Origin of the sequence: Sulfuricurvum sp., from assembly GCF_028712165.1 — a bacterium.
GTDB lineage: Bacteria > Campylobacterota > Campylobacteria > Campylobacterales > Sulfurimonadaceae > Sulfuricurvum.
Window position 1 is genome coordinate 1 of the sequence record NZ_JAQTQR010000001.1, and the last position, 57,671, is coordinate 57,671.

The 57,671-nt window shown below is 43.5% G+C and carries 48 protein-coding genes (1 of these 48 running past the window's edge); 23 read left to right on the forward strand and 25 right to left on the reverse strand.

Annotation, left to right across the window (positions count from 1 at the left end; genetic code table 11):
• The first annotated feature begins 47 nt into the window (after positions 1-47).
• The 9 genes from rplA to PHP90_RS00045 all read left to right on the forward strand — a co-directional run bounded on the left by rplA (position 48) and on the right by PHP90_RS00045 (position 16,578).
• Entirely contained in the window at positions 48-743 is a 696-nt protein-coding gene (rplA, locus tag PHP90_RS00005) for a 50S ribosomal protein L1 (protein ID WP_299923294.1), read from the forward strand.
• 126 nt (positions 744-869) lie between these two features.
• On the forward strand, positions 870-1,355 hold the full coding sequence (rplJ, locus tag PHP90_RS00010) for a 50S ribosomal protein L10 (RefSeq protein WP_299923297.1): 486 nt from the start codon (positions 870-872) through the stop codon (positions 1,353-1,355).
• 68 nt (positions 1,356-1,423) lie between these two features.
• On the forward strand, positions 1,424-1,792 hold the full coding sequence (rplL, locus tag PHP90_RS00015) for a 50S ribosomal protein L7/L12 (RefSeq protein WP_299923300.1): 369 nt from the start codon (positions 1,424-1,426) through the stop codon (positions 1,790-1,792).
• 167 nt (positions 1,793-1,959) lie between these two features.
• Positions 1,960-6,105, forward strand: a complete 4,146-nt coding sequence (gene rpoB, locus PHP90_RS00020) for a DNA-directed RNA polymerase subunit beta (RefSeq protein ID WP_299923303.1) — start codon at positions 1,960-1,962, stop codon at positions 6,103-6,105.
• Positions 6,098-10,606 carry a DNA-directed RNA polymerase subunit beta' gene (gene rpoC, locus PHP90_RS00025; protein ID WP_299923306.1) on the forward strand — a complete coding sequence of 1,503 codons (4,509 nt, stop codon included), beginning with the start codon at positions 6,098-6,100 and terminating at the stop codon, positions 10,604-10,606. Before rpoB ends, rpoC begins: the two co-directional genes overlap by 8 nt.
• Positions 10,607-10,779: 173 nt before the next feature.
• A complete protein-coding gene (rpsL, locus tag PHP90_RS00030; protein WP_013461125.1) occupies positions 10,780-11,160 on the forward strand; it encodes a 30S ribosomal protein S12 in 381 nt (126 codons plus the stop codon).
• Between the two features lie 73 nt (positions 11,161-11,233).
• Complete coding sequence (rpsG, locus tag PHP90_RS00035; RefSeq protein WP_299923309.1) at positions 11,234-11,701, forward strand: 30S ribosomal protein S7; 468 nt, start codon at positions 11,234-11,236, stop codon at positions 11,699-11,701.
• 76 nt (positions 11,702-11,777) lie between these two features.
• Entirely contained in the window at positions 11,778-13,862 is a 2,085-nt protein-coding gene (gene fusA, locus PHP90_RS00040) for an elongation factor G (RefSeq protein ID WP_299923312.1), read from the forward strand.
• A gap of 76 nt (positions 13,863-13,938) precedes the next feature.
• The gene (locus tag PHP90_RS00045) at positions 13,939-16,578 is read left to right on the forward strand and encodes an HD domain-containing phosphohydrolase (RefSeq protein WP_299923315.1); all 2,640 of its coding nucleotides are present in this window, start codon (positions 13,939-13,941) and stop codon (positions 16,576-16,578) included.
• Here the strand turns inward: PHP90_RS00045 and PHP90_RS00050 are convergent.
• From PHP90_RS00050 to PHP90_RS00060, 3 genes are read right to left on the reverse strand one after another with little or no spacing between them, the layout of a single operon-like run.
• Positions 16,575-17,186: a fumarylacetoacetate hydrolase family protein gene (locus tag PHP90_RS00050; RefSeq protein WP_299923318.1), complete on the reverse strand. Its 612-nt coding sequence runs from the start codon at positions 17,184-17,186 to the stop codon at positions 16,575-16,577. The two genes, PHP90_RS00045 and PHP90_RS00050, sit on opposite strands and share 4 nt — an antisense overlap.
• A complete protein-coding gene (locus PHP90_RS00055; protein ID WP_299923321.1) occupies positions 17,183-19,690 on the reverse strand; it encodes a hypothetical protein in 2,508 nt (835 codons plus the stop codon). The genes PHP90_RS00050 and PHP90_RS00055 overlap by 4 nt, the downstream gene beginning before the upstream one ends.
• A complete protein-coding gene (locus PHP90_RS00060; protein ID WP_299923324.1) occupies positions 19,663-20,847 on the reverse strand; it encodes a hypothetical protein in 1,185 nt (394 codons plus the stop codon). The genes PHP90_RS00055 and PHP90_RS00060 overlap by 28 nt, the downstream gene beginning before the upstream one ends.
• 245 nt (positions 20,848-21,092) lie before the next feature.
• On the opposite strand from PHP90_RS00060, the gene PHP90_RS00065 reads away from it, so the two are divergent.
• A complete protein-coding gene (locus tag PHP90_RS00065; RefSeq protein ID WP_299923327.1) occupies positions 21,093-21,644 on the forward strand; it encodes a cytochrome b/b6 domain-containing protein in 552 nt (183 codons plus the stop codon).
• Here the strand turns inward: PHP90_RS00065 and PHP90_RS00070 are convergent.
• On the reverse strand, positions 21,628-22,377 hold the full coding sequence (locus PHP90_RS00070; protein ID WP_299923330.1) for an arginyltransferase: 750 nt from the start codon (positions 22,375-22,377) through the stop codon (positions 21,628-21,630). The genes PHP90_RS00065 and PHP90_RS00070 overlap by 17 nt on opposite strands.
• The gene (prfB, locus tag PHP90_RS00075; protein WP_299923335.1) at positions 22,364-23,473 is read right to left on the reverse strand and encodes a peptide chain release factor 2; all 1,110 of its coding nucleotides are present in this window, start codon (positions 23,471-23,473) and stop codon (positions 22,364-22,366) included. The genes PHP90_RS00070 and prfB overlap by 14 nt, the downstream gene beginning before the upstream one ends.
• Positions 23,474-23,530: 57 nt before the next feature.
• On the opposite strand from prfB, the gene panC reads away from it, so the two are divergent.
• A complete protein-coding gene (gene panC / locus PHP90_RS00080; RefSeq protein WP_299923338.1) occupies positions 23,531-24,352 on the forward strand; it encodes a pantoate--beta-alanine ligase in 822 nt (273 codons plus the stop codon).
• 2 nt (positions 24,353-24,354) lie between these two features.
• Positions 24,355-24,882 carry a hypothetical protein gene (locus PHP90_RS00085; RefSeq protein ID WP_299923341.1) on the forward strand — a complete coding sequence of 176 codons (528 nt, stop codon included), beginning with the start codon at positions 24,355-24,357 and terminating at the stop codon, positions 24,880-24,882.
• Here the strand turns inward: PHP90_RS00085 and PHP90_RS00090 are convergent.
• From PHP90_RS00090 to flgB, 4 genes are read right to left on the reverse strand one after another with little or no spacing between them, the layout of a single operon-like run.
• Entirely contained in the window at positions 24,866-26,665 is a 1,800-nt protein-coding gene (locus PHP90_RS00090; RefSeq protein ID WP_299923344.1) for a penicillin-binding protein 2, read from the reverse strand. The two genes, PHP90_RS00085 and PHP90_RS00090, sit on opposite strands and share 17 nt — an antisense overlap.
• A 14-nt stretch (positions 26,666-26,679) precedes the next feature.
• Complete coding sequence (gene fliE / locus PHP90_RS00095) at positions 26,680-26,982, reverse strand: flagellar hook-basal body complex protein FliE (protein WP_299923347.1); 303 nt, start codon at positions 26,980-26,982, stop codon at positions 26,680-26,682.
• Positions 26,983-26,998: 16 nt separating this feature from the next.
• A complete protein-coding gene (gene flgC, locus PHP90_RS00100) occupies positions 26,999-27,493 on the reverse strand; it encodes a flagellar basal body rod protein FlgC (RefSeq protein WP_299923350.1) in 495 nt (164 codons plus the stop codon).
• 9 nt (positions 27,494-27,502) lie between these two features.
• Positions 27,503-27,934, reverse strand: a complete 432-nt coding sequence (gene flgB, locus PHP90_RS00105; RefSeq protein ID WP_299923353.1) for a flagellar basal body rod protein FlgB — start codon at positions 27,932-27,934, stop codon at positions 27,503-27,505.
• A gap of 223 nt (positions 27,935-28,157) precedes the next feature.
• On the opposite strand from flgB, the gene PHP90_RS00110 reads away from it, so the two are divergent.
• Together PHP90_RS00110 and murG are read left to right on the forward strand one after the other, a co-directional pair.
• Positions 28,158-29,336: an FtsW/RodA/SpoVE family cell cycle protein gene (locus PHP90_RS00110; RefSeq protein WP_299923356.1), complete on the forward strand. Its 1,179-nt coding sequence runs from the start codon at positions 28,158-28,160 to the stop codon at positions 29,334-29,336.
• A 94-nt stretch (positions 29,337-29,430) separates the two neighbouring features.
• On the forward strand, positions 29,431-30,447 hold the full coding sequence (gene murG / locus PHP90_RS00115) for an undecaprenyldiphospho-muramoylpentapeptide beta-N-acetylglucosaminyltransferase (RefSeq protein WP_299923359.1): 1,017 nt from the start codon (positions 29,431-29,433) through the stop codon (positions 30,445-30,447).
• 95 nt (positions 30,448-30,542) lie between these two features.
• Here the strand turns inward: murG and PHP90_RS00120 are convergent, their stop codons facing one another.
• The 13 genes from PHP90_RS00120 to PHP90_RS00180 are packed head-to-tail and all read right to left on the reverse strand — an operon-like array spanning position 30,543 to position 46,842.
• Complete coding sequence (locus PHP90_RS00120; protein ID WP_299923362.1) at positions 30,543-31,781, reverse strand: type II secretion system F family protein; 1,239 nt, start codon at positions 31,779-31,781, stop codon at positions 30,543-30,545.
• On the reverse strand, positions 31,782-33,458 hold the full coding sequence (locus PHP90_RS00125; RefSeq protein WP_299923365.1) for a GspE/PulE family protein: 1,677 nt from the start codon (positions 33,456-33,458) through the stop codon (positions 31,782-31,784). It abuts the gene before it with no gap.
• A gap of 10 nt (positions 33,459-33,468) precedes the next feature.
• Positions 33,469-34,191: a CDC27 family protein gene (locus tag PHP90_RS00130; RefSeq protein WP_299923368.1), complete on the reverse strand. Its 723-nt coding sequence runs from the start codon at positions 34,189-34,191 to the stop codon at positions 33,469-33,471.
• Positions 34,184-34,978, reverse strand: coding sequence for an ATP-binding protein (locus PHP90_RS00135; RefSeq protein WP_299923372.1), 795 nt, complete (start codon positions 34,976-34,978; stop codon positions 34,184-34,186). Before PHP90_RS00135 ends, PHP90_RS00130 begins: the two co-directional genes overlap by 8 nt.
• Positions 34,979-34,980: 2 nt before the next feature.
• Entirely contained in the window at positions 34,981-36,501 is a 1,521-nt protein-coding gene (locus tag PHP90_RS00140) for a hypothetical protein (protein WP_299923375.1), read from the reverse strand.
• A complete protein-coding gene (locus PHP90_RS00145; protein WP_299923378.1) occupies positions 36,498-36,851 on the reverse strand; it encodes a hypothetical protein in 354 nt (117 codons plus the stop codon). The genes PHP90_RS00140 and PHP90_RS00145 overlap by 4 nt, the downstream gene beginning before the upstream one ends.
• Entirely contained in the window at positions 36,848-37,477 is a 630-nt protein-coding gene (locus tag PHP90_RS00150; protein WP_299923381.1) for a hypothetical protein, read from the reverse strand. The genes PHP90_RS00145 and PHP90_RS00150 overlap by 4 nt, the downstream gene beginning before the upstream one ends.
• Positions 37,474-38,937, reverse strand: coding sequence for a hypothetical protein (locus tag PHP90_RS00155; protein ID WP_299923384.1), 1,464 nt, complete (start codon positions 38,935-38,937; stop codon positions 37,474-37,476). Before PHP90_RS00155 ends, PHP90_RS00150 begins: the two co-directional genes overlap by 4 nt.
• A 58-nt stretch (positions 38,938-38,995) precedes the next feature.
• Entirely contained in the window at positions 38,996-39,433 is a 438-nt protein-coding gene (locus tag PHP90_RS00160; protein ID WP_299923387.1) for a type IV pilin protein, read from the reverse strand.
• The gene (locus tag PHP90_RS00165; RefSeq protein WP_299923390.1) at positions 39,430-39,897 is read right to left on the reverse strand and encodes a hypothetical protein; all 468 of its coding nucleotides are present in this window, start codon (positions 39,895-39,897) and stop codon (positions 39,430-39,432) included. Before PHP90_RS00165 ends, PHP90_RS00160 begins: the two co-directional genes overlap by 4 nt.
• Positions 39,897-40,733 (reverse strand): prepilin-type N-terminal cleavage/methylation domain-containing protein, encoded by an 837-nt coding sequence (locus tag PHP90_RS00170; protein WP_299923393.1) that lies wholly within the window; start codon positions 40,731-40,733, stop codon positions 39,897-39,899. Before PHP90_RS00170 ends, PHP90_RS00165 begins: the two co-directional genes overlap by 1 nt.
• Positions 40,733-41,377, reverse strand: coding sequence for a type II secretion system protein (locus tag PHP90_RS00175; RefSeq protein ID WP_299923396.1), 645 nt, complete (start codon positions 41,375-41,377; stop codon positions 40,733-40,735). Before PHP90_RS00175 ends, PHP90_RS00170 begins: the two co-directional genes overlap by 1 nt.
• Positions 41,374-46,842, reverse strand: a complete 5,469-nt coding sequence (locus PHP90_RS00180) for a LamG-like jellyroll fold domain-containing protein (protein WP_299923399.1) — start codon at positions 46,840-46,842, stop codon at positions 41,374-41,376. Before PHP90_RS00180 ends, PHP90_RS00175 begins: the two co-directional genes overlap by 4 nt.
• Positions 46,843-46,981: 139 nt before the next feature.
• Between PHP90_RS00180 and leuA the strand changes: the two genes are divergently transcribed.
• The gene (gene leuA / locus PHP90_RS00185; protein ID WP_299923401.1) at positions 46,982-48,649 is read left to right on the forward strand and encodes a 2-isopropylmalate synthase; all 1,668 of its coding nucleotides are present in this window, start codon (positions 46,982-46,984) and stop codon (positions 48,647-48,649) included.
• Positions 48,650-48,745: 96 nt separating this feature from the next.
• Here the strand turns inward: leuA and PHP90_RS00190 are convergent, their stop codons facing one another.
• Genes PHP90_RS00190 through PHP90_RS00200 form a run of 3 tightly spaced genes read right to left on the reverse strand, consistent with a single transcriptional unit; the run spans position 48,746 to position 50,063 of the window.
• Entirely contained in the window at positions 48,746-49,456 is a 711-nt protein-coding gene (locus PHP90_RS00190; protein WP_299923404.1) for a hypothetical protein, read from the reverse strand.
• 11 nt (positions 49,457-49,467) lie between these two features.
• The gene (locus PHP90_RS00195) at positions 49,468-49,761 is read right to left on the reverse strand and encodes a DUF2442 domain-containing protein (protein WP_299923407.1); all 294 of its coding nucleotides are present in this window, start codon (positions 49,759-49,761) and stop codon (positions 49,468-49,470) included.
• Entirely contained in the window at positions 49,758-50,063 is a 306-nt protein-coding gene (locus tag PHP90_RS00200; protein ID WP_299923410.1) for a DUF4160 domain-containing protein, read from the reverse strand. The genes PHP90_RS00195 and PHP90_RS00200 overlap by 4 nt, the downstream gene beginning before the upstream one ends.
• 170 nt (positions 50,064-50,233) lie before the next feature.
• Between PHP90_RS00200 and PHP90_RS00205 the strand changes: the two genes are divergently transcribed.
• The 8 genes from PHP90_RS00205 to PHP90_RS00240 form a co-directional block, all read left to right on the forward strand.
• Complete coding sequence (locus PHP90_RS00205) at positions 50,234-50,467, forward strand: DUF2442 domain-containing protein (RefSeq protein WP_299923412.1); 234 nt, start codon at positions 50,234-50,236, stop codon at positions 50,465-50,467.
• 46 nt (positions 50,468-50,513) lie between these two features.
• The gene (locus PHP90_RS00210; RefSeq protein ID WP_299923415.1) at positions 50,514-50,978 is read left to right on the forward strand and encodes an RDD family protein; all 465 of its coding nucleotides are present in this window, start codon (positions 50,514-50,516) and stop codon (positions 50,976-50,978) included.
• A 161-nt stretch (positions 50,979-51,139) separates the two neighbouring features.
• Entirely contained in the window at positions 51,140-53,692 is a 2,553-nt protein-coding gene (gene alaS, locus PHP90_RS00215) for an alanine--tRNA ligase (protein WP_299923418.1), read from the forward strand.
• The gene (locus tag PHP90_RS00220) at positions 53,689-54,225 is read left to right on the forward strand and encodes a hypothetical protein (RefSeq protein WP_299923421.1); all 537 of its coding nucleotides are present in this window, start codon (positions 53,689-53,691) and stop codon (positions 54,223-54,225) included. The genes alaS and PHP90_RS00220 overlap by 4 nt, the downstream gene beginning before the upstream one ends.
• Positions 54,226-54,229: 4 nt before the next feature.
• Positions 54,230-54,775: a septum formation inhibitor Maf gene (gene maf, locus PHP90_RS00225; protein ID WP_299923423.1), complete on the forward strand. Its 546-nt coding sequence runs from the start codon at positions 54,230-54,232 to the stop codon at positions 54,773-54,775.
• The gene (locus tag PHP90_RS00230; RefSeq protein ID WP_299923426.1) at positions 54,772-55,875 is read left to right on the forward strand and encodes a pyridoxal phosphate-dependent aminotransferase family protein; all 1,104 of its coding nucleotides are present in this window, start codon (positions 54,772-54,774) and stop codon (positions 55,873-55,875) included. The genes maf and PHP90_RS00230 overlap by 4 nt, the downstream gene beginning before the upstream one ends.
• Positions 55,876-55,879: 4 nt before the next feature.
• Entirely contained in the window at positions 55,880-56,578 is a 699-nt protein-coding gene (locus PHP90_RS00235) for an ATP-binding cassette domain-containing protein (RefSeq protein ID WP_299923431.1), read from the forward strand.
• A 26-nt stretch (positions 56,579-56,604) separates the two neighbouring features.
• On the forward strand, positions 56,605-57,671 hold the 5' portion of the coding sequence (locus PHP90_RS00240; RefSeq protein ID WP_299923434.1) for a PBP1A family penicillin-binding protein. It continues 895 nt past the right edge of the window; the window shows 1,067 of its 1,962 coding nt (coding positions 1-1,067); it begins with the start codon at positions 56,605-56,607; its stop codon lies off the right edge, out of view.

Sequence of the window (57,671 nt, forward strand, 5' to 3'; positions counted from 1 at the left end):
GCAAAGAGAATAAATCTTGCGGCAGATTCTAATATTGGAGAATTCAAATGGCTGGAAAACGCTACAAACAACTTAGTGAAAAAATTGATATGGCAAAAAGCTACTCTGTAGCCGATGCTGCAGCTTTCGTAAAAGAGCTTAAATCTGCAAAATTTGACGAAACCGTTGAAATTGCATTAAACCTTGGTGTTGATCCACGTCACGCTGACCAAATGATCCGTGGTGCCGTTGTGCTTCCTCACGGTACAGGAAAAGTGGTTCGTGTTGCGGTTTTCGCAAAAGGGGCTAAAGTAGACGAAGCTAAAGCAGCAGGTGCCGATATCGTGGGTGCTGAAGATTTGGTTGAGCAAATCAAAGCGGGTAACATCAACTTCGATATCGTTGTTGCTGCACCTGATTGTATGGGTCTTGTAGGTCAAGTAGGACGTATCCTCGGGCCAAAAGGGATGATGCCGAATCCTAAGACCGGTACTGTTACTGCGGATATCGCTAAAGCGGTTAGCAATGTTAAAGGCGGACAAGTTAATTTCCGTGTTGATAAAAAAGGGAACATCCATGCCGGTATCGGTAAAGTGAGTTTCGATACAGACAAAATTGCTGAAAACATCAAAGCATTTGTCGGTGCAATCAACCGTGCTAAACCTTCGACTGCAAAAGGTCGCTATATCAAAAATGCCGCTCTTTCATTAACAATGAGCCCGGCGATCAAATTCGAAACACAAGAACTTTTAGACATTCGTTAATAAGGTGTCTAACCGGCAAAGCGTTGCTTTGTCTTTATCTTATGGACTGAAGACAGTAGGGGGCTAAGGCCTTAATCAGAAATCTTCTGCCCCGCTTGAAGTTGTTATGTCTGGAAAGGAGAAACTATGAATAAATCACAGAAATCTGAGATCGTTAATGCTTTGACTACAGAGTTTAAATCTTCTGCAGCAGTTATTATGTGTGATTATCGCGGTTTGGCTGTGTCTGAACTCGAAGCACTCCGTAAAATTGCTCGTGAAAAAGATTCAAAAGTTCAAGTTGTAAAAAATACACTTGCAACAATCGCTTTGAACAATGCTGAGATGAGCGGTATCGAAATTAAAGATACTAACATTTTCGTTTGGGGATCTGATGCAATTGCTGCTTCTAAAACAGCAGTTGATTTCGCAAAATCAAACGATAAATTTGTGATTCGTACGGCGTATATTGACGGCGAAGTCGCTGATGAGAAAAAAGTCCGTGCATTTGCTACCCTACCTGGACGCGAAGAATTGCTTGGAATGCTCGCATCTGTATGGATGGGACCAGTACGCAACTTCACAATCGGACTCGATGCGCTTAAACGCAAAAAAGAAGAAGAAGCAGCGTAAATACTGCTTTGAAAAATCGCTGAATTTGATTTCGGCATAAATAAAAAAAATACCAATAGGAGAATACTATGGCTGTAACTAAAGAAGATGTTCTTGAGTTTATCTCAAACTTGTCTGTCCTCGAGCTTTCTGAGCTTGTAAAAGAATTCGAAGAAAAATTCGGAGTATCTGCTCAACCTGTAGCGGTTGCTGGCGGTGCTGTTGTTGCTGAAGCAGCAGAAGAAAAAACTGAATTCGACGTTATCTTGAAAGACGGTGGTGAGAAAAAAATCAACGTTATTAAAGTAGTACGTGCGATGACTGGTCTTGGTCTTAAAGAGGCTAAAGATGCTGTTGAAGGTGCACCTACAACAATCAAAGAAGGTATCTCTAAACAAGATGCTGAAGCAGCGAAAAAAGAACTTGAAGAAGCTGGTGCTTCTGTCGAAATCAAATAATCATTTTGATCGGAGGCACTTGTGCCTCCACCTCCCACAGGGCACTTTACGAAGCGGATTTTAACTTCTTCGTAAAGTGCCCATACGTCGTTATGGACTCAAGGACGCTTGAGTCATAGACTTTGCACTTATCCCTATGGGATCAAAAACTTCGATTGAGGTAGCCTATGTTAAACACTCTTCACTCCGGAAACCGCTTACGCGTTGATTTCGCGAAAACTCCCCAGCAAATTGAAGTACCGAACTTGTTACAACTTCAACAAAGTTCTTATGAATCCTTTTTGATGTTGGATCAAAAAGACCGATCCAAAAGTGGTATCGAACGTGTATTTCAATCGGTATTTCCGATTCATGATTCTCAAAACCGTCTTTCACTTGAATATTTAGGTTCTGAAGTAGGACGTCCAAAGTACACTGTACGTGAATGTATGGAACGCGGATTGACCTACTCAGTATCATTGCGAATGAAAACACGTCTTATGATTTGGGACCGCGATGAAAATACCAAAGAAAAAACCGGTGTTAAAGATATCAAAGAACAAACCATTTTTATCCGTGATATCCCTCTAATGACGGAACGTACATCGTTTGTCATCAATGGTGTTGAACGTGTCGTTGTAAACCAGTTGCACCGTAGTCCAGGGGTTATTTTTAAAGAAGAAGAATCAACCACTGCCGGAAGTAAAATGATCTTTACCGGACAGATTATTCCTGACCGCGGTTCATGGCTCTATTTTGAGTATGATCCGAAAGATATTCTTTATATGCGTATTAATAAACGCCGTAAAGTTCCTGTCACGATTATGTTCCGTGCACTTGGATACAGCAAACAAGACATTTTAAAAATGTTCTATCCGTTGCAAAAAATCCGTGTAGAAGAGAACAAATATTTGATGGATTTCGATCCTGAACATTTTGCTGGACGTCTTGGATATGATCTCGTTGACAGCGATGGAAAATTATTAGTTGCTGCCGGTAAACGACTTTCTGCGAAAAAAGCGGAAAAATTGATTGCTGATGGTGTTACTGCTATTCAGTACCCGATTGAAACATTGATTGAACGTCATTTGGCAGAGCCGATTATCGATGCGGTAACCGGTGAAGTGATGTTTGATACGATGGCACAGCTTGATGAGACGAAACTCAAAAAGATGATCGAAGCGGGTGTCAAAGAATTTATGATCGCAAATGACCTTGCTGAAGGACATGACAGCTCTATCATCAATGCATTTGCTGCAGATACGGATTCGTTGAAACTTCTTCGTCAAACAGAGATTATTGAAGATGAGAACGACCTTGCTGCGATTCGTATTTACAAAGTAATGCGTCCTGGTGAGCCGGTAACGAAAGAAGCGGCAAAAGTGTTTGTCAACCAACTTTTCTTTGATCCGGAACGTTATGATTTGACACGCGTCGGTCGTATGAAGATGAATCACAAACTCGGACTCAATATTCCTGAATATGTGACCGTTTTGACGAATGAAGATATCATCAACACCGTTAAATACGTTATCAAAGTTAAAAATGGACAAGGTCATATCGATGACCGTGACCACCTCGGTAACCGACGTATCCGTTCAATCGGTGAATTGCTCGGAAATGAGTTACACAACGGTTTGATCAAAATGCAAAAAGCGATCAAAGATAAACTTTCTACGATGAGCGGACCAACCACTGAGTTGATGCCGCATGATTTGATCAATTCAAAAATGATCACCTCTACCATCATGGAATTCTTCAGCGGCGGACAATTGTCACAGTTTATGGACCAAACGAACCCGTTGTCGGAAGTTACCCATAAACGTCGTCTTTCAGCACTCGGAGAAGGCGGTCTTGTCAAAGAACGTGCCGGATTTGAAGTGCGTGACGTTCACCCGACTCACTATGGCCGTATCTGTCCGATTGAGACTCCTGAGGGACAAAACATTGGTTTGATCAATACGTTGGCGACTTATTCAAAAGTTAATGAACACGGATTTATCGAAGCTCCGTATAATGTTGTTAAAGACGGTGTAGTAACGAGCGAAGTTGTTTATTTGACAGCGACACAAGAAGAGGGGAAAGTCATTGCCGCGGCATCTAGCCGTATCGATGAAAACGGAAACTTCTTGGATGATCTAGTTGAAACACGCCAAGACGGTGAATATCCTCTTGTTTCACCAAAAGAGTGTGAACTCCGTGACTTGACTCCGCATATGGTTGTCGGTGTTGCTGCGAGTTTGATTCCGTTCTTGGAACACGATGACGCGAACCGCGCATTGATGGGATCGAACATGCAACGTCAAGCCGTACCTTTGTTGCGTCCTGAAGCACCTATGGTCGGAACAGGAGTTGAAAAACTTGTTGCCCGTGATTCATGGGAGTGTGTAAAAGCGGATCGAAGCGGTATCGTTGAGAAAGTGGATTCTAAACACATTTATGTGATGGGTGAAGATGAAGACGGAACGTTTATTGATTACTATCCGTTGCAAAAAAATCTTCGTACCAACCAAAATACGACGTTCTTGCAAAAACCGATCGTCAAACAAGGGCAATTGGTTACGAAGGGTCAAATCATCGCAGATGGTCCGAATATGGATCAAGGTGAATTGGCACTCGGTATCAACGCACTTGTTGCGTTTATGCCGTGGAACGGATACAACTTCGAGGATGCGATCGTTATGTCAGAGCGTATGATCCGCGAAGACGCATTTACGTCCGTTCATATCTATGAAAAAGAAGCAGAAGCACGCGAGTTGAAACACGGTGTTGAAGAGATTACTCGTGATATTCCAAACGTTCGTGATGATGAACTTTCTCACCTTGATGACAGCGGTATCGTTAAAATCGGTACGTATGTTCAAGGCGGTATGATTCTTGTTGGTAAAGTTTCTCCGAAAGGGGAAGTTAAACCGACTCCTGAAGAACGTCTATTGCGCGCTATCTTTGGTGAAAAAGCGGGTCACGTTGTCAACAAATCTCTCTACTGTACGCCGAGTATGGAAGGGGTTGTTGTAGACGTTAAAGTATTCACGAAAAAAGGATACGATAAAGATCCTCGTACGCTTGAACTCGAAAAACAAGAGCGTGACGAGCTCGAACGCGAACACTACGATCGTCTTTTGATGATCGATAAAGAAGAGATGCTCCGTATCGTCTCTTTGCTCACCAAACATCCGTTGCTCAGTGATGTAAGCATCAATGGTAACGAGTACAAAGCGGGCGAAAACGTTAAAGCGGACGATCTTAAAGAGGTTAACCGTTTTGCAATGAATAATGTCGTTAAAGCATTCAGCGATGATATTCAAGAGAAATACAACCAAACCAAAAACCACTTCCAAAAAGAGAAGAAAAAATTCCGTGACGAACACGAAGAAAAACTCTCTATCTTGGAAAAAGACGACATCCTTCCAAACGGTGTTGTTAAGTTTGTAAAAGTGTATATCGCGACGAAACGTAAACTCAAAGTCGGGGATAAAATGGCGGGACGTCACGGGAATAAAGGTATCGTATCTACGATCGTTCCTCAAGTTGACATGCCGTACATGGCAAACGGACGTTCTGTCGACGTCTGTTTGAATCCGCTCGGGGTTCCGTCTCGTATGAATATCGGGCAAATCCTTGAGATGCACCTTGGTATGGTCGGAAAAGAACTTGGGTTCCAAATCCAAGAAATTTTCGAAGCGAAACAAAAAGAGTTTATCGGCGACTTGCGCGCTAAAATGATCTCATTCGCAGATGTTGCAGGCCTTATGAATGCAGCTAAAGTGCTTGGTGATATGGACGATCAAACCCTTCTCGGGTATGCACAGGACTGGTCAAAAGGGGTTAAATTTGCAACTCCAATTTTCGAAGGGGTTACCGAATCTGAATTTGCAAAACTCTTCGAATTGGCTAAACTTGATGATGATGGTAAAATGGAATTGTACGACGGTAAAACCGGCGATAAAATGAAAGAGCGCGTCAACGTCGGTTATATGTATATGCTCAAACTTCATCACTTGGTTGATGAGAAAGTGCATGCACGTTCAACCGGACCATACTCTCTCGTTACTCAACAACCGGTCGGTGGTAAAGCACTCTTCGGTGGACAACGATTCGGTGAGATGGAGGTATGGGCTCTTGAAGCTTATGGTGCTTCCGCGGTTCTTAAAGAGATGCTAACAATTAAATCGGATGATGTAGACGGACGTGTACGTGCGTATAAAGCAATTACGAAAGGTGAAAGTGTACCGGCATCCGGTATCCCTGAAACACTCTTCGTATTAACAAAAGAGCTCCAATCATTGGCGCTTGATATTGAGATTTTTGACGAGGTGGATGACGATGAGTAAATTAGTACCAGTTGCTGTAACTGAAGATAATCGCCCGGTAGATATTAAACAGATCCAATTCCGACTCGCGTCTCCTGAGAGAATTCTCTCATGGAGTCACGGTGAAGTAAAAAAACCTGAAACCATCAACTATCGTACCCTTAAACCGGAACGTGACGGATTGTTTTGTGCGAAAATTTTCGGACCGGTTCGTGATTACGAATGTTTGTGCGGAAAATACAAAAAAATGCGTTACAAAGGTGTTATTTGCGAAAAATGTGGGGTTGAAGTAACCTCGGCGAAAGTTCGTCGTACCCGTATGGGACACATTGATCTTGTTACTCCGGTAGCGCATATCTGGTATGTCAGTTCACTTCCAAGCCGTATCGGTACATTGCTCGGTGTGAAGATGAAAGACCTTGAGCGCGTATTGTACTATGAAGCCTATATCGTTAAAAGCGGCGGAGAGGCATATTACGACGGCGAACAAACTTCTGCTGTTCTCAAATACGATGTATTGAACGAAGAGCAATATCGTACTCTCGTACAACGTTACGGAGATAGCGGTTTCTCTGCCGAGATGGGTGGATCAGCAGTTCGTGAATTGCTCGATGAGCTTGATCTTGTTGATCTTTTTTCTGCGTTGAAAGAAGAAGTAGCGGGAACAAACTCAGAAGCAAAACGTAAAACGATCGTTAAACGTCTTAAAGTTATTGAATCTTTCCTTAATTCAGGAAATAATCCTGCTTGGATGATGTTGACGGCATTGCCGGTTCTTCCTCCTGAGCTTCGCCCGTTGGTAAGCCTTGACGGCGGAAAGTTCGCGGTATCGGATGTCAATGACCTCTATCGTCGTGTTATCAACCGTAATCAACGTTTGAAACGTCTTATCGAACTTGAAGCACCGGAAATTATTGTTCGTAATGAAAAACGTATGCTTCAAGAAGCGGTTGATGCGTTGTTCGACAACGGTCGTCGTGCGAATGCGGTAAAAGGGGCAAACAAACGTCCTCTTAAATCACTTTCTGAGATTATTAAAGGTAAACAAGGACGTTTCCGTCAAAATCTTCTCGGTAAGCGTGTTGACTTCTCAGGTCGTTCCGTTATCGTCGTCGGGCCTAACCTTCAAATGGATCAATGCGGATTGCCGAAACAAATGGCGTTGGAACTTTTCAAACCTCATTTGATCGCAAAACTCGAAGATAAAGGGTATGCGACCACCGTTAAAGCGGCTAAAAAAATGATCGAAGAGAAAACGAACGAAGTTTGGGAATGTTTAGCGGAAATCGTAGAGGGTTATCCTATTATGCTGAATCGTGCTCCTACGCTTCACAAACTTTCGATTCAAGCGTTTCATCCGAAATTGATCGACGGTAAAGCGATCCAATTGCATCCACTCGTTTGTGCTGCCTTCAATGCGGACTTCGACGGTGACCAAATGGCAGTACACGTTCCGTTGTCTGCTGAAGCGATTGCAGAATGTAAAGTATTGATGCTCTCTTCTATGAACATCTTGCTTCCTGCATCAGGTAAAGCGATTGCGACACCATCACAAGATATGGTCTTGGGTCTTTATTATTTGACACTCGGCAAAAACGATGTGAAGGGTTCAAATAAACTTTTCAGTTGTGTTGATGAGATTATGATTGCTCTAGAGCACAACGCGTTAGATTTACATGCGAAAGTTCGTACCCGTGTTGATGGTCGTGTTATCCACACAACGGCTGGACGCATGATTCTTCAGTCAATCCTTCCGGAATTTGTCCCTGCAGAATTGTGGAACGTCGTGATGAAAAAGAAAAATATCTCTACCCTTGTTGACTATGTCAATAAGCACGGTGGTATTGCTGTAACAGCAGGTTTCTTGGATGATTTGAAAAATCTCGGTTTCCGTTATGCAACGAAATCAGGGGTTTCTATTTCAATCACCGATATTATTATTCCTGAAATGAAAGCGGCATTGATCATTGCGTCTAAAAACCGTGTTAAAGAGATTCAAAAACAGTTCGAAGCGGGTCTATTGACTGAGCAAGAACGTTATAATAAAATCATTGACGTCTGGACCGATACGAATAATACGGTTGCCGGCGGGATGATGGAATTGATTCAAAACGATAAAGCCGGATTCAACTCGATCTTTATGATGGCGGACTCAGGAGCGCGGGGATCTGCGGCTCAAATCCGTCAGCTTGCGGGTATGCGTGGTTTGATGGCGAAACCGGATGGTTCAATTATTGAAACACCGATTATCTCGAACTTTAAAGAGGGTCTAAACGTCCTTGAGTACTTTATTTCAACCCATGGTGCTCGTAAAGGTCTTGCGGATACCGCACTTAAAACAGCGAATGCGGGGTATTTGACTCGTAAGCTCGTTGACGTCGCCCAAAACGTGAAAATTGTTGAACACGACTGCGGAACTCATGAAGGAATTGAACTTACCGATATCTCTGTCGGTAACGAATTGATCGAACCGCTTGAAGACCGTATTTACGGTCGTGTCTTGGCTGAAGATGCAATCGATCCGATTACGAATGAGATTCTTTATTCTGAGGGGACATTGATCGATGAGATCAAAGCCTCTAAAGTAATCGAAGCCGGCATCAAATCCGTTCAAATCCGTACTCCGACAACCTGTAAATCTGAGGGTGGTGTATGTGCCCTTTGTTACGGATTGAACCTCGGAAGCGGCGGAATCGTTAAACGTGGTGAAGCGGTTGGTATTATTGCAGCACAATCAATCGGGGAACCGGGTACTCAGTTGACACTTCGTACCTTCCACGTTGGGGGAACTGCATCGAGTACTCGTGAAGAGCGTCAAGTCATTGCAACGAAAGAGGGATTCATCCGTTATCACAACATGAAAACTTACCTTTCAAAAGAGGGTAAACAAATTGTTGCAAACCGTCGTAATGCTGCGATTCTTTTGGTTGAACCGAAAATCAAAGCTCCGTTTAACGGAACGCTGGAGATTCAAACGATTCATGATGAAATTATCGTAAGCGTTAAAGGTGAAAGCCAAATGGTACGTTATACACTTCGTAAAAACGAAGTGGCTAAACCGAATGAACTTGCAGGTGTAAGCGGTAAAATTGAAGGTAAATTCTTCCTTCCTTATGAATCCGGTACTGTAGTTAAAATGGATGAGTCAATCGTTGAAACAATTAAAGACGGATGGAACGTACCGAACCGTATTCCGTATGCGTCTGAGATTCAAGTGAAAGACGGTGCACCGATCACTCAAAAAATCTATGCAAAAGAGAAAGGGACGGTTAAATACTACCTTCTTAAAGGCGATTATCTTGAGCGTCATTATGAGATCAAAAAAGGTCACAGTGTCGAGGAAAAAGGTCTCTTTGCCGTTGTCGCCGATAGCGAAGAGCGTGAAGCGATCCGTCACTATATCGCACGCGGTTCTGTGATTGAAGTGAGTGATAACGAAGCGGTTAAAGCCGATATGTTGATTGCTAAACCGGTTAAAGAAGAGTCAATTGTCGTTGCAGAATGGGATCCATACTCGAATCCGATTATTTCTGAAACCGATGGTGTCATTACATTTGAAGACATTATTCCGGGTGTAACCGCGTCAGAGCAGTTTGATGAATTGACCGGTAAAACCCGTTTGATGATCAACGAATACGTTGCTCCGGAATTCAAACCGGCAATCGTACTTGCTGCCAATGACGGTTCAGTTATCCGCTATGCGGTAGAACCGAAAACAGCTATTTTTGCCCAAGACCGTGCGGATGTTAAAGTCGCGGACATCTTGGCAAGAACACCGAAAGCACTTCAAAAATCGCGCGATATCACCGGGGGTCTTCCACGGGTTTCTGAGCTTTTCGAAGCACGTAAACCTAAAGAGATCGCTCTTATCGCTGAGCTTGACGGGGTTGTCAGCTTCGGTAAACCGCTTCGTGGTAAAGAACGTATCTTGATCACTTCGGAAAACGGAATGGTTAAAGAATACTTTGTTGATAAAAATCTTGTGGCATTGGTTCATCCGGGTGAGTTCGTTCACGCCGGTGAGCGTTTGACCGACGGTATCGTCAGTTCACATGAAATTTTGAGAATCCTGGGCGTTAAAGCATTGTATAACTATCTTGTCAGCGAAGTACAACAAGTTTATCGCCGTCAAGGGGTTAATATCGCGGACAAACATATCGAAGTTATCTTTACTCAGATGTTGCGTCAGATTAAAATCCTTCGTTCGGGTGACACTAAATTCATCGAGGGTGATGTTGTTTCTAAAGCTCAGTTCAAAGTGGAGAATGAAAAAATTCTTCGTCTTGGCGGTGAGCCGGCGATCGCTGAACCGTATCTTGTAGGTATCACCCGTGCTGCGGTTAGTGCTGATTCGATTATCTCGGCAGCATCGTTCCAAGATACGACTAAAGTATTGACAGAAGCGGCAGTATCTGCGAAAATCGATGATTTGACGGACTTGAAAGAGAATGTCATCATCGGTCGTACGATTCCGGTCGGTACCGGTATCTACAAAGACCAAAAAATGGTTTTCGGAGACTAATTATTTCCTTTTCGGTTACCTGCGAATGCAGGAACCGATTTTCTTCTTCACACTTACAACTTCCTTAAAATAAGCTCAAATTAATCATAAATTAGATACCATTGCGCGTTTATTAGTCCCCCTTTAAGTAGCGGATTAAAATTCTACTGGAACATTTCAACAAAGGAGATTGTGTGCCAACAATCAACCAACTTATTCGTAAAGAGCGACAAGCGGTAGTGAAAAAATCAAAATCACCCGCTTTGGTGTCATGCCCACAACGTCGTGGTGTATGTACTCGTGTATATACTACAACCCCTAAAAAACCGAACTCGGCGCTTCGTAAAGTTGCTAAAGTTCGTTTGACTTCAGGGTTTGAAGTTATTAGTTATATCGGTGGTGAGGGTCACAACTTGCAAGAGCACTCTATTGTTCTTGTTCGTGGTGGTCGTGTAAAAGACTTACCAGGGGTAAAATACCATATCGTACGTGGTGCTCTTGATACTGCAGGTGTTAAAGATCGTAAAGTATCTCGTTCTAAATACGGAACGAAAAAAGCTAAGGCTAAAAAATAATCAATTAGTCTGACAAGATTCGGTTTTTGATGACCGTTTTTTGAGTAAATGAAAAAACATTGAAGGAAACATTATGAGAAGAAGAAAAGCGCCCGTTCGCGAAATTATGCCTGACCCGGTTCATGGTTCAAAAGTATTGACTAAGTTCATTAATAAAATCATGTGGGACGGTAAAAAAAGTACCGCTGAAAAAATCATGTACGGTGCATTGGATATCATGAGTTCACGTGGTGAAAAAACAGGTATTGAAGTATTTAACGCTGCAATTGATAATATCAAACCAGTAATCGAAGTAAAAAGCCGCCGTGTGGGTGGAGCGACCTACCAAGTTCCAGTAGAAGTTCGTCCTGTACGCCAACTTTCTCTTGCTATCCGCTGGTTAACCGATGCGGCACGCAAACGTAACGAGCGCACTATGGCAGAGCGTTTGGCAAATGAATTATCAGATGCTGCAAACGACAAAGGTACAGCATTCAAACGTAAAGAAGATACTTACAAAATGGCTGAAGCGAATAAAGCGTTCGCTCACTATCGCTGGTAAGATATTCGTAACCCTTTGATAACCCTCTCGGGTTATCATTCTCCTATCCACTATAAACTCTATTAAGGGCTATTACATGGCAAGATCCCATAAACTTGAAGACGTAAGAAACATCGGTATCGCCGCTCACATCGACGCGGGTAAAACGACAACAACTGAGCGTATCTTGTTCTACACCGGTGTATCACACAAAATCGGTGAGGTTCACGAAGGTGCTGCAACTATGGACTGGATGGAGCAAGAGCAAGAACGTGGTATTACCATCACTTCTGCTGCGACAACCTGTGAATGGAGCGGCAAACAAATCAATATCATCGACACTCCGGGCCACGTTGACTTCACCATTGAAGTTGAGCGTTCTATGCGTGTACTTGACGGTGCAGTAGCAGTATTCTGTGCAGTTGGTGGGGTTCAACCACAATCTGAAACAGTATGGCGTCAAGCAAACCGTTACGGGGTTCCTCGTATGGTTTTCGTAAACAAAATGGACCGTACCGGAGCTGACTTTTACAATGTAGAAGAACAAATCCGTGCTCGTCTAAAAGCAAATCCGATCGCTATTCAATTACCAATCGGTGCAGAAGACGGTTTCAAAGGTATCGTTGACCTCGTTAAGATGAAAGCGATCCTTTGGGATGAAGATGCTGCGATGGGTTCAAACTATCATGAAGCAGAAATTCCTGCTGATATGGTAGAAAAAGCAAATCAATATCGTGCACAAATGATGGAAGCAGCTGCTGAGGGTGACGATTCTTTGATGGAGAAATTCTTCGAAGAAGGTGAACTTAGCAATGAAGAGATCATGCGCGGGATTAAAGCCGGATGTCTCAAAATGGAAATTATTCCTATGACATGCGGTACTGCGTTTAAAAACAAAGGGGTTCAAACTCTTCTTGACGCGGTTGTTGATTATCTTCCATCTCCTTTGGAAGTTGCGGCGATCAAAGGGACTAAAGAGGACGACGAAGAGGTTGAAGTTGAAGTTGAATCACGTGATGATGCTCCATTCGCCGGTCTTGCGTTCAAAATTATGACTGACCCATTTGTTGGACAGCTTACTTTCGTACGTGTTTACCGTGGTGTTCTTGAATCAGGTACCTATGCTTACAATACCATCAAAGGTAAAAAAGAGCGTATCGGTCGTCTTTTGAAAATGCATGCTAATAAACGTGAAGAGATCAAAGAACTTTATGCTGGTGAAATCGGCGCGGTTGTTGGTCTTAAAGATACAACTACCGGAGATACTTTGTGTTCAGAAGCGGATCGTATCGTACTAGAGCGTATGCACTTCCCTGAACCGGTTATCTCGGTTGCGGTTGAGCCTAAAACAAAAGCGGACCAAGAAAAAATGGGTATTGCTCTTGCAAAATTGGCAGCGGAAGATCCATCTTTCCGTGTTCATACAGACGAAGAAACTGGTCAAACAATTATCTCCGGTATGGGTGAGCTTCACCTTGAGATTCTTGTTGACCGTATGTTCCGTGAGTTTAAAGTTGAAGCGGAAGTCGGTGCACCTCAAGTTGCATACCGTGAGTCAATCCGTAACGAAGTTAACCAAGAGTACAAATACGCGAAACAATCAGGTGGACGCGGACAATTCGGTCACGTATATCTACGTATCAAGCCAGGTGTACCTGGAACCGGTTATATCTTCCACAATGAAATCAAAGGTGGGGTTATTCCTAAAGAATATATCCCTGCAGTTGAAAAAGGGTGTAAAGAAGCAATGCAAAAAGGTGTTCTCGCGGGTTACCCGATCGAAGATATCGAAGTTGCATTGTATGACGGTTCATACCATGAGGTTGACTCGAATGAGATGGCATTTAAACTTGCTGCTTCTATGGGCTTCAAAGAGGGTGCACGTAAAGCAAACCCAGCTATCCTTGAACCTATGATGAAAGTAGAAGTTGAAGTTCCTGAGAACTTCATGGGTGACGTTATCGGTGACCTTAACCGCCGTCGCGGACAAGTTAACAACATGGGTGACCGTTCTGGTAACAAAATTGTTGATGCATTCGTACCATTGTCTGAAATGTTCGGTTACTCAACTGACCTTCGTTCAGCAACACAAGGGCGTGCAAGTTATTCTATGGAATTCGATCACTACGAAGAAGTTCCACGTAACGTTGCCGAAGAGATTATCAAAAAGCGTAACAGCTAATTCTTTATTCTCCGTGTGCCTTTTTGGCACACACATTCTTTCCTCCCCTTTTTTTTTATTTTGATATAATCGTTGTATGAGAAAAACAAATATAGTGAGTATTATCTTTTTAGTGATGCTATCGATATCGTCCCTTTTTGCAAAAGAGGTAGTGTATATCGGTGTTTTGGCGCACAAAAACTTTGAAACGACTCAGAGTACATGGGCTCCTACTGCAGAATATTTGAATCAAAAAATCCCTGAATACACATTTGAAATCATCCCTCTGAAATTCGAAGATTTTCCCAAATATCTGCGCGACCAAAAAATTGATTTTGTAGTGACGAATTCTGCCTATTATGTTGAATTGGAGTATCGGTTCGGTATTTCCAGAATCGCAACATTGAAAAATAAGGGGCTCAACGGAAAAGTGCAAACGAAGTTTGGAGGAGTAATATTTACTACGGCATCCAATAAACAAATCAAGCAGCTCGATGATTTGAGTGATAAGCGTTTTGCAGCCGTGAATAAAGATTCCTTTGGCGGCTGGATCATGGCGTTGCGGGAGTTGCATGAGAATCATATACGGTTAGATCCGCATAAAGTAGTATTTTACGGAACACATGAAGCGGTTGTTCATGCTGTTGAGCGAGGCGAAGCCGATGTCGGGACGGTTCGCACCGATACGTTGGAGCGAATGGCAAAAGAGGGCAAAATTGATATCAATAATTTTACGGTTATCAGCCCTAAAAACTATCCTGATTTTTTTTACCAAACCAGTACAAGGCTCTATCCGGAATGGCCATTTGCGACTACGAAACATACCCCGGACTCTTTGGCAGAGAAAGTCGCCGTTGCTCTTATATCGATGCCGGAAAATTCGGATGCGGCAATCGCGTCCAACAGCCTCGGATGGACGATTCCGCTTGATTACCAAAGCATTCATGAATGTCTCAAAGAACTGGAACTCGGACCTTACGGATATCTTAAAAAAGCTGCCCTTTCGTATTTTATAGAAAAATACGGGGCATACATTCTGATCGGTATCTTAGTATTGATCCTATCTCTGATTGTGTTGGCGTATATTGCCAAAATGAATGCACAGCTGCGAGAGACAAAAGATGCACTCAAAGAGATCAATATATCGTTAGAAGAGAGAGTGACAGAGAAAACACAGCATCTGTACGAAAAAACTCTTATGCTGGAAAAAGCATATCTCAACGAAAAAAATCTCAGAAGTATCCTAAGAACGGTTGCGGATGTTAATCAGATGCTTATAACTTCCCGTAGCAAAGAAGAACTTATTGACAAAGCAACTTTGTGTTTGAGCTCTAATGAAGTGTTTAAAAGTGCCAAAATTGCAGTAGTGATTAAGGGTGAACTGAGGGTTATGGCTGCATACGGAGTCGGTGATATTAAAAGTGTGACTGCAGTTGATCAAAAAGCGTATGATGAGGGTAAATCGGTAATGATTACCCGTTTTGATGAGAACGTTCCCGATGAGTGCCGGGAAAATGCGCAACTTTATGGAATAAAAGGGATTTATGCCTTGCCTCTAAAGCGGAGTACGTATACGGAAGAGGTAATCGGTGTTTTGACAATATGCACCGGTCACGAGAAGGGGTTTAGTCTCGAAGAACAAAATATGATCGAAGAACTCGCAGGGGATATCGGATTTGCATTTCACTCCTTTTCTCAAAATGAGCATATTGATATGCTGCATGAGGAACAGATCCGAAATTATCAAAATTTTATCGAAGCACTGGTCAATATGATCGAACAGCGTGATACCTATACGGCCGGACATACTCAAAGAGTAGCTCGTTATTGTGAGTTGATAGCCCGAGAAATGGAACTTCCTGAAAAAGAAATTCAACAGTTGGTTGAGGCAGCTAAGCTGCATGATATCGGAAAAGTGGTTACTCCCGATTCTGTTTTGCTCAAGCCAGGACGTTTGAGCCCTTTGGAATATGAACTCATTAAAGAACATGTCACCGCTGGTTATGAGGTTCTTTCAACGGTCCATTTTTATCAAGAGCTCGCAGAGATCATGCTTGATCACCATGAACGCTACGACGGAAGCGGTTACCCTAATGGTAAAAAAGGGGGTGAAATCCCATTATTGGGGCATATTCTTGCGGTTGCCGATTCGTTTGATGCCATGACAACCAACCGTATCTATAAACCGAGAAAAGAGGTTCACGAGTCGTTAATAGAGCTGAATGAACTGAGTGGTATTTTGTACCATCCGGCAGTGGTCAATGCTGCATGCAAAGTACTTGCAGGGCTAACCATCGATACGAGCATCAGTCAAATAGGTTCCAGCGCTCTCGAAGAAGAGCGAGTCAGCTACTTTTTTAAAGACAGATTGACAAAACTCTATAATGAAGACTATTTTATGATGATGATTAATGGACGTACCAAACATACTCAGCCTGAAACACTCGATATTATTTCACTGTCCGATTTTCATCACTATAATAAACAATATGGATGGGAGAAAGGTAATGAACTGATAGGAGAATTCGCTGCTTATTTGTCTGAAAAACTGCCGGAAGATATTATTTTCAGAATATGGGGTGATCGATTTGCTATTGCGGATTTTAAAGGGGATATGGAGTCTTTGTTAAGGGATTCCCCATTAACTGCCAGCGGTGTTCATGCTAAAACGAAAAAAATTACGTCAAGTGTTGAAAATTTACAGGTATTAATGCGTGAAGAGACAGCAGAAATCTAACCTAAAACACTCCATTGGCTTTCAACTAGCAATCTCTCATCACTGTAAATTCGTCCGATAAATTCATCGCCTGTTTTGTACGTATTTACCCCTTTAGGGGTTCCGCTCATAATGATATCACCGTCTTCAAAACTCATAAAACTTTTTATCTCTTCGATCATTTCCAGCGGTTTATAAATCATCAGTTCATAGGTTGCTTCCTGCGTCAATACGCCATTGATATGCAACGTCATACGCAATGATTCCAGCGGTGCATCAAAAGGGACAAAATCACCTAATACGCACGAGCCGTCAAACCCTTTGGCTCTCTCCCATGGAAGCCCTTTGGCTTTGAGATGGTTTTGGATATCGGCCTTGGTAAGGTCAAGGCCGAATCCGATTCCGGCTATTTTGTCCTCTATAATCAAAAAGCATATTTCCCCCTCAAAACGGGTGTCGGTAGAGATAAAACGGAGGGTATCGGTGATGGCAGAGTTGGGTTTGTTGAAAACGACCATGGAAGAGGGGATTTCATTGTTCAGTTCATGGATATGCTCGACGTAGTTGCGCCCGATGCAAACGATTTTAGATGGGGCAATCAGGGTATCGTTAAAGAGAAGTGTTTTCATTTTTGAATTCCGTTGATTATTTTTTTGACTTCATCAGGTTTGAAATATTTTTGATAAGTAGCATCATCGATTGGATTTCCTGATAGGTCGGTTAAAAACATTCTGCCATTAGTCGATGCATTGAAATATCCCTGTGGTGTTAGAATAATCCATTCGCCGTTGTCATAAGCCTGTAGAATTGCTAATTCTTTTCCAGTGACGGTTTCAAAAACTTTGATGGCATTTTCAGCTGTAGAAAGGAAAAAATACCGATCATCGTTGCTAAACTGACGAAGCATTCCATAGCTTGTCGGATAGGTAAACTCGTATTCATATTGAGATGTTTTGAGATTGAGAAGGCGAATTTTACCCTCTTTTTTGTACTCTTCCTGGGTAATGAGCATGTAATTGCCGTCGTGGGAAAGTTCATGTCGATAGGGAATTCCATGCAACATTTTCGTGCCTCTAGGTTCATTTTGAATATTGTTCCATAGGATGGCACTATTTTGACGATCACGGGATAGGAGCTGATGTTTATTTGGTAAAATTTCCAGGCTTTGGATGCTTTGTTCATGTCCAAGCAGTCTAAAGCGCTCAAGACCATTACGAACATCCCACAAACTAACGCTACCGTCATTTTCACCAAGAATAATATAATTAGAATCTGGGACAACTACAAAAGTAGTTGCAAGCCGTGGAAGGGAGCGTTCCAAAATACCGGTTTTTAAATTCCAGATGTTTATGCTTCCTTGTTCTGGACGCCATCCATAGCCGTCAGTATTGCTTCCATCGGGAAGACGATTAAGAGATATTATGTATTTTCCGTCTGTAGAAAGTTGAAATGGATTTGAGTTACCACTTGGATTTGGAATCGTATAATCGAGTTTGGACTGATTAACATCCCATACCATAATATTGCGTTCTAAATTTGCTGAAGCAACGATTTTAGATTCGTCAGGTGAGAGTTCGACTTGGATGGAGCTAGTTGGATGGGATGTCTGTCCTCCTCCGAAACGGGCTAGTTCTTTTTGCTCTAAAAGGTCATAAAGAAGGACCTCATTTCCTCGTGTACCCAAGGCAACCCGTTTACCATCTGAGAAATATCGAGTTTGATAAATGGTTTCTTTGTAGGTATTTTGATTTTGGGCAGATTGCATAACAGTTGCATTTTGTAAATCGAAAGCAAGCGAAGGAGTGACTTGGAATTGCTTGTCTTGTTTTTTGGATTCAGAAAAAGAGATGATGGATGTAGGATTATAATTTAATCGTATCAATTTCTCCGGATGTGCAAGTTCAAAAAGATACAGTGCAGAGGTATCTAGGGAAGTTTTATGATGAAATGCGGCATAGGTATTGGTAAGAACGAGAGATTCAAAAATTCGATTGAGTGAAATCGAATGAGAATAAACTTTAGTCCCCGATTTCAGATTCCACACATGAAATTCTTTTTGTGCTAACTCTACGGCAAAAGTTTGATCCGGTGAATAGTAGATCTCATTACGTGAAGTGTTGAGTTCTGCAGGGAGATTTGCTGGATGTTTGACCACCCGCTTCCATGCATATACTCGTTCTGGTGGTGTAGGAGTTGGAGTGATGTCTTGACCGGTTTTAATGTTAAAAGCGGCAGTTTGACCATCCGTATTTTCATAATGAAATGGGGTGTTTTCAGGGATAATGTTTAATCCACTTGACCAATGAATTTTTCGCACATTGACAGTATAGAGAAGTTTGTTTTGAATTAAATCCCAGCATATGAGAGGTGTATGGTAATTGAATATAAATAACTTTTTGTCATCATCTGTGATTACTAAACTGCTAACACGTTCGTAAGGTAACGAATAGATTATTTTCTTTGTTTGAATGTCTATTATCTCCAAAGGTCTATTATTATCAAAAAGCATGATCCAGTTCTTATGAAAAAATGATCGGCGACCATCTGTCTTGAGTGTATAAATTTCTTTTTGCGATTGTATATCATAAACACGGATGTCTTTACTCGTACGCGTCATTAGATATTTTTGATCAGGTGTAAAAGCCATGTCGTAAATATTTTCAGGGATATGAGACTTGATCTCAAATTTCGATTTCTCTTGAATGATAGATTTTGGAGATTTGAATGATGGTGTTTGTGCTTTTTCAAGCTCTTCTTTAGTCGATTTGGTGATACATGTCCATCGATTATTTATCCATTCGAGCGTGCCATTATATTTTTGACATTGTTTTTGTTGTTTGTCGTCATCATTTGGCCTATCTTTAGGAATGCTTACTGGGTTGATGCAATGCCACTGATTTTTAATTTTTATATGCTGATATCCTCTTGTGATACACTTGGGTATTGGAAATGGATTAGTCAAATTGTCTGTATATGTTTCAATGATTTCAAAACATTGTGCAACGTTTTGATTGCCATATTTTCCATAAAGAAAGCCATGCTTTTCGCAAGATAATTGATCCTCTAGTTCATTGGCATACAGTGATAAACTCACTAAAATAGATATTAAAATCCAGTTAAATCTATGTTGCATCGGACACCTTTACACATCATTGTATTAAAATCATAAAGTGCGGAGTGACCTAAATTACCGGTTGGCATGGAAACTCCTTTTTCGAGGAAAAAAGTTGCTGAATTCCCTCCATATAACCCTTCTGGTAAGCTAAAAGGTTTCAAAATAACGAAACCTTTAAATACGTGAGGTTTACTCTTATTCGGATTTGGTGTGGCAACTTTAGGAAGATTTTTATTTTTAGGAAGATTTTCTAACCATCTATTAAGGTCTTCAGGTGTTACAGCCCGAAGGATACCTTTGCTTACGGCATCATAGAGAGCTTCATCTTTTTGTAGAGGAGCGTCTTGATGGTTTAGTGATGCTATAGGGGTGTCAGCTGAGGTATACAACATCTCTTGATCACTAATAGGATCACCTATAAAAATATAACCGTCTTTGGCATAATAGACGCTATCGACATTTTTGTGGAACAGTTTATTTGAGAGAGGATTTACACGGCTGAGAGATTTTTCTTCAATTGTAAAGCTACCGCAGCCGTAGTTTTTCTCAATCGAAATAGTTTTAATCGGCACTGTTTTTGGAAGTCCTGAAATAGCCTGTGTATGGTAGCCCATGATATAAGCCGCTTCGATTTTTGTTCCTTCTGTCCATGAAACATCCCAAATGGCTGCATCATATGAACCAAAAATTAAAGCAACCGGTTTTTTTGGAGAATTGACAATCACGCGAAAGATGGAAGCGTTTTCCCCTTTTTCTCCGATACGATAATCAGATCCCATCCCTCTGTAAGCTCCTGCTGCGAAAACCGTCATGTTTTTTGGAAATATTCTATCAAAACCGCATTCGGTATCTTGCCCTGTAAATTGAATGATTTTTGTTTTACTTTCGGCTGTGATTTTTTTGATTTTTTGAGAGAGTTCAAGATTTCGTTGTTGGTACACATCGATTAAACATTCACAGTCATTTCCTTTGCACAATTGTTTTGTAGATGAAGACCAGTTTTGATTGTTTTCACGAAATTGTTTAAGTTCATAGTTATCTAAAAGATTGAGTAGTTTGTTAGATTGTGAGGATTGTTTTTGTTGAAGGAGTGTATACAGCGGATCTGTACATGTTTGCAATTCCCCATGAGCTAAAGATAAAATGGAAATAAGTACAAAAGGGATGAAACGCATTCGAACTCTTTTTTGTTTAGTCTAGCATAAAATAGTTAAATTATATGTTGATATGTTTTATTTATAAAGCTCTACATTGCGGGACTTTATCCTCTTCAGGTCTTTCAAGAAACTCAAGAGTGAGGCTGTAATCGACTTTGGACGGAATAAAAAGGGAAGCATTATAGTGGACGGTATTCATGTTAATCTCGTATTAATACTTTTCAGTAAGGTTCGTGATATGATAACGTATATAAGGGGTTCATATGCAACGAAAATTTTCATCTTCATTTAGAATTTGGCATTGGTTACAGGCAATTGCCATGTTTGGACTTTTCATCACCGTCGTATTGCGTGAGAGTGTTATGCACAAATCTCAGATAGGTTCGATCGTCAAAACGAAACTTGCTGAAATCGGGACAGTTATTACGGATGAACAGGCAGTGGTTATTGGAAAAGCAGTGAGAAGTCCGATGTGGGATTGGCATATATATTTAGGGATCGCGGTAGCCATATTGCTGGTGTGGCGAATTGCATTGGTGATTAAAAACGGGTTTGGCTTTGATGAAAATCCGCATATGCAAAAGGTTTATAAGCTTTATAAGGCAGTATATCTACTTTTGGCGATTATGTCTCTCAGCGGCCTAACTCTCTATTGGAAGCTTGCAGGCTCAGCCAAGGATACGGTAGAGACTGTTCATATGTATCTTGGATGGAGTTTATTTGCTTTTATAGCCGTTCATCTTATCGGAGTTGTTCTTGCTGAAAAAAGTGATCAAAGCGGTCTTGTTTCACGAATGATTAACGGAGCGGAATAAATCGATCCCATAGTGCTTGTTCATCTTCTTCCGGACGCCCTTTCAGATAGAGAGAAGGGGTGTAATCGATTTTATACGTTAAGCTTTGGCACCCTTCGACGTAGTATCCCAGATAGATCCATTTGCGGTTTAGACGGCGGGCAAATTCGATCTGTTGCAGCAGTGTATAGCGACCGAGTGACTGGGCGTTGTATTCGGGATCGTAGTAGCAATAGAGGGCACTTATCCCCTCATCTAATATATCGATCAGATCCACAGCTATTAGTTTGTCTTTGTCAAAATAGAGTACCTCATAGCCGAAATCACCATGTCCGTGGACGAAAGATGCATAATAGTTTTTCGGATCGCTTTTAGGGGCATCCCAGGCACGTGTATGATGTTTGTAGCGGTGGTATCGATCAAAAAGCGACAGATGATCCCGCGTAAGGGTCGGTTGACGGATAACGGTAGTTAGATGGGCATTTTTGCGGAGGATTCGTCGTTCGGACTTACTGAAAGTGTAATTTTCAACATCAATTTTGAGGCTTTCACAGGCACGGCATTCAGAACAGATCGGACGAAAGTACATCGCACCGAAGCGTCGCCAACCCCGTAAAATGAGATTTTCGCATTGCTCTTTGGTGCACTCTTGGATGACTTTATAATGGATGGTTTGGGAGTTGCCCGAAATATAAGAGCACGGCTCGTGGAGCGCACACTCTTTGAGGATGGTATTTTGATTATTCGTCGTCATCTTTGCGGCTAAGAGAGATTAGGACACCTTCGATCATTTCATCGATATCTCCATCGAGAATGGCGCTGATATTGGAATACGGGATTCCGGAACGGGTGTCTTTGACTTGTTGATACGGAGCAAGGACGTAGGAGCGGATTTGATGGCCCCAGCCGTTTTCGCTTTTTTCGATTCCGTCAACTGCCGCTTGCTTTTTCTCCATTTCAAGTTCATAAAGGCGGGATTTGAGCATTTTGAAAGCAGTCGCTTTGTTTTTATGCTGTGAACGGTCATTTTGACACTGTACAACGATCCCGGATGGGATATGGGTGATACGGATCGCCGATTCGGTTTTATTGACGTGCTGACCCCCTGCGCCGGATGCACGGTAGGTATCGATACGGATGTCGCGGTCTTCGATTTCGATATCGATATCATCGTCAAGTTCCGGAGAAACCATGACCGAGGTAAAACTGGTATGACGTTTCGCCGCAGAATCGTACGGGCTGATACGAACGAGACGGTGGATTCCGTTTTCGTTTTTGAGATATCCGTAAACATTGACCCCTTTGATAAGGAGCGCGGCATCTTTGATTCCTGCTTCATCACCGGATTGGTAGTCGAGCATTTCGACCGTGAAGTCACGTCGCTCTGCCCAACGGGTGTACATACGAAGCAGCATCGACGCCCAGTCTTGAGACTCGGTTCCACCCGCTCCCGGATGGATGGTAACAATGGCATTGTGGCTGTCGTGTTCCCCTGAGAGGAGAACTTCAACTTCCATTGATTTTACATTATTTTCTAATGCACCTGCATCGGCAAAGAGCGATTCAATCGTCTCTTCGTCCCCTTCGTCTTTTGCCATATCATACAGATCGACGGCATCGCCGAGGGTATTAAAGGTTTTAGAGTATTTGGCCAGACGACGTTCAAGCTGCGTTTTCTCTTTTTGGATGACTCCGGCAGCTGTTGCATCGTTCCAAAAGCCATCGGAATTTTCGAGGGCTTCGATCTCGCCGAGGCGCTTGGTGATCTCCTGTGGACGTACGACATCAGTGACGTTTTGCATCTTAATCGTCAAGGTTTTAAGTAATTCGGTATATTCGTAATGATCCACGTATTTATTCCTGTGGTTGTATTATAATTGCGATTATATTCTAAAGAGGCTAAAACGATGATTATCGCACGTTCACGGCAAGAACTTCAAGCTGCGCTTGATACTAAGAGAGGCTCGATCGGATTTGTCCCGACGATGGGTGCGCTTCATATCGGTCATCGAACGTTGATTGAAGCCGCACGACGTGAGAATGAGACGGTAGTTGTCTCTATTTTCGTTAATCCGACACAGTTCCTGCCGGGAGAAGATTTGAGCAAATATCCCCGTCGTGAGGAAGCCGATTTTAAAATTTGCGAGCTCAGCGGAGTGGATGTATTGTTTTATCCCGATGTAGCAGGAATGTACGAAACCGATGAGGTACGCGTTTGTGCTCCCGATGTGCGAGGATTTATTCTTGAAGGTGCATCTCGTCCAGGGCATTTCGACGGAGTGCTGACGGTGGTGATGAAATTGCTGAATATGGTGCGTCCGAGTCGTGTCTATTTTGGAAAAAAAGATGCGCAGCAGTTGGCGTTGATTACACAGATGGTTGACAATCTTTTTATGGATGTCAAGATTATCCCGATGGAGACAGTTCGGGAAAAAGACGGATTGGCACTGAGCAGTCGAAATGTTTATCTGGATGAGAAACAACGGGTAGAAGCATTGAAACTTTCCGCGTCACTGAAAGAGGCAACGAAGATGGTCATGCAGGGCAATTTGGATGCAGAAAAGATTAAAGCGGCCATGATGAATCTCCTTCAGCCGTTAGACGTGGAGTATGTCGCAATCGTGAACCGTCAGTTCGAATCGATCAAAGAGGTAGTGATCGGCAATACGATCGTATTGGTCGCAGCACGCGTCGGGACAACCCGTCTGATCGATAACGTATGGATGTAACAGTGAAAAAGCAGTGCCTTATCCTCCTCGCAGGGTTGCTGATAGGAGGGTGTGCTCCTAAAATCGGACAGGATATTCTCATCGAGCCTCAGGGAAATATACGGTTTGAGAATTCGGGTTCTCAAATCATGATGGGAATTTTGACCCTCTTGGGGGTTGGAAATGAAAAGGAACCTCTCAGGCTGGGAAGTGATCTGAAAGTGACTAACAAGTGGCACAGTGATTTAAAACTGATTTCCCTCACGTATACTCTTGAAGATGAGAATGAGGAGATTGTAAAAGGGGAAGCTATCATAGAGAAAAATAAATCTATTGTAGTAGAATCCGGCAAAGATAAGATAATCCCTCTGGTGTTTGCAATCGATTCCAAGTCTTTAAATTCCAATCGAATGATCGGGATATTTCAATCCAAGCGCAAACTGATTCTCCGGGGAGATGCCGTTATCGAAGTATGGGGGATTCAGCACCATTACCCGTTTGAAAAAGAGGTGACGAAGCTGATCGTTAAAGCGCTTAAAGCGGGTGTGTAGGAGTGGGTTCTGCCGCTGCTGCTGCCGCTGCAGCGGGATCGACTGTTAGAAATTTTTCTTCGATCATCATATCTACAATCGCTTTGAATACAGGTACGGAAGTGATAGAAGCAAAATAGACGGTACGCGGATTGTTGACCATGATACCGATGGTGTAGTTGTGCTTTCCGTCGTTGGCAAATCCGATAAACGAAGTATGATAGTTGTTGCTGTATCCTCCGTTTTTGGCAATATGTGCCGTCCCTGTTTTTCCTCCAACCTCGATTCCCGGTGTTTTTGCGACTGTTCCGGTTCCTTCATTGACGGTTTTGATTAAAATGCGTTTCATTTGTTCCGCAGTTGCAGGGGAAATGACTTGAATAGGAGCTTGAACCTGCATCGGAATGACGCGTCCGTTGTCATCGATCAAGGAATCAACAACCATCGGATTGATCAATTTTCCTCCGTTATTAAAGACATTAAATGCTTTGACCAGCTGCATCGCATTGGCACGCATACCGTATCCGTAGGCCGTGATCGCTTTGTAGAGGTAGTTGTTTAACTGTGCTGAACTAGGGACAGACCCCCGTTTTTCATAAGGGAGATCGATACCGCTGAAGTGGGTAAATCCGAAGCGTTTGAGTCCTTCGGTAAATTCGACACCGTTTAATTTTTGAGCCAGTTGGGCAATACCGATATTGGAAGAATAGACGATAACGTCTTCGGCGCTGAGCATACTGAATTTATGTTCATCTTTAATTGTTTTCCGCCCCATAGTATAACTTCCGTTATGGCCGTTGACCATGTCATACGGGTTGATGAGATGCTGCTCAAGAAGCAGGGAAAAGATGACCGGTTTGATTACAGACCCCGGTTCATAGCTGTATTCGATTGCATTGGTGTTGAGTGAAGGATAATCTTCTTTGGTAATATGGCTGGGGTCAAAACGGTTTGAACTTGCCAAAGCAAGAATTTTACCGCTCTTAGAATCCATAACAGTGGCGATGATCTCATCGGCTTGAAGCTTATCTTTAATCCTATCGGTGATCGCTTCGACACGTGCTTGTAAGGCGATCGGTATGTTGAGCTTGATATTTAGTCCGTTGATCTGACGTTTGAAGTCACTTTTTTTATTTAAAATCAAATAACCGTTGACATCACGCAGTGCTTTTTGGGTTCGGTTTTGCTGCGGATTGAGCTCTTCATCAAAAAATTTCTCTAATCCTTTGATCCCGTAAACGCGGGTATAACCGTCTTCTTCAATTTTTCTCGGGTATCCCAAGAGGGGGGTGAGAAGTTTGCCGTAAGGATATTCGCGTGCTTCACCGCTCTCGATGATACTGAGTCCTTGGAGAATTCGATCGCCATCGGGTGTTTCGTATTCGATAAATACGTGGAGGCGGCGCAATTCAAATGCGAGTGTTTTAAGGTACATCGCTTCTTTCGGACTGATATGGTAGCTCAGTGTTACGGAACCTTTACGGGTATGGAGACGTTGACGGATCTCTTCGGGAGAAATACCGCTGTAGATACTGAAAAGCTGTATAAAGAGTTCTTCTTTACCCGGATCGATGTTGCGTGTATTGACTACCGCTTTATACAGTTTTTGGGTTGTCGCGATGTGAAATCCATCCGCACTGATAATGGATCCGCGCTGCGCTTTGCCTGATTCTTCAGAGTAAATAGAGGGGATGGCACGAGTGTGTACGGCAGTGTAAAGCATAACCGCCAAAAAGATGACGAAGCCGAACATTAAAACGAGAAAAAGTGCTAATATCTTTTTTGATTTATTGGAATGGCGCATAGAGTAAGGCTAAATCACATTTGCGTTCGTGTGATTTCTTTATAAGCATTGAGCGCCTTGTTCCGTACTTCAAGCATCAGTTTCATACTGATTTCGGCTTTGTCGATGGCGATTGCGGCTTGATGAAGATCTTTGACCGAACCTGTCGCGATATCGCTCATCGCTTTTTCGCTGTCAACTTGCATTTGGTTGACATTGCCGAGAGCATTTTTAAGTTCTTGAGCAAAATCGGTCCCTCCGCCTTCGACGGCATTGCCGCTTTTGTTGGCCAGCAGATCGGCGGTGGAGAGAGATTTTATCGATTGAATAGTGGCCATAATAGTTTGTCCTTACTTAGTTCTGCAATATACTTATGGCGCTTCCCGCCATATTTTTTGCACTTTCAAATGCGGCTACGTTCGCTTGATAGGAGCGTGTTGCTTCTACTAAATCGGCCATTTCGATGACAGGATTAATATTTGGATATGCAACGTACCCTTTTGCATCCGCATCCGGATGAGAGGGATCGTATTTCATTTTAGGTGCCGAATCGTCACGTGTAATTTTATCCACGACGACACTCATGATAGCAGGGTTGGCTTTGAGCCCGGATAACCCTTCTTTTAGCGGATCGCTATAGCTAAGCGCGGAAGTTTGTTCTTCCAATGCTTTATTGTAAACGCTGTTGAAATCCACCGCTTTAAAGACAACCTCTTGACGGCGATAAGGTCCACCTTCATCGGTTCGTGTTGTTTGGGCATTTGCGATATTGGAACTGATAGTGTTGACGCGAACACGTTGAGCGGAGAGCCCGTAGCCGCTGATATCAAAGCTGTCTAAAAATGCCATGGATTATCCTTACGATGTTTTTGCAGAAGCGTCGATGACACTTTTGAAAATAGCGGAATCTTTTTTAAGTGCGGCAGTCAGGGCATTAAACATGGTCGAGTTTTTTGCCATTTCTGTCGTTTCCACATCTAAATCAACGCTGTTCCCGTCATTACGCGCCATATGACCGTCACGGAAAAAGGTAGTCGGTTTACTGTTGCTTGCATTCTCAGTTCCATCCAAATGTGCACCGTTGGTTCGGGCCATCGTAAGAGTTTGAGATTTGTCTGCAAAGATCGTAGCACTTTTTTGTGCCAGAACCTCTTCGAAACGGAGATCTCTCGGGCGATAATAAGGGGTATCGGCATTCGCAATATTTCCGGCGATCATATCTTGACGTGCCGCACGGTAATCCATCGCGCTTTCCATCAAATCATGTGCTAGTGAAATATTGATTCCCATTTTATCCCCTTTCTCTAAAGAACTGTTTATTTGGCTCAAGCAAAAAACATTCCAATCGCTTTTTATCGAACTCTATTCTAAAGAACGATATACTATTGACAAATTATACATCAACTATTAAATTTTTCTGCCTCGTAAGAGATTAGCTTTAGTGCCGAAGCGGCTAGCATTGCTATTTTGGGATGTGCTCCAGGATAGCGTTTAATATTAAGTAGTAATAAAAATGCCTGATAAAAAATTATTTCTATTAACAACAGCTCTGATTACGATAGGAATAATCTGTTCCTATACGCTCTCAGCCTATACGGTTATTTTATTTGAATACGATGATTTTCACTTCGTAATACGTGAATTGATTGTCGGAATTTTTTCTATTGTACTTATGTGGTTTCTAGCACAGTTAGACCCTGATATCTGGCTGCATCGTCTGGGATTGGGGCTGTTTTTTGGCGGGATAGCATTGATGCTGATCATGCCTTTTCTCCCTGCATCGTTGGTAAGCGAAGTGGGCGGGGCGAAGCGTTGGATCAAATTATTCGGCTTTTCACTGGCTCCGGTTGAATATTTTAAAATCGGATTTGTCTACTTTTTGGCGTGGAGTTTTTCGCGTAAACTGGGGCACCACGATAATATGGGAGTTGTGGAAGAGTTTAAACGCTTTTTCCCGTATGCGGCGATTTTTATTTTGGTAATGTTTTTGATCGCATTTTTACAAAATGACTTGGGTCAGGTTATCGTTTTGGCATTGACTTTAGCCTTCATGCTCTTTTTTGCCGGGAGCAGTTTTCGCTTTTTTATGACTCTAATCGGAGGCTCTGTCTCGTTTTTCCTCTTTTTTATTCTCACTTCCGAGCATAGGATCAATCGGATTCTATCATGGTGGGCGACGGCGCAGAGTACGGTTTTGGCTTTTTTCCCCGAATCGATTGCCAAACATTTGCGGATTGAAAACGGTGAAGAAGCCTATCAGATCGGACATTCGCTCAATGCAATCCATAACGGAGGCATTTTCGGCACCGGTTTGGGCGGCGGAACGTTTAAGCTCGGATTTTTGAGTGAGGTACATACCGACTTTGTTTTGGCCGGGATCGCCGAGGAGTTTGGATTTATAGGGGTTTTGGGTGTAGTAATTATATTTGCAATGATACTGCATCGTCTTTTTAAAATCGCTAATCGCTCCCATAATGACACGGCATATTTGTTTAGTTTAGGAGTAGGGCTGTTGATCACGTTTGCATTTATGGTTAATGCGTACGGTATCAGTGGATTAACTCCGATCAAAGGGATTTCGGTACCATTTTTGAGTTACGGCGGATCGACGATGATGGCTTCGGCGATTGGTATCGGGATGGTATTGATGCTGTCTAAAAAAATTACGTATAAATCAGGTGATAAGAAATGATAAAAGCACACAAGTGTGCGTGGGCACTCTGCCGAAGAGAACTTAGCGTTAGCGTAGGCATCGGGATGTATTCCGATGGCGTTAGGAAAAACAAATGAATATCATCTTTACGGGCGGTGGAACAGGGGGACATCTTGTTATTGCCCTCTCATTGGCAGAGACGGCAAAAGCACGAGGACATCGGGTTGTCTTTATCGGTTCACAATCAGGTCAGGATCATCAATGGTTCGGAGACAGTCCCCTTTTTGAAAATGCCCATTTTTTAGATACGACCGGGGTTGTCAATAAAAAAGGGTTGGGAAAACTCGGTGCATTGTGGAAAGTTTTGAAAGCTCTGATCCGCTCGCGTTCCCTTATCCGAGAATTTGGTGCCGATGCGGTAGTGAGTGTCGGAGGATTTTCGGCGGCACCTGCAGCACTGGCTGCGGTTGTATCGGGTATCCCTTTGTATATTCATGAACAAAATGCGATTACGGGCAAGCTCAATCGGTTGCTTCGCTCTTATGCGAAGGGGTTTTTCAGCTCCTACGAAGAGGGTGAATTTCATTGCGATTATCCGGTCAACGAACGCTATTTCCAAAATGCCCGAATACGACAAGATGTGAAAACCGTGATTTTTTTAGGCGGATCGCAAGGGGCGAAATTCATCAACGATTTAGCTCTTGAGATTGCACCGTGGCTGAGTGAGAAAGGGATACATATTATCCATCAGTGCGGTGTTAAAGAAGAAGAGAGAGTAAAATCAGCGTACCATGAATTGGGCATTGAAGCTGAAGTATACGGGTTTACTACTCAGATTACAGAACTGATAGAACGAAGCGATTTTGCGGTGAGCCGTTCTGGAGCGAGTACCTTATGGGAACTTTGTGCGGCAGGTGTTCCGGCGTTTTATATCCCATTTCCCCATGCGGCAGCCGATCATCAGTTCCACAACGCCCAGTATATTATTCACCATAATTGCGGATGGTGTGAGCGTCAGAGTGAAGGAATCGCCGATAAACTTAAAGAGGCGATTGCAAGCGATATTGGACCAAAGAGTGAAGCACTTTCACGTCTTATCGCTCCGAATGGGGCAGAACACATTATCCAAAAGATTGAAGAAGCGGTTTAAATATTCGTTATTTTGTGGATAACCCATAAACCGAATGCGAGGATAAGGGTACTTACAATAGCAACAGTAATAGTTCCTGTTTCGAGTTCCATAGTTTATCCTGCAAGGTCGACCATCGACCACATCGGCAAAAAGATCCCCAAAGCCAGCACCAGAACGAATCCGGCAATGGCGGCAATCAAAATCGGCTCGATCATGGTAGCGACGTTATCGACGATATAATCATATCGGCTATTATACACGCGATTCACTTTGCCCAGCATTGTACCTAACGAGCCACTGCTCTCTCCGGCTTTGATCATCTGCATCACCATCCCCTCGAATTGAGCGCTCTCCGCAAAGCCTTGTGCCAATGACCGCCCGTCTTCAATCGCAGTAGGGATTTTTTGGAGTTCTTGTTTAATGTAATTATTCTCAACGACTCCCATCGCAATGTTCAGTGCATCGATCATCGGAATCCCGGCTTCAGTGAGGACATTAAACAGATAGATGAAACGGCCGATCATCGCATAGTAAGTGACTTTTCCGACAATGAAAATTTTGAGAAAATATTGATCCGTTTTGAGTCTGAGGACAGGATTTCGGCGGTATGCTAAACTAAATGAGACGGAGAGGATAATCGCTCCTCCGATAATATAGGGGCCATAGATACGGATGGCGTGTTCGGTCCACAGAAGCAATTTTGTCGGGAAAGGGAGTTCCATCCCGGATTGTTCAAAAAAGGCTTGAAACTGAGGGACGACGAATGTAATGACAACCGTAAAAGCGATACTCATCGCAATAAGGATAAAGAGAGGATAGCGTGTTGCTTTTTTGAGCTTTTGGCGGTTGTCAAAAATCTGCTGCATTATGGATGAAAGTTTGGCGATGGCAGTACTGAGGGTTCCGGTTTGCTCGCCGAGTTCAAACATCGAAAGGGAGAGAGTCCCGAGTTGGCGCTGATAATTGACGACGGCACGGCTGAGGCTGAGACCGCTTTCAATATCCCGTAATACTTCGGTAAAGATCGAACGTATCATCGGATCATGGGTATCGGTGATACTCTCAGAAAGACAGGTATTGATCGGCATTCCCGCATCGAGCATTGTGGAGAGTTGATCCAAAAATGCGATGTAGGGTTCGTCTTTGACGCGTCTGTTTTGGATCGGATCGGTAAAACGACTTTTAATCCGTTCAAATTTCATCGAAAAAGGTTCGGATACCTCTTTGACTTCTACGGGTACGCCGAGCGATTTGTCTCGAAACTTTTTGAGTGCTTCGGCTTTGTGGGCTGCTTCAAATACACTGGAGCGTTTATGCTTACCTTGTTTGTAGCGTACCCGAAAAAATTTCACTTACATTTCCTTGGTAACACGGAGAACTTCATCTAGGGTGGTAATTCCCCCTAAGACTTTGCTGAGACCATCGATAATCATCGGCTCAAACCCCTCTTTTTCCTGTGCATACCGTGCAATTTCATATTTGGAGGATTCATCTGAAATCATTTTGGCAATGGTTTCGTTGACCATGAGGATTTCGGAAATCAAAATACGACCGGAATAACCGGTATTATTGCATTTTGAGCACCCCTGACCGGCATAAAATTTGGAATCCTCGGTAATCCATCTCTCAACTCGGCGAAGAAGATTTTTATGAGGACGGACTTCATGTTTGCACTCCGTACAGATTTTTCGCACCAAACGTTGCGCTACGATTCCGACCAATGAATCGGCAATGAGATAAGGTTGCAGTCCCATTTGAACCATTCGTCCGATAGCGCTCGGAGCATCGTTGGTATGAAGCGTCGAGAAAACCAAATGCCCCGTTAGTGATGCTTGAGCGGCAGAGTTGAGTGTTTCAAAGTCACGGATCTCCCCTACGAGAATAATATCCGGGTCTTGACGCAAAAAGGACTTCAGTGCTTCGAGAAAGCTGAATCCTACCCGCTCATTAACTTGTACCTGTTGTACCAACGGGAGCTGATACTCGATCGGATCTTCAATCGTAAGGACTTTGTTCTCGATGCTTTTGACTTCATTGAGTGCGGCGTAAAGGGTAGTTGTCTTACCGCTTCCGGTAGGTCCGGTGATGAGGACAATTCCAAACGGAGCATGGATGATTTCATTGAATTTATCCAGATTTTTACCATCAAATCCGAGCTCATGGAGTTTGAGGAGGATTTTTTGCTGGTCGAGAATACGCATAACAATCGATTCGCCAAAAAGTGTCGGAGTAGTGGAAAGACGGAAGTCGTATTTCCCACCTGCAACATCGAGGCTGAACCTCCCATCCTGGGCTTTACGGCGTTCGGAGATATCCAAATTTCCCAGCAGTTTGATTCGCGAAGAGAGGGCAGTGTAGATATCCAGATCAAATACGAAGGTCTCTTGCAAAATTCCGTCAACACGTGCACGAACCGACATGGATCGGAGTTCCGGCTCGATATGGAGGTCACTGGCACGTCGTAATATGGCATCTTTGATCATCAGACTGATGAGCTGCATAACGGAACTTGCATCTCCCTCTGCCCCTTTGGATCCTTCGTTATTGATCTCTTTTTTAACTTCGGCAGCGATACTTTGGGTCTTTTTGATAATTTCGAGACGCTGAAAGATATGGGCGATATCTTCGCTGAGTGAGAGATAGACTTTGATCGGTTTGGTCGCGATATTGCGCTCCAGCGCTTCGAGCGCATCAAAGTTGAGCGGATCGGAAGTAGCGATATAGACATAATCTTCATCTTCTTTAAACGGGATCGCTTTGGCCGCAGTGAGGAGCGAGATCGAAAATTTGGCAAGAGAGAGGAAATCGATTTTTTCACCGAAAAGGTCGACAAAATCGATTTTGAGTTGTTTAGAGAGGAGCAGTGCCATCTCTTTATGCGATATCAACCCCTCTTCGACGAGGACTTCTCCCAGTTTTTTGGTGAAGGCTGAATTTTTTTGTTGGGCAAGTGCGTATTCCAGCTGCTCTTGGGTGATCAGGGATTCGGAAATGAGTAAATCTCCTAATCGTACTTGTTGACGGATCATCCTCTTCTCCTTAGTTTGTACTGTTTAATTTCCACGTCCGCAGCAATTCGGAAGCGGCTTTGGAATCTTTATAGTTGAGATAGAGTTCTAATACCCCTATCGCTTCCGTCTTTTTCCCTTGCGCATAATACGATTTGGCATACAAAAGCCATGCATCTTCTGCTTCACGGTTCATCTGATTGGCTTTTTTCGCCCATGTGGCCGCATCGGCAAAGTTTTTCTTTGCATAATAATCACGGGCTACGTCAAGAGCCGTTTCGTATTTTGGATTATTTTGATAGGCCTCAAGAGGGGTATCTGCTTTTTGGGTATTGACTTCAAATAAGCGATTGTTTTTAACTGCCGGTACAGCCACTGCAGTCTCAGGAACTGAAGGAACCGTTAAATCGGGTTTCATGGTTGTTGGGGATGAGGATGGAGCAGGTTTTTGCTCAGGTTTGGTGCTTACAGGGGTATTTTTTGCCGCTGATTTGTGTACAGTGGGAACATCGGCTTTTTTAGGTTGTGTGCTTTTAACCGGAACAACAGGCGCAGTAGGTGAAGTTTGTTCCGCTACGGCGGCTGTTTGTTCTGCAGGAACCTGCTTGGTTTGAGACGTGAGCCACATTTGATATCCGGAAATACCTGCAATGACAAACAGTATTGTCCCTACAATTTTTAAGGAAAGACGAATGATACGGCGTTGTCGTGCTCTCTCACAACGGGCTACGAGTTGATCAAAATTATCAATCATGGAGTAGCTCCGCATTCATAGCCGCCATCGTTATGGTACACGAAGAGGGGCGTAGATATTTGGATTTGTTATGGGTATTGGTGTAGTGGAGCAAGTGGAAAAGATGGTAAAAAATCTTTTTGAAATTACGAAAATTCCCTTCACTCAGCCGGTGGGCTTTTGCTATAAGTTTTGGATTGATTTCATCAATAATTTCGGAAAATCCCATTTTCATGAGTTCTGAATGGATATAGTTTTTTCCCTCGATGATACTGAGAGGAGAAAGTTCTATCACTCGATGAGGACGGCTTTTAAAATGGGGTGCACGCAAAATGGCCTCACCTTCACTTCTGTGCATGGCAATGATAAACCAAAATGCTTTGGAATCGCTCAAAATACGGATAAACTCACGCATTTCGGTACTGAGCAATTGCGCTTCATCGATCATGATGAGATGATCTGAATTTCCATAGAGTTGAGTGGCTTCCATCCGAAGCTGCTCCATGTCATTTCCCTCAACACTAACACCTTTGTGATTCAGAAGTTTTTTGAGCAGGTCGATCGGAGTGAGAAAGGGTGTCTCAATAAGGATGATATCCCGTTTATCGGCCCATATGGTGTTAAGATGATTGAGCAAAAAGCTTTTTCCGCTTCCCGGCTCTCCAATGAGAAAAATGAGCTGTCGAAAAGAGCTGTTGAGAAGATTCTGGATTTTTTCAATCGCTCCGAGGGCACTTTGTACCTCGAAATACTCCTCGCTATTGCGCCGTTCTTCGAATCGGTCTGCTGCTTCAAGCCATTTGGACATAATCAGTTAAACCGTTTTAGAATTGCGTCGTCGATGGAAGGGAAAGCATCCGGTTTCACCAGCGTCGGAGTGATTAGAATAAAGAGTTCACTTTTACGTGTAGATGCGGTCGAACCGTGGAAAAGTCGGCCAAGTAACGGGATGTCTCCCAATACAGGGACTTTATTATCATAATTATAGGTTTTTTTCTCGATCAGGCCGCCGATAAGAACTTTTTGGGCATCTTTGACTTTAACGATCGAGGTCATTTGTTTGACGCGTGTATCCGGCGGCATTGTTCGATTGCTATTGCCAATATCGCTTGATCCCATAGCGGTTGAGGCATTTAGATCCTCACCGAGCAATTCGCTGGTGACCGGATTGATCCGCATAACGATGTAGCCGTCTTCTGTGACTTCGGGGATAATATTGAGTGTGAGGCCGACGAAGACCGACCCTAGGGTATTTGTTGTTGTGGCTAGAGTTTGCGTATTTGCCGCAGAGATTGAACCGTTTTGATAGAGATAGCTGAGCTGTTTTCCGACGTTTATAACGGCAGGCTGATTGCTCAGTGTCAAAATTTTAGGGTTGGAAAGAACTTCAACATCTCCGTATCGGCTAAGGAAATCGATGAGACCTAACGGATCAAAATTAACCCCGAAAGAGTAAACCGGATGGGCGACACCCATGTTGTTATAACTGTTGGCATAATTGCCTTTTAGGGACAGACTGAAATCACTCCAGTTGACTCCGGTTGTGTTGTAGTCATTGTAGGTGAGTTCGATGAGATGCGCTTCGATCATCACTTCCGCATGCATGCGTGATTCAAGTTTTGTCAGGTAGCGCTGGACAGCATCGATTTGGCGTTTGTTTCCGGTGATGGTGACGACGGCGGCATCACGGTTTACCAGAGCTTTGTTGATCGCTTCGTTGTACTCTTCATCAACTTGCAGAATTTGTTGGATATGCTCACGCATCTGATCCCATAGCGTGAATTTTGATAGAGCATGAACATTGGTATAATCGGTATTGGAACCGCTATTGGAATTGTTTGTTCCTAAAGAAGATCCGCTATAGGAAGATGAATTACTATTAAAACCATTTGTTCCATTATTTGAGTTGACAGCTGTATTAGCTCCCGGACCAACGGTGATCGATTTAGTCGATTCGGTAGTGAGCTGTGAAATATTGATGTAATCGACATTGAGGTTGACGGTTTTGGTATAAGAGACGCGGACTATCCCTTTGTCTTCATCATAGGTATAAAAAAGGTTATGATCATCAAAAATAAAACCAAAAAGTTCCGCAACGGTATAGTCTTGGATATTGACCATATCAAGAGGCCGAGATAGACGCTCTTTTGCTTTTTGATCTTCGAAAACAACGCTGATATGGCATGTCTGTGCAACATCGCGTATAAGATCCATGAGGGTAAGCGCCGATCCCCGATTTTGATAGGCACTGAGGCTAAAGCGTTTGTCTTCACACTCTTTGGCTTGGAGCAGAGAAAAAAGCAGTAAAAGCAGTAAAAATATTTTTTTCATGGAGTATCCTTTATACCGAGTACATGTCGGGTAGAACTGACGCTGATCATATTCAGGCGATTTCCCTCTTTTAAACCGACGAAATTGTTTTGAATATACGCGACTTCTTGATTGTTGACATGATCGCCGACACGATACCATGCGCCGTTGATGAAGGCTTTGTTATTCATGACTGCAGTGACAACGGTAGGGGGAATTTCAGGCACCTTCATCATAGGAGGTGGAGGAAGCAGAGTGTTAAGTGCTGCAGATTTCGGTTTTGAGGTTTTAATAAACGGATCATACATTTGTGCGTGCAGCAGATGCGATCCGCTTAGGCATAACAAGAGGCAGATCGGAATTCGTCTCATAAACCGACTCCCATATAGAGGATGACCGCTTCAAAACGGGGTTTTTCTTCATCGGAACGGATTTGTACGCTTTGCACTTCCACAAGGGTGTTTTGCCCCTCAATAAAGGTCAAAAAGTCGGCAATGGCAGGGAAACTTCCTGTTCCGGTGATTGTGAGTTTTTTGTACTGTTTTACTTTGCCGAAGAACACTTTATCGGTATCTACCGACTCCATGAGCTCAACTTTAAGGCCAAGTCTGACGGAACGTTCCAGCAGAAGGTCAAGCATCGCGGCGTAACGTCGATTATCGAAAACAAGGCCTTGAGATGCAGCCATTTGGACTAACAAAGCCTGTTTCTCATCTTCGAGCGAAGCGGTATGTGCTTCTTCTTTAATCAGTGCATTGGCACTTTGAGCGATTTTTGCCCGATAGGCATCCGGAGAGTTTTCACTAATCTGTTTTACCAGAAGTGTGTTTTGTTCTTGTAAAGATGTTAATTCATCCAGTGCGTCTGAGAGGTAAAACATCCATCCCATCACTAAAATACCGATGGCGCTGCCGATATAGATGAGCCATCTTTGCTGAGCGTTATACCCTAAGAGCTGCTCATCCAGGTTATCGAGCTGTACGTCTAAATCGTTCATCGCGTTACCTTTACAAGGCTGCTGTACGTAGTTGTGTTAGTGTCCAGCTTGATCTCATGGGTCTCGACATTTTGGTACCCTCTCGCGTAGAGCCCGCTCATAAGTTTGGCAATGTCATCACGCTTGCGGTAGTCGGAAACGACGAGGAGACTCATCTCTTTGGAACCGTTTTGTTCCATCAGCAGTGTACCGAGTCGGTAACGTCCCAATTCGGCAGTCGTATCGAAAAGAAACTGCTGACGTGCGGCATGCATATCGTGAATCAAAGCAGCTGTCTCTTCGGCTCCGTGGTAGAGAGCAATTTCTTCTTGGAGTGTTTTGCTTTTATTCTGCTGTTCTTGGAGTCGGGCATTGTTTTGTTTGAGAGTAGAGGAGAGCTCTGTTGTCTCATGCTTGAGCGTTTCCAACTGAGCGCTAAGCTCGTTTTGGCGATCTTCTTCGTTGCTGCTCATCCATCCGACACAGAGTGATGAGATCAGAACAATGAGCAGAGCGCCGCCGACGAGTCCTAAAAATTTGCCGCTTTCTCGATAATACCACGGAGCTTTACGAGGGTATGGGGAGAGGTTGAGCGCATTCTCTTTGGTAGAGAGGAAATAATCGCCGCACAGTGCATCATGAATATCTATCGGAGCACTACCTTCGCGTGTAAGTGCGGAAACACGGATGTCACTGACACCATAGGCGTTAAAAATACTCTCCAATCCGGGAATACTTGCCCCCTCGAAATCGAGATAACCGTTATCGATCCCGCTGAGTCCGAAAAGTCCTCTTTTATGATTGATCGTGTGGACGATTCTTTCGATGTTTTTAGCAATCCGATCTTGGAGAAGGATATATTTGTTCAGTTCATCGGGGGCATAATTTTCTTCGATGAGCCCTTTGGTATGGAGGAAGCTTTTGAGTTTCGGTAAATCGAGTCCTGTCTCAACTGCAATAGAAGCGAGTGTTTCAATACTGCGATGGGCAATGTAACGTCCCTCTTGATAAATTGCTGCATACGCCTCTTCGTCGCCCCAATAGATAAACAGATCATTTTTGGCATTTAGTTGAGGATAGAGCGAGTGATAGACTATAAATCCCGGGATAATCTGATCGATTGCGCCGCATTTGGAGAGGGAGTCCGCGAAATACTCATGCGCTTTGGTATGGGAGAGGGCAAAGACTTCGACGAGGATACTGTCATCCGCAGCGATCGTATGGCGGATAAAATCGATCGTGTACTCTTCGTCGCTGTTTAAATTTCCCTCTTCGAACATCCGAATTTCAACCTGAATTCGCAGTTCATTATCACTGAGACGATCGGAAAGTTTAAGAGTATGGGTATTGAGCAGTGTAAGAGGGATGATAGAACCCGACGGCAACTCTTTGAGTTCACGAGAAGAGCCTTCACTCAGAACACCATCATGGTAGGTACGGATCCGATCGTGTTCTATGAAAAGGATTTTTTGGTTTTCCATTGCCCTGCTTGCCGCGTTTTTGTTGCTACTGTAAAACGGTAAAATTAAAATTAAAATTTCAGTTATTGCAGGGGATTATAGCATATCCCGTTCCACTAAAGAGACGAATAGTGCTGTTTTTATCACCATTGTTAAAAAATATGTTTAAATCGGATCGGATCAATGTACTTAATGTTACCGAATTGCCATCGTGTGGACGGCCTGTACCGTCAAAACAGACGGTTGTTACATTAGGTACCATGGTTATGACAGATTTAATTTCATGTTTCGGAGCCTCATCACTTGAGAGAGCAGATGGGGTGAGGGTGACACATCCTGAGGGATCGAGGGCGTTATTTCCCATCGCACGGTAGCGCGCCTCTTTGAGTTTGAGAAGGGTATACTGAGCATCCTGTCGGGTGTAATCGGGACGGCTCATATAAAACCCGATACCGCTGAGGACACCGATCAGGACAATGACAAAAATCAACTCAATGAGGGTGAAACCATTTTTCATGGGCGTTGCAAACTCCTTCGTTCCAGACGGACTTTGTTTCCGAGTTTTAGGGATGGATTTAATTTCGGATCTTGAGACGTGACTACGACCGTCATGTCGATCATGCCGTGTGATTCAGGGGTATCTATCGATACGATACGATTGCAGTTCCATGTTGACCCATTGTTGTCTTTGCCTTGAAACAGATAATATTTAGTAACATCGATATCGGCATGAAAGCGTCCATCCGGTGAATCGACGGAGATGACAGGGATACAGGTGTTGTTGATTTGACGATTATATCCACTGATATGCAGCAGTGCCGCTTCGGTCGCACTTTGTAAAAACAGCTCGGCCTGTTCTCTCGTATAGCTGTCGGCGTAATGTTTGGCTCCCAATGAAGCATAGCGCATAGTGATGGTGACAATCCCTCCTATGAAGAGGATGATGAGAAGCACTTGAGACAGGCCGAATGCGCGGCGCATTAGAAAACCACCTTTTGTTTGGATAATCGTACCGGATTGCCTCCGCGAACGGTGCGGTTGGTATCGATGGCGAGGCGGATCGTACCGTTTATCATTTGGGCACGGAAGGCATTGACGTTAGTAGCCAAAACACTGACATTTCCATCGCAAAAATTTTGATTTTTCCATGGGCGGTAGTTATAAAAGAGCAGGAGGGTATCATTATTGAACGCGGATGTTTTGGCGCATGATGAAGCATCCTCTTTTCGAGTTACGGCATAGGCAGAATCAACAAGGTTGTATTTTTCATAAATGATATCCGGAGGGGTTCCGCTCAAGGTGATGGTATTAACCGCACTGGCGGTAATATTATAGTCATGTCGAATACCTTCATCAAACGAACCTGAAAAAATCAGAACCATGTCTGATAAGGCAAATGAGCTTCCCCATTTATCTTGTTCGGTTGCGAGTACAGCCGTTAAATCGGTATTGGGAGATGAAAGGGTCGGTTTTAAAGATGCGTCCATGTCAATAAAACCACTGTAATCATGTGCCAGATAACTTTCGGAAGCTAATCCGTACCATTCAATAATTTTTTTATTAACGGTTTCGGAAAGGGGCAAATAAGGACGCGAATCTGATTCATTAAAGCCGACAACCGACATCGGAGCACGGTTATAAAGGAGGATACTGATTTGATCAAGTGCACTTTGGGAGTCGATGGAGAGCGTCGTGAGTATTTTGGCTTTTTCGCTGCGAAGGGTAATCGCCTCAAACGCTTTAAACATACCGACAGAGAGGATTCCCGTAATGGCAATCGTGATGATGATCTCAATCAGGGTAAAAGCGCGCCGCATTACCAGTTCCTCGAATTGATCTGAATATTTCCGATATTAAATGAATGGTATTGCAGTGAGGCGATACACCCTTTGTGCTGGCTATCGCTGCCGTATCCGACCCTAACGAGGATGTATTTGGTATTTGAGGTTTGATTTGCCGCTTTGGGATTGGTGCTTAGGACAGCGGTTCCGGTTGCTGCGGGATCATCAACATAGAGTACGGTTGTTCCGATTGCAAAGAGCCCTTTTTTAAGCGTCGAGGAACAATTTTTATCGGCAGTGAGATTGGTGTCGTGATAGTCGTCGATATCGTTACTTTCCGCATCTTCTTTTCCTATAGGACCGGCATTGTAAGCCGTGGTTTCGATACAGTTGCGTCCTCCTACGAATCCTCCGATTCGGTAACCGGAAGTGAGATTGCAATCGTAGGCCGGATTTCCCGCATTGACGTTTAGGATTTGAGGATTTTGGGTGTTGTTGTTGTCCCACGGCAGATTGATGATAAGCCCCATCTGCGCCATTGCATCGTACATCGCCTCTTCTTTGATCGTTGTTTGGGTGCTTTGGTTCATCGACATGATTAATCTGGGAATAACGGTAAATACGATCCCGATGATCACCATCGACAATATCAGTTCAATCAGTGTGAGACCTTTTCTCATCGAAAGAGTTTTACCCCTTTATTGGTGATATTTTTAGCAGGGGTCATTTCAAAGTCACTTCCGTTAAAGGTACCGCTGTTTACTCCGGTAACTCCTGCATTGGCATTTGTATAGTCGTATTTGAAACATGGGTGTTGGGTACATGTTCCCGAATAGAGATAACCGTATGTCGAAGAATACCACAGCCATTTGCTAATGTCCAAATGGACGGTTTGATCGGCGGTTGAGGTGACTTTTATGATTTGTATCCCCTCTTGGGGTGCTGTGGTGACATCGATATTGCTATTAGAGGTTCCTGCACTAAAGCCTCCTTGGATCACATTCCCCTGATTGGCGGCGTCATGATTTAGGTTTCGGTACCAATGGAGAATATTTTGAGGCATACCGCTGACAAAACCGCCGGAGGTGGTACTGTAGACTTCAAATTCTATTGGCACATCAACAGGTGAAATATTGGTAGCAATATCGTATGCACGGACACGGCCGTAGACAAAGTGAGCGCTTCCCAACGGTGTGCCAGTTCCAGCGGTATCGGGATCGGTAGCGGTTGCCGAAGTAACAGTAAAATAAAACGGGTTTAGAGGTTTTGTCTCGTTTCGATCAAAATTTAGCTCTATATTGGGGGTTACGGTACCATTATTAAATAATCCGTTATTGAAGGTTAGTATCCACGGATCACCTTTGAGTACATTGGAATTTACGCCGCTTAACGCTTCAGAATAGAGAATTTTGCTGAGAGGGTCAGGAATAACAGAGTGTAGAAGTGTCACTGTCGTATCTTTGGAATAACACCCTTCCGTATAGTTTTGGGTGGTGATATTTTCATCATTTTTGGCGGTGATGATGAGGCCGAGCTGTGCCGACATATTGAGATCATTTGAGAGGTAGGTAAATCCGCCTCCGAAATTTGAGAGGGTTGCATTGACGTCAAAATGATCCGGTGTAATGTTCAACGAGAGATTGTTTTCAATGTTGCACCCGAGCAGCCCTTGAGCGTTCATTGTAGTCGTATTGCTATCAACGATACAATCATTGCTCCGGTCTATAGTAGTCCATGTTGTGTCTTTTGTATTGAGGTAAATTATCCCCACATCGGTTGCTTTTGCCGTTGATGAATTATTGTCATTTTGAAAGAGAAGCGAAAACGGCTCAGTCGGACTTATACTTGATTTTAAAAATCCGCTTGATACAGGACAATTTGGATTTGGTACTTGAAGTTCCGTCGTCACATTTGCTGTGCCGTTGTATCCGGTTCCGCTATTGAGTGCAGAGATTTGTAACGTAAAATCAGCAGCTTTAGTCGATCCTGTCGGCGAGGTAATACCAAATGAAGGAGGACGAATAGCAAAACTATCGCTTGAACAATATAATTCACTGGAATTGGTCTCAATCATGAGTTTGATATTGGAGTAAGCTTTGGCGATGTTTAGATTAGGAATAGTAATGACTCTGTTGGTTTCGTTGATATCATATGCACCGTTGGATAGGAGGGTGAATAATTTTGGGGTAGTAGCGTTGCATGAGGCAGCCAAGGCGTCGATTGCATAAATATTCTTGATTTTTCGTGAGGGAATAGTACCGCTATCGGCACAGGCAACGGTTACATTCACGTCAAATGGTTGATTTGCAATACGGGTTTGAAGCCGATAAGAAGGAGTTAGAGTCGTATCATAGCTGTGGTAGGGTTCATATTTGAATGAAGTACACTCTGTAACCAGTGTCCCTTGCTCAACACGGATATTATCAATCCAGCTACCGTATCCGTCATCGGATGATGAAGGCTCTTCAAAAGAAATTTTATCTATTCCGGCAGTTCCGGTGACCTGTATTTGCGCGGTTTGCCATCCGGCAGTATTTCCTTCGACTTGCGTCACAGCAACGTCGTTCCATTTGGCGATTATGACATCGCTGTGGGAAGTGTCCCGTTTTCGATAATCAAACGAAATGATGTAGTTTGTCCCTGCAACTGTATCGAGTGTTTGCCATATTTTATCGACTTGACCGCCATTACCATCGATTTCAGTAAAGATGGTGCCATCGCTGGCTGCCGGGGCAGTAGTGTTTTCCCATGTTTCTAAATAGTAAGCGACATTCCATCCGCAAAGGCCGTCCCGCAAATGAACGGTTCCACCGGCAACGCCGTCCCAGGTTTGTACAATATTCGAATTACACTGAATTTCAAAACTCGGATTGGCGATGAGGTTGCCTCCGGTCGGAAGACAGCAACATGGAAGTGTTCGTGCGGTTCCGTCATAATTATTTTTACTATTTTCGTTGGTATAGATATTTAAAATCTCTGAATCAGACAAGGTGGCATCAAAAACTTTGAATTCATCAACACCGCCTTCGAGATAGGCATCAGCACTCCAGTTACTTTTTCCGATGTAATTTTTGGTCCGTGCGACGTTTGCAGGTATCTTCATTGTCGTAGATTGAGCTATCATAACTCCGTCTTTGTAGAGTTTACATCCTCCGCTACCGTTGCAGGTAGCTCCCCAAAAATGCCAATTGGTATCTGAAATCGCATTGGAAGCTACCAAATAATTGTCAGCACCGGGGTCATGAATACCTAACACTAGATTATTCGTCGTCCCTTGTCTCCCTAAAAAGATATTGTTGAGATTGGTTCCATTTCCAAAATCGAAGATTCGTTCCCATGATCCTGCACTAGAAAATTTAGCCCACGTCGTTACCGTAAAACCGTCATTGAAATTGGGTTGATTTTGAGAGAGGGTCGGAAGTTGGATGTATTGTTTATTGGTTCGGGTAAAAAGAGCTCCATTATTGATAATTTGTGCAGAAACCTGCGGAATAATGGTTCCATTGTCACTTTTGGGAGTTGCATTATAGTAACTATTGCTACTATCGATTACTTCTCCATTGGTTCCGTTCCAAGCACATTCATCCATTCGGTATTCGGCAGCTGTTTGAATCGGAGAATAGCATGCGTTGATCGGACAGGAAGAGAGAGGAGAGTTGTCATAGCCGCTAGGCGCTATTCCGTTCCAAGAGTTACCGTTGAAGGTATGTGCCGTATTGTTGCGGTACGCGAACGGAGAAGTTCGGAAGCAGTTATTGGTTACTATGGCATTGTGTGACGGGTCAGAATCGATATTGACGGCGTTATTGGTATTGTTGGTGAATTTCGAATTTTTGATGGTAACATTGAGAGCATTCCAATCTGTTTTGATGCCGTACGTTGCAGCCGTGATACAGACATGATCGATAGTAGCTGACGATGCAACAGGAATATAGATACCTGTCCCTCCCGCAGAGATAACAGTGTCTTTGATCGAAAGAATGTGCGCACTTCCCCAGCTTAGATTGATGCCGTTATTATTTGTCGTCGCAATGAACCCCTGTCTGATTGTAGAATCCTGACCAAAAACGGCGTTTACACCGTAGGTTTTGGCAGTGATATTAAAGTTTTGCAGCAGGGTTATCCCAGAGGATGCATTAATACCTATTCCGTTTGTGGAGGTTATATTGATATCGCTCATATTCAAAGTTCCTGAATGTGCGATATCGATACCGTTATCGTAGGATTGTATGGATATATTTGAAAAAATATGATTGCCTGATGCGTTGTAAGCTAACGTAATTCCTTTACCTGAAGAGGAAGAGATAGCAAGATTGGAAAAAGTGTTGTTTAAAGAATTTTGACCGAGATAAATACTATCTGTTTGTGCAGAAACAGAAAGGTTTTGAAAGGTGTGCGAACCGCTTCCTTGCCAATTATCCGTAATTCCGTAATTCGAAGTTCCTGTTGATGCAATAGAAAGATTTTTTATAGTTGCATCGGATGCTTTTATCGTGAGTCCCGCGGATGAAGCAGTATTGATCATAACATCGTCACGGTTACCGCTGTAGCCTTGCAGGGTAAGATTGTTTTGGGTAATGGCTAGATTGTTTTCTGTATACGTTCCTTTACAAATTTGGACAGTGTCTCCTGCCGTAGCTTTCGCAAGTGCGGCTGAGATGGTTGTAAACGATGCAGTGGGACATTCGACTTTATCATCATCGACAAGTAAATTATAGACTTGAAACTGTGCGGTTGTTCCGGCTCCGTCATCATCAAGACCATCGGATGCAGCAGAAACGTTCACAGTATAGAGTGACGCTACCGCAGGAGCCGAAAACTTGAGCGATAGCATACTGGTGGTATTAGTGGCTAACGCTCCGGTTGTCAGATTACAGTCAAGTGCAGTGGTGTTTTGTGTACAGCTCCAATTTACTGCTCCGTTGGTAAGTTGTTGAAACGTCATTCCGCTCGGAAGCGAAAGTGAAAGAACCGTATTTGGAGCAGAATCTGGTCCCTTATTGGAGACGTTTACATCCATTGTAAGCGATTCTGATTCCATGACGATTGAGGGCTGTATGGAGGCACTGACGCTGAGATTGGCATCGTTCACCACTCGGCTAAGGTCAAAAGATCGGCTGAATACAGCGATCGAGGCAGGTGCTAACGGATGGTCGCGTGTCGATAGCCCATAATCAGGACTTCCGGACCAGGCCCATTTGTTCCCTGAAATTTTACCGGATCCTTTTGCCCGTTTACTGTCTATCACAAGACCAATATTACGGCTGGTTTCGGCACATTTTCGAAACCAGCCGCCATATGAAGCGTTATTGATCGCTTTGGAAGCAATAAAGAGATAATTGCTTGTCGGAAAGGCGTTGTTGATAGAGATAGTTCGGCAGGTTTGATCGTATCCTCCAAAGACATTTCCGGTCAGAAAGGTTTGGTAATAGACGGGATTTGTACCAGTATCGGTTGCGGTAAAACTGCCAAATTTGTTACTCTCAATGACGAAGTAGCCCACTTTTTCGCTTTGGGTGATTGATATTCCGGTTTCAATAAAGTGGCTTTTATCTAAAGCAATTTGTGCTGAAGAAGAGGTAATGTTGTTAATGGTTTCGGTAACCCATGGAATAGAGATGGCATTATTGGTTGTTCCTCTGCCTGTGGGGGTATTTCCTGAGGGCAATTCATTATTCATTGTCTGTAATTGGGTGATGACCGAAGGGGGTTGGCTGTAGGCATGACTGAACGTGAGGGTTGTCCAGCTGTTGGAAATTCGATCGTCATTTACCACATTGGAAATTGTTTTAATACCGGCCTCAACTTTGGTTCCATCGGGCAGCCGATATACCCCTACGGGGATTGCAACGTAATAGGCCGGGACATTGACATGGGGGCCGTCTTCATAAATACTTTCCATAACTTTCGCGCAGAATCCGGTCGTCGTTACATTGGTCAGTTTGATAATGGCATTATTATTCCCGCTGTTATCCATCATCATATATACGACAGGAGGCTGGGAATAGGTTTGGCGGAAGTTTTGGCAGGTCGCCGCATTTTCGGAATTATCGATGGAGACCGCACCGCTCTCTAAACTGAGAGTTGCGGCATGGAGGAGATTAAAAGCAAACAAAAGTGTAAAAATAATAATTTTTAGATACATTTGCTCCCCTTTCTCCAACCTGATATTATTATAATACAAATTGACTCAATTATACGGATAAAAGCCCTTTTCGCTATAATCACGCCACTCATTTGCACTCAGCAAGGGCAATGAGAAGAGATTATTATAGGAGTTTCGTATGAAACACGCATCCGCGGGCAAATATCGCCCTTATCCACAAGTTGATTTGCCAAATCGTATTTGGCCATCTCGTACCATCACGCACGCCCCTATCTGGTGCAGTGTCGATCTTCGCGACGGAAACCAGGCGTTGATCACCCCGATGAATTTGGATCAAAAACTTTCTCTTTTCAAACTCTTGCTGAAACTCGGATTTAAAAATATTGAAGTGGGATTTCCTTCCGCCTCGAAGGTCGAATTTGATTTCTTGCGCACCTTGGTCGAGCAAAAATTGATTCCCGATGACGTTACGGTTCAGGTCCTCGTTCAAGCGCGCGAACACTTGATCGACAAAACGTTCGAGGCCCTTGCGGGGGTCAAAAAAGCGATCGTCCATTTGTACAACTCGACGTCGGTGGCGCAGCGTAAGATCGTCTTTGGAAAAGAACAGGATGAGATTATCGCATTGGCATTAGAGGGTGTCGATATGGTCAAAGCCCGTGTGGCCAAGCACGACGGCGAGATCATGCTCGAATATTCTCCCGAGAGTTTTACAGGTACGGAGCTTGAATTTGCCGCCCGTATCTGTAACGCCGTGACCGATCGATGGGGAATCAGCGCTGAGCGCAAAGTCGTGATCAATCTCCCCGCAACGGTCGAGATGGCGACACCGAACGTCTATGCCGATCAGATCGAGTGGATGAGCCGTCATTTGACGAATCGCGAGCACGTATTGATCTCGACCCATACCCATAATGACCGCGGAACCTCGGTTGCCGCGACGGAACTTGCCTTGTTGGCGGGTGCCGATCGTGTCGAGGGGACGTTGCTCTCTAACGGCGAACGCACCGGAAACGTCGATATCATCACGTTGGCGCTTAATATGTACACCCAAGGGGTTGATCCGGAATTGGATTTCAGCGATTTGGAGACGGTTGTTCGGGTTGTCGAAGAGTGTACCGATATGAAAACCCATGAGCGTCATCCGTACGTCGGCGAGTTGGTGTACACGGCGTTTTCAGGGTCACACCAAGACGCGATCAACAAAGGGTTGGCGTATCAACGAGCCAAAGAGGACGCATTCTGGGAAGTACCGTATTTGCCGATCGATCCGTCGGATGTGGGGCGTAACTACGAGGGGATTATCCGAATCAATTCCCAATCGGGCAAGGGGGGCGTAGCCTATGTCCTCGAAGATAAATTCGAGTACTCGCTTCCGAAAAAAATGCATCCGGAAATCGGGCGCATCGTTCAACAGGTGACTGACGAAGCGGGGCGCGAACTCTCCAGCGAAGAGATTTTGGCCATTTTTGAAAAGACCTATTTCGGCGAACCGCATGACATCGAGTTTGTTGACTACTCTGTAATTTCGGAGAGTGCAAAAGACAAACTCGTCAAATGTGTCCTCGAATACACCCATAACGGGAAAACGATCCGAAGCGAGGGGCAGGGGAACGGTCCTATCGATGCGTGCAAAAATGCATTGATGCAGGAATATTCGCATAATTTCAAAGTCCTCTCGTACTCTGAGCATTCACGCGGAGAGCTTTCCAGCGCCGAAGCAGTCGCCTATATCGAGATTCAAACAGACAGTCTGGAGAAATTTTTCGGTGTCGGGTGCGATAACGATATTACGGTCGCTTCGATCAAAGCGATGTTTAGCGCATTGAATCGGGCGTTTTCGTAATTCTTCTTGTCATTCCGTGCTTGACACGGAATCTATTTATTTTTATCTTCGTCATCCCCGATCAGGTCGGGAATCCATTATTTATTCTTATTTGTCTTAATTATGCAATTTTGTCATGCCATACTCATAATGAGCACAAGCTTCAATCCCTTTTCCCTCTTTATTAAAATCCTTATTGTAGCCATCTTTTAAATAGGTCAAAATATTTGTAAGACGTTTAATTGTTTTATCTAGTTTAAAATCAACTTTGATCATGGGATTTGGATAAATTGGAGCATTACCTTTCGAAGGTTCAGGTTTAAAGAAATTTTTTCGAGCTGCCCTAAGATGTGTATGCAATGTGTTGATATGTAAATATACAAAATGAACATTAGTAAGGATGTCATTGTGAGTAATTGATACAATATCTTGACTTTTCAATTCAGTCAATAATTTATAAATATCTTCAACACTATCAAGAATTCTATCGAAGTCAAGGTAGGTAATTTTTTCTTTAGATTTTTCATTCTCTAGTGACATTAATCTTGATTTTATTAAACATAGTTGAAAAAATGTATTTCTAATTTGATTTGAAATTTCTCGATTTTTTATATTAACGGTAGTCTCAATATTCAAAACAACAGAATAAGAAGCAAGAAGTGCGGATATAAGTATGCCTAATGCACCGATTAAAGATAGATTTTCTTGCCAAGTTTGATATATTAAATAGGAAATTACTATTATCAAAACTAAGGCAAAACTTCTCAGTATTTTAATAATTCTACTTGTTGGAATTTTTGCAAATAATATTTTTTGAATTTTATTCATTTGATTGAAATTCACGCCGCTTCGTTTGAATTATCTCGAAAATCCCCAATATTTTTGTTTTCATAGAGATCGGCAATAGGAAAACATAAATCGTAATCGTTCCATTCCAAATCACCATCGGTGATCGAAAAGTTTTTAAATAATGCCAAATCAGAATATTTGGCAATGTGCGGGTTATGGGAGGTACGGATAAAGTTTTCAAAATTGATCGTTTGTGTCGTTTGATCGTTAAAATGCAAACGAATTTTGTATCCGTCTATATACTCAGCGTTTTCGATGATTATGATTTGACCTTCGGTAATCATTTTACTTTTCCTTCTATTTTGATGCAGTTAACTTGTTTGTGCAAGACAAAATAATCAATCCATTTTTGGACAATTTCACTCTGAAACGTTTCAACCAATTTTTGGAACTCTCTAAGTTCATTTGATGGTAAAGGTCTTTTTCCTTTGACCTCTTTGATAATAATTTTAGAAATTTTACCATCGATAATAATGAACTCGGCTTTGGACTCGCACCCTTGGTATTTGCCGTGAACGTGCACTGGTTCGTGCTCGTTGCTGTAAAAAAGTATAGAAATCCCTAAATATTCAAAAATTTTGGGCACATATACTCCTTTTACTTGATGCTATAAGTATATCAAAATGCAATATAATATCACCTACAGATAGCACATCGTTACAATAACCGATAAAAAGGAAGTTGACGATGCCTGAAATTAGCTCAAAACGATCAAAGACCGGAAAAAATTGAACCCTTGAAATAAGGAGTAGTAAAATGAAATACACCGTTGTCGATGCACATTATTTACATGATTACAAAATCGATATGACTTTCGAAGACGGTAAACATGGTGTTGTTGATCTTTTAGAATATACCAAGCGCGGTGGAGTGTTTGCCAATTTCGGGCACATTGATTATTTTAAAATTTTTACTATCGATTACGGGACATTAGTTTGGGACGGTGAAGTAGATATCGCACCTGAACGACTCTACGAAAAAGCCGTCTAACGCTCACTCTTCTAATAATATCAGCTACAAATTAAAAGGAAAAATTATGGAAAACGAAGAAGTCGAATATGCAGGATTTTGGATTAGGTCGGGTGCTACTTTGATAGATACTATTTTGTTTTTGATGATTGCATGGCCTTTATTATTCATGATCTACGGTAGCGATTATTTGGAAATGAGTTCTAATAGCTTAGCAATAGGTCCTGCGGATGCAGTTATAAATTATATTTTCCCTCTTGTTGCTGCTGTCATCTTATGGGTAAACAAAGCCGGAACGCCTGGAAAATTAGTCCTTGGATTACGAGTAGTCGATGCTCAATCCGGTGAGCATCTAAGTTTTGGACAAGCAATCGGGAGATATTTTGCTTACATTCCTGCCATGATTCCACTGATGATGGGTCTTTTTTGGGTAGGTTGGGATAGCAAAAAACAAGGTTGGCATGATAAATTAGCGGGTACGGTGGTGATTAGACAAAAAAACCGTACCGAAAAAGTTCAGTTTTCAAAATAACATTATTTTCGCTTCGATCAATACAATCTACAATACGTTAAATCGGGCGTTTTTGTAACCATTTTCTTTATTCCCGCTTAGCCGGGAACGCTTCTAATTCCTCTTTAACGCCATCTTCGTTATAATCGCGCAATTTTTACCAGTATTGTGAGTAAACCATGATGGATGTCCGCGAAGCCTTTTTGGCCTTTTTTGAATCAAAACAACACGAACGTGCCGCGAGTTCCCCACTCGTTCCCGATGATGCAACCTTGCTTTTCACCAATGCGGGAATGGTACCGTTCAAGTCGATCTTTACAGGGGATATACCGATTCCCTCTAATCCTCGTGCGACCAGTGCGCAAACGTGTATCCGTGCCGGCGGCAAGCATAATGACTTAGAGAACGTCGGTCATACGGCGCGCCACCATACCTTTTTCGAAATGCTCGGAAACTTCAGTTTCGGCGATTACTTCAAAGAGGAAGCGATTGCCTATGCATGGGAGTTTGTCACCGAAGTGATGAAATTGCCGAAAGAGAAACTCTGGGTTACTGTCCATGAGAGCGATGACGAGGCCGAAGAAATTTGGAAAAAACACATTGCGGCGGATCGCATCATGCGTCTTGGGGATAAAGACAACTTCTGGCAGATGGGAGATACTGGGCCGTGCGGACCGTGTTCGGAAATCTTCATCGATCAGGGTGCGGAACACTTCAACGGACCGGAAGATTACATGGGGGGAGACGGTGACCGTTTCCTCGAAATCTGGAACCTCGTATTTATGCAGTATGAGCGCAATACCAAAGGCGAGTTGAACCCGTTGCCGAAACCATCGATCGATACCGGTATGGGATTGGAACGGGCTACTGCGGTACTCGAAGGGGTAACCAGCAACTACGACAGTTCGCTGTTTATGCCGATTATCCGTAAAGTAGAATCTCTCATCAAAAAACCGTATGAATATGCAAGCGGTGCTTCATATCGCGTTATCGCCGATCATATCCGTACCGTTACATTCCTCCTTGCACAGGGGACAAACTTCTCGAACGAAGGGCGCGGATACGTGCTTCGCCGTATTTTGCGCCGTGCGGTTCGTCACGGGTATTTGCTCGGATTTACCAAACCGTTTATGTTTGAAGTTGCCGACACCGTTGCCGAGTTGATGGGGAAACAATACCCTTACATTGTTGAAAAACTTGCCGTCCTAAAAGAGCAAATCATGCTCGAAGAAGAACGTTTCTTTAAAACGATCGCATCGGGAATCGAACTCTTTAACGAAGAGCTCAAAAATACCAAAGAGATTTTCAGCGGAGAAGTGGCATTTAAACTCTACGATACGTTTGGATTCCCTCTCGATTTGACCGAAGATATGTTAAAAGAGAAAAATCTTTCCCTCGATGTGGAGACGTTTGAAACGCTTATGTCTGAACAGCGCAAGCGTGCAAAAGCGGCGTGGAAAGGTTCAGGGGATGCTCACGTAGAGGGGGATTTTAAAACCCTTCTCGAAACATTCGGTGTGAACTCGTTTATCGGATACGCCTATACAAAAGCACCGGTTAAAATTCAAGCCCTTTTGGGTGAGAATTTCGAGCGTGTTGATCAGCTGCATGCACACCAAAGCGGTTGGGTGCTTCTCGAAGAGACTCCGTTTTATGCTGAAAGCGGCGGACAATGCGGTGACAGCGGAACCCTCGGCGATAAAGCGGTCGTTACCGATACGAAAAAATTCCACGGCTTAAATCTTTCACACGTCGAGACCAAAGAAACCATCAGTGTCGGTGATACGGTCGAAGCGATCGTCGATCCTTCACGTAACGAAATTGCAAAACATCACTCGGCTACGCACTTATTGCATGCTGCATTGTATGAGATTTTGGGTGAGCATATTTCACAAGCGGGTTCATTGGTCGAACACAATCGTCTCCGCTTTGACTTCTCCCATCCTAAAGCGATGTCTCACGAAGAGATCGCTTTGGTCGAAGAGCGGGTCAATTATCATATCTTCCATGCGCTGGAAGGGATGACTCGTGAGATGAGCATCGATGAAGCGAAAAAAAGCGGTGCGAAAGCGCAGTTCGGTGAAAAATACGGCGATACCGTACGTGTTGTTAATTTCGGAACGGCTTCGGTTGAGTTCTGCGGCGGTATCCATGTTGATAACACGGCAACTATCGGAACATTTGTAATCGTAAAAGAGAGCGGTGTGAGTGCCGGAGTACGCCGTATCGAAGCGGTATGCGGTAATGCGGCGTACAACCTCTTTAAATCGCAGCGCCATCTTCTCGAAGAGGTCGAAGCATCGGTTAAAAACCGCGATGTATTGGCAGGGATCGAGCGTCTTAAAGAGCAGGTGAAAACCCTCAAACATGAGATGTCAACATTGGCTTCTTCTACCAAAGAAGAACTCACAGTGACGATGATGGGCAATACCGCAGTTGTTGTTGCCGAACTCACAGCGGGAGATATCAAAGAACGTATCGATGAGCTCAAAAATCAGCACGATTCGGTTGCGGTAATCCTTTTCCAAGTCAAAGACGATAAAGTTCTTTTGGCAGCCGGTGCGAAAAATACGGCGCTCAAAGCGGGAGATTGGATCAAAGCTATCGCCCCTATCCTCGGAGGCGGGGGCGGCGGACGTCCTGATTTCGCTCAGGCGGGCGGAAAAGATATCACAAAAATCGGCGATGCCAAAGAAGCGGCACTCGAGTATGTTACGAAGGAACTTTCCAAATGAAAGAATTTTTAATCGAAACGTTTGCGCACCACCGCGATCTAATTATTTTTCTCCATATCATCAGTGCCGTAATCTGGGTCGGCGGAATGATCGCAGTCCGTTTTGCGGTACATCAGTCGTTGGCGCTTATCCCTGATCCGAAACTCCGGTTGGAGCGCTCAGCGCATGTTTTGAAGCGTCTTTTTACGATTGTATGGCCGTTTGTGATTGTTTTGATCGTTACGGCTGTTTTGATGGCGGTTGGATTTCAATTTCGTGCAGCGGCGATGGATGCTTCCGGAAATGTAATCAATGAATACATGATGAGCGTATACAATACGGTTCATATCAAAGAGGCGATTTGGGTCATAATGTCCATCAATCTTGGTGCCATGATGTTTCGCCGACGCAAAGCTGAAAAAGCGTTACGTGAAGGCGATCTGGAAGAGGCTAAAAATATGCTTGGACTGATTGCCAAATACATGGTTCCGGTCAATATCGCTCTGGGTGTAATCGCTATTTTCATCGGTGTCGTCCTAAGAAACGTCCACTAAATACATGTTGCGTCTCGCTTCTGCTTCCATCACCCGCGCTGAGCTTCTAAACGCTGCGGGTATCTCCTATCTGCAAGAGTCGGTCGATTTCGATGAGGACTCTATTATAGCCCCGACTCCAAAGAATTTTGTGTATCAGGCAACACTCGGAAAATACAAAGTCAATCTGGAAAAGTTCGGGTGCAGTGATTATCCCCTCCTTGTCGCCGATACGGTGGTTACGGCTCACGGAAAGATTTTGCGTAAGGCAAAAGATGAAGACGATGCCCGTCAAATCCTGCAGATGCAAAGCGGTTCGGACGTCGCTATTATTACCTGTATGATCTATAAAACTCCCCGCCTTGAACTGATCGATATCTCTTCTACCCATTATTTTTTTAATCCGTTTAATCCGGATGCGATCGAGCAGTATATACAAAGCGGGGATTGGCAGGGCAAAGCGGGTGCCTGTATGGTAGAGGGATTTTGTAAGCCCTATATTCGTGAAGTACGTGGGTTCGAGAGTACCGCGATGGGGCTTTGTGTCGAAGTGTTGAAGCCGTTTTTATGAACCCGTATGAAAATGAACTGAAAGCCCTCAAACGTTCCGGCCGTTTCCGTGAACGGACTGTTCGGGATGAGACGTTGATTGATGCGGCATCCAACGACTATCTGGGATTAGCTCATAATAAAGAGCTTCATATCAAAGCGTGTGCAACACTCTCTCAGTACAGCGATCATGCTCCCAAAGCCTCCATGCTGGTTAACGGCTATCATCCGATTCACTCTCTTTTTGAAGAGGCTTTATGTAAAGCAAACGGGTTTGAAGCAGGGATCGTCATGGGGAGCGGATTTAATGCCAATATCGGCCTCATTGAAGCTCTCGTACGCAAAGGCGACGTGCTGCTGATGGATGAGGAATATCATGCCAGCGGCGTTGCAGGGGCTCGGATGTGTGAGGGAGAAGTGATCTATTTCCCCCATAACGATTCAGAGGCATTGAAAACATTACTGCTGCAAAACAGCCCAAAGCGGATGATTGTTGCGGTTGAGGGGATTTACTCCATGGGGGGTGATCTTGTACCGCGTGAGATTATCGAACTCGCCATAGAGCATAAGGCGATTTTGATTTTGGATGAAGCGCACAGCAGCGGAGTAATCGGTGAGTCATTGATGGGGATACTCGATCATTATGGTATTGCTCCGACTCCGCTGATGATCAAAATGGGGACATTGGGCAAAGCGTACGGAAGTTTCGGTGCCTATGTTCTCTCATCCAAACACATCAGTGAGTATCTGATCAACCGTGCCAAAAACGTCATTTACGCAACCGCTCCTTCGCTTTATGATACGGCATTGGCACATCATGCGCTGGACTATATCCAAAGCCATTCTAAAGTATTACGGGAACAAATTGCGCTTCGACAAAACATTATTTTAGAAACGCTCGGAATCCGCTGTGCCGGTCTGATTGTTCCGATTGAAATCGGGGATAATCACGAAGTAATGCGGTTGCAGAAGCAGATAAAAAATGAGCTTGGAATACACGTCGGTGCGATCCGTCAGCCGACGGTGAAAAAAGCGATCCTCCGGCTCATTGCGAGGCTTGATATCGATGCAGCTCTTTTGGCTCAGGCATGTGAGCGATTAACACAGATTTGGGTAAAATAACGCGATGAATATCATTGCGATTGATCGGCTGAAAATCACCCATAATGATAAAATTCTGGTGGATCTATCGTTTGAAATTCGGCGTTCATTGGCATTGGTCGGACAAAGCGGAAGCGGCAAATCGCTTACGTTAAAGGCCCTTTTGGGGATGTCCGATACATCCTTGAATGTTCTTCTTGAAAAGCAGTGTGATTTTGAGTGGAAATTGGGCAAATCGGTGGCCCTGGTTCCTCAAAATCCGTTCACTGCATTGTCGCCGTTGACACGAATCAAAGATCAAATGTTCCTCTCAAAAGAGCGCAGTTTAGAACTGTTTTCTCTTTTGGGTCTGGATGCATCATTGCTGGAACGGTTTCCCCCTGAGCTCTCGGGGGGACAGTTGCAGCGGGTTGTTGTTGCTATTGCTTTGGGTTCTTATCCGAAGCTGTTATTACTGGATGAGCCGACAACCGCACTCGATCCTGCCTCAAAAGAGGTTATGATTACGTTGTTAAAAACATTGCAAGATAAAATGGGATTCAAAATGCTGTTTGTCACCCACGATATGGGTGTGGCATCGGAATTGTGTGAAGATATTTGTGTGATTCGCGAAGGGCGTATGATCGAGAAAGGGGTGATCGAAGAGGTAACCCGTTTTCCAAAAGAGAGTTATACCCAAGCGTTAATCGACGCCGAGTTTAAAACCAGAGGATTCAGACATTGATAGAAGAACTGCCGCTAAGGAAGAGAATGAAAAAATATATATTGATAGGGCTTGGAATTATTGTACTGATTCCCGTCGTTTTTTTAGGGTACATTATTTACTCTTTTGAATACGAAACCAAACGCCTTATCAACTATCAACCCCGCTTGACGACAGAAGTGTATGACCGAAACGGGAATAAAATCGCCAATCTCTTCAGCGATGAACATCGTTATTATGTTTCATATCCTAATATTCCTCCTATGTTGACGGAAGCATTATTGGCTATTGAAGACACCACTTTCTTTGAACATAACGGAGTCAATCCGGATGCCATTATGCGGGCAATCATCAAAGACGTGACCTCAGGGCATTTGGTTGAGGGGGCTAGTACCATCACGCAACAGCTCGTTAAAAATACGTTATTGACCCGCGAGAAAAAATTCTCCCGTAAGTTCAAAGAGGTTTTGTATTCGATCCGTATCGAGCAGGAATTGACAAAAGAACAGATTTTAGAGCGTTATTTCAATGAGATCTATTTGGGTCATGGTTATTACGGAATTAAAACAGCGGCGGATGGATATTTTCACAAACAACTCAAAGAGTTGTCGCTAAAAGAGATAGCGATGCTAGTCGGATTACCGAAGGCACCTAATTTTTACTCTCCTACCAAAAACTATGAACTTTGTCTGGGACGTGCAAACCGCGTTGTCGGGCGAATGTATGAGTTAGGATGGATTGATCAGCCGACGTATGAAAAAGCGACGCAAGAGCGCCCGAAAGTCTATAACGATACATTAAGCAAAAATTCCGGTCCTTATATTATCGATGAGGTTATGCGCCAACTGGGTGATGCTTTCCCGGATATTCGCAGCGGCGGGTATAAAATTTATACCACCATCGATATGAGACTGCAGGAAGCGGGATACAAGGCTCTTCAATCCGGTCGTAATGAGATTATCAAACGAGCACAGGATGCCGGCGATTTGGATGAAAATATGCAGCGTCAGCTGAATGGGGCTCTTATCAGTCTCGACCCGCGCAGCGGAGAGATTTTGGCGATGGTCGGAGGGTATGATTACGCTTTGAGTCCATACAACCGTGTAACTCAGGC

What these genes read in the sequence shown, in the direction of transcription:
- PHP90_RS00180 (WP_299923399.1), bottom strand. Translation starts at nt 46,842, where the DNA reads ATGTATCTAAAAATTATTATTTTTACACTTTTGTTTGCTTTTAATCTC.
- panC (WP_299923338.1), top strand. Translation starts at nt 23,531, where the DNA reads ATGATTATCGCACGTTCACGGCAAGAACTTCAAGCTGCGCTTGATACT.
- PHP90_RS00135 (WP_299923372.1), bottom strand. Translation starts at nt 34,978, where the DNA reads ATGTCCAAATGGCTTGAAGCAGCAGACCGATTCGAAGAACGGCGCAAT.
- PHP90_RS00205 (WP_299923412.1), top strand. Translation starts at nt 50,234, where the DNA reads ATGAAATACACCGTTGTCGATGCACATTATTTACATGATTACAAAATC.
- PHP90_RS00175 (WP_299923396.1), bottom strand. Translation starts at nt 41,377, where the DNA reads ATGAGAAAAGGTCTCACACTGATTGAACTGATATTGTCGATGGTGATC.
- alaS (WP_299923418.1), top strand. Translation starts at nt 51,140, where the DNA reads ATGGATGTCCGCGAAGCCTTTTTGGCCTTTTTTGAATCAAAACAACAC.
- PHP90_RS00130 (WP_299923368.1), bottom strand. Translation starts at nt 34,191, where the DNA reads ATGATTGATAATTTTGATCAACTCGTAGCCCGTTGTGAGAGAGCACGA.
- PHP90_RS00045 (WP_299923315.1), top strand. Translation starts at nt 13,939, where the DNA reads ATGAGAAAAACAAATATAGTGAGTATTATCTTTTTAGTGATGCTATCG.
- PHP90_RS00170 (WP_299923393.1), bottom strand. Translation starts at nt 40,733, where the DNA reads ATGCGGCGCGCTTTTACCCTGATTGAGATCATCATCACGATTGCCATT.
- PHP90_RS00110 (WP_299923356.1), top strand. Translation starts at nt 28,158, where the DNA reads ATGCCTGATAAAAAATTATTTCTATTAACAACAGCTCTGATTACGATA.
- PHP90_RS00125 (WP_299923365.1), bottom strand. Translation starts at nt 33,458, where the DNA reads ATGATCCGTCAACAAGTACGATTAGGAGATTTACTCATTTCCGAATCC.
- PHP90_RS00060 (WP_299923324.1), bottom strand. Translation starts at nt 20,847, where the DNA reads ATGCGTTTCATCCCTTTTGTACTTATTTCCATTTTATCTTTAGCTCAT.
- murG (WP_299923359.1), top strand. Translation starts at nt 29,431, where the DNA reads ATGAATATCATCTTTACGGGCGGTGGAACAGGGGGACATCTTGTTATT.
- flgB (WP_299923353.1), bottom strand. Translation starts at nt 27,934, where the DNA reads ATGGGAATCAATATTTCACTAGCACATGATTTGATGGAAAGCGCGATG.
- PHP90_RS00070 (WP_299923330.1), bottom strand. Translation starts at nt 22,377, where the DNA reads ATGACGACGAATAATCAAAATACCATCCTCAAAGAGTGTGCGCTCCAC.
- maf (WP_299923423.1), top strand. Translation starts at nt 54,230, where the DNA reads ATGTTGCGTCTCGCTTCTGCTTCCATCACCCGCGCTGAGCTTCTAAAC.
- rplL (WP_299923300.1), top strand. Translation starts at nt 1,424, where the DNA reads ATGGCTGTAACTAAAGAAGATGTTCTTGAGTTTATCTCAAACTTGTCT.
- leuA (WP_299923401.1), top strand. Translation starts at nt 46,982, where the DNA reads ATGAAACACGCATCCGCGGGCAAATATCGCCCTTATCCACAAGTTGAT.
- rpoB (WP_299923303.1), top strand. Translation starts at nt 1,960, where the DNA reads ATGTTAAACACTCTTCACTCCGGAAACCGCTTACGCGTTGATTTCGCG.
- PHP90_RS00145 (WP_299923378.1), bottom strand. Translation starts at nt 36,851, where the DNA reads ATGAGACGAATTCCGATCTGCCTCTTGTTATGCCTAAGCGGATCGCAT.
- rplJ (WP_299923297.1), top strand. Translation starts at nt 870, where the DNA reads ATGAATAAATCACAGAAATCTGAGATCGTTAATGCTTTGACTACAGAG.
- rplA (WP_299923294.1), top strand. Translation starts at nt 48, where the DNA reads ATGGCTGGAAAACGCTACAAACAACTTAGTGAAAAAATTGATATGGCA.
- PHP90_RS00155 (WP_299923384.1), bottom strand. Translation starts at nt 38,937, where the DNA reads ATGGAAAACCAAAAAATCCTTTTCATAGAACACGATCGGATCCGTACC.
- PHP90_RS00160 (WP_299923387.1), bottom strand. Translation starts at nt 39,433, where the DNA reads ATGAAAAATGGTTTCACCCTCATTGAGTTGATTTTTGTCATTGTCCTG.
- PHP90_RS00065 (WP_299923327.1), top strand. Translation starts at nt 21,093, where the DNA reads ATGCAACGAAAATTTTCATCTTCATTTAGAATTTGGCATTGGTTACAG.
- rpsG (WP_299923309.1), top strand. Translation starts at nt 11,234, where the DNA reads ATGAGAAGAAGAAAAGCGCCCGTTCGCGAAATTATGCCTGACCCGGTT.
- PHP90_RS00210 (WP_299923415.1), top strand. Translation starts at nt 50,514, where the DNA reads ATGGAAAACGAAGAAGTCGAATATGCAGGATTTTGGATTAGGTCGGGT.
- PHP90_RS00230 (WP_299923426.1), top strand. Translation starts at nt 54,772, where the DNA reads ATGAACCCGTATGAAAATGAACTGAAAGCCCTCAAACGTTCCGGCCGT.
- rpoC (WP_299923306.1), top strand. Translation starts at nt 6,098, where the DNA reads ATGAGTAAATTAGTACCAGTTGCTGTAACTGAAGATAATCGCCCGGTA.
- PHP90_RS00165 (WP_299923390.1), bottom strand. Translation starts at nt 39,897, where the DNA reads ATGCGCCGCGCATTCGGCCTGTCTCAAGTGCTTCTCATCATCCTCTTC.
- PHP90_RS00195 (WP_299923407.1), bottom strand. Translation starts at nt 49,761, where the DNA reads ATGATTACCGAAGGTCAAATCATAATCATCGAAAACGCTGAGTATATA.
- fusA (WP_299923312.1), top strand. Translation starts at nt 11,778, where the DNA reads ATGGCAAGATCCCATAAACTTGAAGACGTAAGAAACATCGGTATCGCC.
- PHP90_RS00090 (WP_299923344.1), bottom strand. Translation starts at nt 26,665, where the DNA reads ATGCGCCATTCCAATAAATCAAAAAAGATATTAGCACTTTTTCTCGTT.
- PHP90_RS00150 (WP_299923381.1), bottom strand. Translation starts at nt 37,477, where the DNA reads ATGAACGATTTAGACGTACAGCTCGATAACCTGGATGAGCAGCTCTTA.
- PHP90_RS00055 (WP_299923321.1), bottom strand. Translation starts at nt 19,690, where the DNA reads ATGCAACATAGATTTAACTGGATTTTAATATCTATTTTAGTGAGTTTA.
- fliE (WP_299923347.1), bottom strand. Translation starts at nt 26,982, where the DNA reads ATGGCCACTATTCAATCGATAAAATCTCTCTCCACCGCCGATCTGCTG.
- flgC (WP_299923350.1), bottom strand. Translation starts at nt 27,493, where the DNA reads ATGGCATTTTTAGACAGCTTTGATATCAGCGGCTACGGGCTCTCCGCT.
- PHP90_RS00220 (WP_299923421.1), top strand. Translation starts at nt 53,689, where the DNA reads ATGAAAGAATTTTTAATCGAAACGTTTGCGCACCACCGCGATCTAATT.
- PHP90_RS00140 (WP_299923375.1), bottom strand. Translation starts at nt 36,501, where the DNA reads ATGAAAAAAATATTTTTACTGCTTTTACTGCTTTTTTCTCTGCTCCAA.
- PHP90_RS00190 (WP_299923404.1), bottom strand. Translation starts at nt 49,456, where the DNA reads ATGAATAAAATTCAAAAAATATTATTTGCAAAAATTCCAACAAGTAGA.
- PHP90_RS00050 (WP_299923318.1), bottom strand. Translation starts at nt 17,186, where the DNA reads ATGAAAACACTTCTCTTTAACGATACCCTGATTGCCCCATCTAAAATC.
- PHP90_RS00235 (WP_299923431.1), top strand. Translation starts at nt 55,880, where the DNA reads ATGAATATCATTGCGATTGATCGGCTGAAAATCACCCATAATGATAAA.